Here is a 56,635-nt window from a genome sequence, read left to right on the forward strand (position 1 = left end):
CCCAAAGAGTGGCTGGAAGGCAAAGCCGCGAATGCTCACGTGTCGACGGATCGGGTACTCAAGGCAGCTAAGCTCAAAAGACCTTGAAAGGGCTGGCTCTTACAGCGGGTCACTTTTGAACAGCGCAAAAGTAACCAAAACGCTCTTGCCCCACCACTCGGCACCTCGCTGTGGCTCGGTGTGCCCTCACTCCGACATTACGGAGCGGGCCGCCGCGACGGGGCGTCCCTGCCCCGTCGCGGCTAAACCGGCGTCCTGCCGGTTTACCCGCTCCGTAATATCTGCGTTCGGCCATCGTGGTTTAACGGGGCGCCTTAGATCAAGATCAAAAGCAGGCGGCCCGAAAGCCGGCCCAATCTCCCAAACAGAATGCGGTCAAATGTGGGAGATTCAATGGCTGAAAAAGCGGGACGCAGAGCGTCTGGAGCGGCATTACCACGCAGAGCGTGGGAACGATCATCTACTGTGGGAGGGGGCTTGCTCCCGATGGCGGTGGGTCAGTCAATTCATGTATCAACTGTAAAACTGCTATCGGGAGCAAGCCCCCTCCCACAAAAAGCAAAAAAAAGCAGATCTGCTGTGTTCTCCAGAGCCGCCTTTGATCTGCTTCTGATCTGCTTCAACCACTCAGGTCGGCTTTCAGGCCGCCGTGCTCTTGCTTTTGATCTTGATCTGAGAAGCGCCCCGTTAAACCACGATGGCCGCACGCAGGCTTGAATCCGTGGGTAACCCGGCAGGACGCCGGGTTAGCCGCGCTGGGCCAAGGATGGCCCATCGCGGCGGCCCACGGATTCAAGCCTGTGTGCGGGCATGCCGAGCCTAAGCGAGGCACCGAGTGGTGGGGCGAGAGCGTTTTGGTTACTTTTGCGCTCTATCAAAAGTGACTCGCTGTAAGAGCGAAACCGATACAAACCATCACCCAAATAACGGATATGCACGAAAATCCAAAGAACACCCCAACCCCGTCTCCTGCAGTACATCAAAGATGTAGATGAGCCTCCCACAGCTGCCCATCTTTGGACTCAGCTCAATTCCCTCGCCAGAAACGGCGCCGTGCGGCTGGTTTTGCTTTTAGCCACCGTCCAGGGCTCACCGCTGGCAACCACCTTGCCGCCCATATCGCCAGCCCCCGGGCCGATGTCGATCACCCAGTCACTCTGCGCCACCACACGCATTTCATGTTCCACCACAACCACCGTATGCCCCGCATCCACCAAGTGATTCAACTGGCTAAGCAGACGGTCGACATCGCGTGGGTGCAGCCCGGTTGTCGGCTCATCCAACACATACAGAGTGGCGCCGCGTGCGTTGCGTTGCAGCTCAGTCGCCAGCTTGATGCGTTGCGCCTCACCGCCAGACAACTCAGTCGCCGGCTGGCCAAGACGCAAATAACCCAGCCCGATGTCGCGCAATACCTGCAACGAGCGCAACACGCCAGGCTGTTCAGCAAACACCGCTACCGCCTGCTCCACCGTCAGCCCCAATACGTCGGCGATGCTCAACCCCTGCCATTTAATCGCCAAGGTCTCAGGGTTGTAGCGCGCGCCATGGCAGGTCGGGCACGGCGCGTACACGCTCGGCATAAACAGCAACTCGACGCTGACAAAGCCTTCACCTTCGCACTGCGGGCAGCGGCCCTTGGCGACGTTGAACGAGAACTGCCCCGCGTCATAACCGCGCTTCTTCGCCGCCGGCATCGCGGCGAACAGCTTGCGCACGTTGTCGAACAGCCCGGTGTAGGTCGCAAGGTTGGAGCGCGGTGTGCGGCCGATAGGTTTCTGGTCGACCTGCACCAAGCGGCGGATGTGCTCAAGCCCGGCACTGATGCGCCCCCCGCTGCTTTGCGGGGTGTCGTCTTCCAGGCTCGGTTCTTCGTCGTTTTCGACCACGCGGCCGAGGCCGGTGCCCACCAGTTCCAGCAGCGCCTGGCTGACCAGGCTGGATTTGCCCGAGCCGGAAATACCGGTCACTGCGGTAAAGCAGCCCAGCGGGAAAGCCACGCTCAGGTCATTGAGGTTATTGCGCGTCACGCCTACAAGCTTCAACCAGCCTGCCGGCTCACGCCGCGACTGGCTTGGCACGCTGCGTTCGGCGAATAAATACGCGCGTGTCTGCGACGCCTCGACCTCGGCCAAACCGGCGGGCGGGCCGCTGTACAGCACGTGCCCGCCATGCTCGCCGGCGGCAGGCCCTACATCGATCAACCAATCGGCGCGGCGCATGGTTTCCAGGTCATGCTCCACCACAAACAACGAATTGCCTGCGGCTTTCAAACGCTCGAGCGCGGTGAATAACGCCTCGCCATCCGCGGGGTGCAGGCCCGCTGACGGTTCATCCAGTACATAGATCACGCCGAACAACTGCGAGCCCAACTGCGTGGCCAGGCGCAAGCGCTGTAATTCGCCGGATGACAAGGTCGGCGTGCTGCGCTCCAGCGATAAATAGCCCAGGCCCAAATCGGTCAAGGTGCTCACCCGCTCAAGCAAATCCTGGGCGATGCGCTGGGCGGCCAGGCGTTTTTCCACCGACAGTTTCATTTTGTCCTGCCCCGCCGCGACCGGACGCAGCAACTCGGCCACCTGCGCCAGCGACAGTTGCGACAGCTCGCCAATATCCACCCCGGCAAACTTCACCGACAGCGCCGCCTTGGTCAGCCGCTTGCCTTCGCACAAGGGGCAGGCGCTGCCTTGCATGAACTGCGAGACGCGCTTTTTCATCAGCGCACTTTGCGTGTGGCTGAAGGTGTGCAAGATATAGCGCCGCGCGCCGCTGAACGTGCCCTGGTAACTCGGCTCCAGCTTGCGCTTCAGCGCTTCGCGGGTTTGCTCCGGGGTGAAGCCTGCGTACACCGGCACGGTCGGGGTTTCTTCGGTGAACAAAATCCACTCGCGCTGCTTTTTCGGCAGGTCGCGCCAAGGCTTATCGACGTCATAGCCGAGGGTCACCAAAATGTCGCGCAGGTTCTGCCCTTGCCACGCCAACGGCCAGGACGCCACCGCGCGCTGGCGAATCGTCAGGGACGGGTCGGGCACCATCAGCGCCTCGGTCACTTCGTACACGCGGCCCAAGCCATGGCATTGCGGGCAGGCGCCTTGCGGCAGGTTCGGCGAAAAGTCTTCGGCATACAGCATCGCCTGCCCCGCCGGGTAGCTGCCGGCACGCGAATAAAGCATGCGGATCAGGCTCGACAAGGTGGTGACGCTGCCCACCGAAGAGCGCGCACTCGGCGTGCCGCGCTGCTGTTGCAGGGCCACGGCCGGTGGCAGGCCTTCAATGCTGTCGACATCCGGCACGCCAACCTGGTCAATCAGGCGCCGCGCATACGGCGCCACCGACTCGAAATAACGGCGCTGCGCCTCGGCATACACCGTGGAAAACGCCAAGGACGACTTGCCCGAACCCGACACACCGGTGAAGACCACCAGCGCATCGCGGGGGATGTCCACATCGACGTTACGCAGGTTATGTTCACGCGCGCCGCGCACTCGGACAAACCCGAGGTGTTGGGCATTGATTGCAGGGATGTCACGCTGGGAAGTCATGGGCAACCTTGTCTGACGGTGAGCACGCTGCGCACCCGTTGCGTCAGTGCATCGGGGCTGTAGGGTTTGCTCAGCAGGTGAATATCGGCACTCAGCAAGTGATTGCTGGAGAGAATGTCGCGGGTATGGCCGGAGGTGAACAGCACCGCCACCGGCGGCATTTGGGCGCGAGCCCAGTCGGCCAAATCAGTACTTTTGACCCGGCCGGGCATCACCACGTCAGTAAAAATCAGGTCTGGCTGCACGCCGCCCTGCAAGGCTTGCATGGCGCGGTCGCCGTCCTCGGCCGTGAACACGGTGTAACCGGCCTGTTCAAGCACATCGACCACCGTTACGCGTACGTCGGCATTGTCCTCGACCACCAGAATCGTCTCCTGGCCGCCTTCGTGCAGCGGCGGTTCGACGTGGATGTCTTGATTCTCTTCGCCCAGGCTGCGCGGGAAATACATCTGCACCACCGTGCCCTTGCCTTCCTCGCTCCACACCTCGACATGGCCACCGCTTTGGCGCACGAACCCAAACACCATGCTCAGGCCGAGGCCGGTGCCATGGCCTGCGCGTTTGGTGGTAAAAAATGGCTCGAACACCCGCTCCAGAATCGCCGGCGACATGCCCACGCCGATGTCCGTCACGGCCAGGCGCACGTATTCGCCGGGCGTGATGCTCTTGCCCACACAGTCGTTGGGGTTGAGGATAATGTTTTCACCGGTGATGCGAATCACGCCCTCGCCGCGCATGGCGTCACGGGCATTGATCGCCAGGTTGAGCAGCGCGTTTTCGAGCTGGTTGCGGTCGACGCTGATAAACCAGGAGTCCTGCGGCAGCTTCACATCGATATGGATGGTTTCACCCAACGCACGCTGCAACAGCTCACCTAACCCTGCGTAGATGCGCTGCGGGTTATACACGGCTGGCGACAACGGCTGGGGGGGGGGGAAAGGGCGAGCAGTTGCGACGACAGCTGGGCGCCCCGCTCCCCCGCGGCGATGCCCGCCGCCCCCCGCCGTTGCACCTGGGCATTCTCGGGTTCATGCCGGGCCAGCAGGTGCAGGTTGCCGGCGATCACTTGCAGCAGGTTATTGAAGTCGTGGGCCACGCCGCCGGTCAGCCCGCCGATGGCTTCAAGCTTTTGCGATTGACGCAACTGTTCTTCGGCAGCAGAACGCGCTTGCACCTCGGCAGCCACGCGCTGCTCCAGGTTATGCGTCAATTCCCGGCGCAGGCGTTCGGAGTTCACGTGGTCGGTGGTCTCCACCACAATCGCGAGTACACCGGCCGGTGCCTGGTCATCCCCGGCAACAGGGCTGTAGTAAAGGTCCATCCACACCGCTTCCGGCTTGCCGTTGCGCAGCAGCACCAGTTCCTTGTTGTTAAACGACAAGGTGCCACCGGCCAGGCAAGTGTTCATTACCTGCCGGTTGAACTCAGCCACTTCCGGCCAGCCCTGCTCCACCGGCGTGCCCAGCAGGTACGGATGGCGACCACCGGCAAACCGCGAATACTGGTCGTTATAAATCATATAGCCAGCCCGCCCCCACAGCATCACCATGGGCATGGGTGATGCCAGCAGCATTTGCACGGCGCTGACCAGGCTAGCCGGCCAAGCGTCGATCGGGCCAAGGTCGGTGGCCGACCAGTCGAAGGCACGAATCCGCTGGGCCATTTCGCCACCCCAGCCTTCGCAGCCATGGGTGTTGGATAAAAAATGCATCAATGGGCTCTAGGGGAAGATAAGGGGAGATAAGCGGCGCAGTTGCACTGATAAAAACTTGGAGCCTGGCGGCCATAAATCGTTTCATTGCAGATAGCTTATCTGTGAAGGCTTGGGCAACGCCCCTCAGTGAAAATCGCGACTGCGCACATTGATCCCGTCCAGCAGCGGCGTCAGGTCGGTCAGGCGCCCGGCAATCAGGTGCCGCACCTCGCCCACCGCCTCCCAGCGCCCGTCGACTTTCAGCAGCCGCGAACCGACCAACGCCTGGCGCTGACGCTCGGCCAGGTCGCGCCAGACCACCACGTTGAGGTTGCCGAATTCGTCCTCCAGGGTCACAAAAGTCACCCCGCTTGCCGTGCCAGGGCGTTGCCTGCCGGTGACCAACCCGGCCACGCTGACATTGCGCCCATGCTCCACCGACATCAGTTCAAGCGAGCTGCGGCAGCGGCGTTTAGCCAATTCGCTGCGCAACAACGCCAACGGATGCGGCCCGAGTGTGGTACCCAGCGTGGCGTAATCGGCCTGTACATCTTCGCCGACCGTGGGTGTGGGCAGTTCCACCGCCGCTTCATCCGGGCTCGGCAGGCCGCTGAATAAGCCGAGCTGTTTGTGCACGCCCGCCACGCTCCAGCGCGCCTGATGCCGGTTGCCCGCCAACGCGCGCAAGGCGCCCGCGTCCGCCAGCAACGCTTGGGCACGCGCATCCAGCCCGGCGCGTTCATCCAGGTCGGCAATGTCGCTGAACGCACGGCGCTGGCGTACCGCTTCAATGCGCCGCGCATCTTCCTCGCGAAACCCCGAAATCATGCGCAAGCCCATGCGAATCGCCGGTTGCTGGCCGTCGATCGGTTCCAGGCTGCAATCCCAGTCACTCGCCTGCACATCCACCGGGCGAATCTGCAAGCGATGGCGCCGCGCATCCTGCAGGATCTGGTCCGGGCTATAAAAACCCATGGGCCAGCTATTGATCAGCGCACAGGCGAAGGCCGCCGGTTCATGGCATTTAAGCCAGCAACTGGCGTAGGTCAGCAAGGCAAAACTGGCCGCATGCGACTCGGGAAAGCCATAGCTGCCAAAGCCTTTGATCTGCTCGAAAATCTGCGCGGCAAAGGCCTCGCTGTAGCCGTTTTTCAGCATGCCGGTGCGCAGGCGCTCTTGATGCGGCTCCAGGCCGCCGTGGCGTTTCCAGGCGGCCATGGAGCGGCGTAACTGGTCAGCCTCGCCGGGGCCATAGTCGGCGGCGACCATGGCGATTTGCATGACTTGCTCCTGAAACAACGGGATGCCCAACGTGCGCTCCAGCACCGCTTTTAATTGCGGTGACGGGTAGGTTGTCGGTTCTTCCTTGTTCCGCCGCCGCAGATACGGGTGCACCATGCCGCCCTGAATCGGCCCGGGCCGCACAATCGCAACTTCAATCACCAAGTCGTAAAATTTTTGCGGTTTGAGCCTGGGCAGCATCGACATCTGCGCGCGTGACTCGATCTGGAACACGCCGAGGGTGTCGGCTTTGCTGATCATCGCGTAGGTCGCCGGGTCTTCCTTGGGGATCGTCGCCAGCGACAGGTCGCGATGGCGATGGCGGCGCAGCAAGTCGAAACAGCGGCGGATCGCGCTGAGCATACCCAGCGCAAGAATATCCACCTTGAGCAGGCCGACGGCATCAAGGTCGTCTTTGTCCCACTGAATAATGGTGCGCTCGGCCATGGCGGCGTTTTCCACCGGCACCAGCGTGTCCAGCGGGTATTCGGAAATCACAAAACCGCCGGGGTGCTGGGACAGGTGCCGAGGAAAGCCGATCAGTTGTTGGGTCAGCGTGAGCACGCGGCGCAGGACCGGGCTTTGCGGGTCAAAACCGCCTTCACGCAGGCGCTCAAGGGGCGGCGCGTCATCACTCCAGCGCCCGCAACACTCGGCCAGCGCATTGATTTGATCCGGCGGCAAGCCCAAGGCCTTGGCCACATCGCGCACCGCGCCGGCGGCGTGGTAACTGCTGACCACTGCGGTTAACGCCGCGCGGGTACGGCCGTAGCGCTGGAACACGTATTGCAGCACTTCTTCACGGCGTTCGTGTTCAAAGTCGACGTCGATGTCCGGTGGCTCATTGCGCTCCCTGGACAAAAAGCGTTCGAACAACATGCTCGTCAGGCTCGGGTCGATCTCGGTGATGCCCAAGGCAAAACACACCGCCGAGTTGGCCGCCGAGCCTCGGCCCTGGCACAGGATCGAACGGCTGCGCGCGAAGCGCACAATGTCGTGCACCGTGAGGAAGTAGCTCTCGTAACCCAGCTCGCTGATCAACTGCAATTCCTTGTTGATCTGCGCCAGGGTCTTGGCGTCGACGCCCTGCGGCCAACGCTGGGCGATGCCTGCTTCGGTGACGGCGCGCAACCACGATTCGGCGTCATGGCCTTCGGGCACCAACTCGCGCGGGTAGTGGTAGCGCAATTGGCTCAAATCAAAGGTGCAGCGCTGCGCAATGGCCAGGGTTTCGTCGCGCAATGCTTGCGGGTACAGCGCGGCTACCGCGTCGAGGCTGCGTAAATGCCGCTCGCCATTGGGGTGCAGGCGCGTGCCCGCTTCGGCCACCGGCACGTGATGGCGGATGGCAGTCATGGTGTCTTGCAGGGCACGCCGGCCACGCGCATGCATGTGCACATCGCCACACGCCACTGCGGGTATTTTCAGGCTCGCGGCCAGGGCCAAACGTTGCTCCAAATAGCGCGCATCGTCCTGGCCGCAATGCAGGTGCACCGCCAGCCACAGGCGTTCGGCAAAGGTGCGCCGCAGCCATTGGATCGAAGCCTGGGTGTCGCCGTCTTCGGCCACCCACAGCGCCAGCAGGCCGGGCAATGGCTGCTCGAAATCTTCTTGCAGCAGGCGATAGCGGCCTTTTTCGGCGCGGCGTCGGGCCAGCGTGATCAAGCGGCACAGGTGCTGGTAGCCGCTGAGGTTCTCCACCAGCAACACCAGTTTCGGGCCGTTCTCGATGCGCACCTCGCTGCCGATAATCAGCGGCAAACCCACCGCCTTCGCCGCCTGCCAGGCGCGCACGATGCCCGCCAAGGTGCATTCATCGGTGATCGCCAGGGCGCTGTAACCCTGGCGCTTGGCGCGTTCAAACAACTCCAGCGCACTCGACGCGCCGCGCTGGAAGCTGAAATTGGACAGGCAATGCAGTTCGGCGTAACTCATGCAAACCAGCCTTGCAGCCACAGCCCGTCGTTTTGCCCCACGGTGCGGTAGGCCCAGCCTTGCTGACCGGCGCGGGTTTGGATCAGGTAGTAATCACGGCGCACATCGGCGCCATCCCACCAACCGGACTCGATGCGTTCCGGGCCCATTACTATCTGTACGCCCTGCTCGGCCAGCAAGGTCGGCGCGGGCAGCAACCAGCCGGGGCGTTGCACCTTGTTCAAGGCTGGGCACGCGCGAGTATCGGCGGCCGCTTGCCAGGCGCACTCCGGGCGATGGTCGGCATGAAAACGCAGGCCTTGCACCGCCTCATCCCCCAGCCGCGCGCGCAGGCGTTCGCGCAATTGCTCCCACGGCAAGGTTTGTTGCGGACGGTCGTCGAACAGGTCCTGGCGCTGCGGCACGAATACCGGCAGGTCTTGGGCGACCAGGCGAAAGCCGCGTACCGGCGCGCTGACGTGCACGTGCTCCAAACGCCCTCGGGCCAATTCAAACAGCATCGCCGGTTCGCGCTCGGCGCTGAGCAGGCCAACCTTGATCACGCTGTCGGGCGCCCCGGCGTGTTCCAGGTGCAGGTCGAAACGCTGCACGCCACTGTCGCGGCCGCAGAGGAAAGCCGACAGGTCGCCGGTCAAGCGGCGCAAGGGAAACAGCAGCGCCTGGTGCGATTGCACGTCGAAATTCAACTCGATGCGTACATCAAACTGGTCCGGCGGCTGATAGAACGCCAGGGCCAACGGCCGCTGCCCGCTCAACGCATCCAGGTGCTTGAGCACGCCAGCATCAAACCGCCGCGCCAAGGTATGCCGGGGCAGCGCTTGCACCTGGGCCAACGTGCGCAGGCCCATGCGCAACAGCGCCGTGGCCGCCTGCGGGTCGAGGCCGGCGCGATCAATGGGCAGCGGCGCCAGGGCCTGCATCAACACCTGATCATCCGCCACGGCCAGGCCATCGTAGATATTGGCCAACGAGCGCGCCGCTGCCGGGTTAGGCGCAGCGACGATGCGGTGACGAAACCCCAGCTCGGTCAGCTCCTTACGCAAACGCGCCTCAAACTGCGGCCACGGCCCGAACAGGCCCAGGCTCGATTCGATTTCAAACAGCAAGGCGCGCGGGTAATACACGCTGACCTGAGAGCTGAAACGGTAGGCCCAGGCCGCCAGAAACTGCTGCCAGCGTTCAATCTCTGCGGGGTCATATTCGGCGCTGGCAAAGGTCTTGACCAGCGCATGCGCCGCCGTCAGCGATTGACCGGGGCGCAGGCCCAAGGCACGCGCAGCCTGATTGACGGTTTGCAGCACGCGGCGTTGCGGCGTGCCGGCCAGCAACACCAGAGGTTGGTCTGGCTCGGGGTGCACACGCTGCACCCCGTCCAGCGCCAATTGCGGGAACACAATACACACCCAGCGCATGGCAACCTCAGTGCCCGGCCAGCGCAATCGGCGCCGGATGCGCCAAGCCGCCCCGGCACTTGAGCACGCGCACTTGGGCGGGTTTTGCCTCGACCGCCAAGCGCAAGGCGGCAGGCGATGAATTAACGGCCTCACTCAAGGAGCGCCACGCAAACGCCAGGGTCTGCCCGGTTTCTGCCGCCACTTGCAAGCGGCGCAAGGCACGGTCATCGGCCTTGTGCGGCCAGCACAATACCGCGCCGCAACTGCCCGAACGCAGGCACTGTTCCACCGCCCACAAGGCATCGCGCGCTTCGGCCTGGATCACCGAGAGCTGGCGCAAATCCACCCCGGCGTTCTGCCAGGCGTGGGGGTATGGGGTGTAAGGCGGCGCCACCAGCACAATACGCTCGCCCAGCGCCGATAACCGCGCCAGGGTTGGCAGCACCAATTGCAGTTCGCCGACGCCCTCCTTGGCCATCAATATTTCGCTCAGCGCCGCTTCCGGCCAGCCGCCGCTGGGCAGCACCGCGTCCAGCGCCGCCAGCCCGGTAGGATGCACGCTGGCCGGTGCCGTGGCGGGCCGGCCCTTCCAGCCGCGGCCGCCATTAAACAGCGCGTCCAGCGCAACGACGGCGCCCATCAGCCTTGCCTCACCAGGCCGCAGAACACGCCTTCGATCGCCAGGTCCTGGTCTGGCCCTACCTCGATGGGTTGATAGGCTGGGTTGCGCGGCAACAGGCGCACATGCTCGCCGTTGCGTTCAAAGCGCTTGATGGTGACTTCGCCGTCCAGGCGCGCCACCACGATTTGCCCGTTCAAGGCTTCGGCGCTGCGCCGTACGCCGACCAGGTCGCCGTCGAGGATGCCGTCTTCGATCATCGAATCGCCTTGCACACGCAGCAAGTAGTCCGGGGTTTTCGCGAAGGTGCCGGGGTCGAGTTGCAAGCGACTGTGCACTTCGGCATCGGCACCGATTGGCCTGCCTGCGGCGACGCGGCCGAGCACCGGCACATCCAGCCATTCGGGGCGTGCAGGCTGGTTGAGCAGGCGGATACCGCGAGCCTGGTTGGGGTTGACTTCAATAAAGCCGGCTTCGGTCAGCGCCACCACGTGTTTGCGCGCGACGCTGCGAGAGGCGAAGCCAAAGGCCTCGGCGATTTCGGCGAGGCTCGGGGGCTGGCCTTGTTGCGCGATACGGTCGCGGATAAAGGTCAGGATGGCGGTGCGGCGGGGGGTCAGGGTTGTCATGGAGTACATTTGTACTCTTGTGGGAAATTTCTGACAATAGCCGTCAGTCGGGGGGGGGCTTTTGGGGTTATTGGGTGCATATCCGTTAATTGGGTGATGGCTGATATGGGTTCCGCCCTTACGGCGGGTCACTTTTGAACAGCGCAAAAGTAACCAAAACGCTCTTGCCCCACCACTCGGTGCCTCGCTAGTCACTTTTGAACAGCGCAAAAGTAACCAAAACGCTCTTGCCCCACCACTCGGTGCCTCGCTGTGGCTCGGCATGCCCTCGTGGTTTAACGGGCGCTTCTCAAATCAAGATCACAAGCCGAACTCAGTCAACTGTGGGAGCGGGCTTGCTCGCGATTACGGTATATCAGATAAATATTTTTCAACTGACACACCGCAATCGCGAGCAAGCCCGCTCCCACAGAAAGCAAAAAAAGCAGATCTGCCGTGTATGCAAAATCCGCCCTTGATCTGCTTCAACCACTCAGGTCGGCTTTCAGGCCGCCGTGCAAAAGTGACCCGCCGTAAGGGCGGAACCCCTACCAGCCCTCCTTCAACATCCGCAACTCCAGATGCTGCAACAACATAATGGTTTTACCATCAACAATCTCACCACTCCCCACCATCGCCAGTGCCTGCTCAAAACCCAACTCCAGCACCTCTATATCCTCGCCTTCCTCAACCAAGCCACCTCCAGAACCGACCCGATCAGACGCCTGATACTCGCCGATAAAAAAGTGAATCCGCTCAGTCACCGAGCCCGGGCTCATAAACGCCGCATAGATCTTTTCCACATGCCCAACCCGGTAGCCGGTCTCTTCTTCAGCTTCCAGACGAATACGCTCTTCAGGACTCGCGTTATCCAACAACCCGGCGGCCGCTTCGATCAAGTAACCAGGGTAGTCGTTGACAAACGTGGGCATACGAAACTGTCGAATCAGCAGCACCGTACGCTGCGCGCGGTTGTACAACAGGATCGTCGCACCGTTGCCGCGGTCATACACCTCGCGGGTTTGGGCTTGCCAACTGCCATCGCGACGGAGCAGGTCGAAGCTGTATTTTTTTAAAACATACCAACTGTCCGAGAGGGTTTCTTCGGCGGTGATGCGAACGGGGCTGTTGTCCATGGTGAGTCCTTACACGTGAGAGGCGGAGCATGTCCTCGCGCCAAAGCCAGCGTCAAGCTGGTAACACTTTGCAAGCAATCCGCGTGAACGGCCGTCGAATTAATTCCTGCGCCCTTAAGCCATCTGTTAAAACCCGTGCTTGATATTTGTCCTGGAACCTTCATGCCCTCTCGTTTTATCTCTCGCCTCGGCCTGCGCTGGTTTCCCCTGCTGTGCATGGCGATCCTGATTATCGGCATGCCGGTCGGCTGCTCCGTGCTGCAACACAAGGAGCGCGAGCTGGTGTTTCGCATCGAGCCGGGCACCGCCGGCTGGTACACCGGCTTGCCCACGGGTGTGCAGGAATTCGACTTGAAACCCGCCAGTTTCAAATCCGGGCAAAACCTGCACGGCTGGTGGTACCCGGCAGAGAAGCAGGACGCGCCCGCTATCCTTTACCTGCACGGTGTGCGCTGGAACCTCACGGGGCAGTTGTTTCGCATTGAGCAATTGCACGCGCTGGGCTATTCGGTGCTGGCCATCGACTATCGCGGTTTCGGCCAAAGCCATGGCGAGTTGCCTTCGGAAACCACGGTGTATGAAGACGCCCGCATTGCCTGGGAACGCTTCCAGGTGTTGCAACCCGACCCGGACAAACGCCTGATCTACGGGCATTCGCTGGGTGGCGCGGTCGCCATCGACCTGGCGGCGCAGTTGAGCCAGCAAACGCCGGTGCCGGTGCGTGGGCTGGTGATCGAGTCCACCTTTACTTCGCTGGGGGATGCGGCCGCTGCCGTGGCGAATACTTCACTGCCGGTGCGCTGGTTGCTGTCGCAAAAATTCGACTCGATCGACAAGATCGCCGACGTGCACATGCCACTGCTGGTCGTGCATGGCCTTGACGACCAGTACGTGCCGCCGCGTTTCAGCCAGCAATTGTTTGACGCGGCTCAGCCACCCAAGCGCTTGCTGCTGGTGCCAGGCGCTACGCACAACAACAGCATGCGCATGGCTGGCCCTGGGTATGCTCAGGCGCTGGACAGCTTGATGCGCGAGAAGACGCCAGCGCAGGTGATGACACAGTCCACACACCGCGACGGCGACTCATAAAAATGCTTTTCGGCACTGGGTTCGCGCTTGGCTGTCAAGCGCAAACCCTGCCCATACTGGCCCTCGCCGAAAGTTGATCAAATATTAACCGTAGGTTAAATCGCCATACCCGCTGGGGTCCGGCAAAGTTATCCACAGAGATACCCACGGTTTTCGTGGACAACTCTTTTTAATTTTTTACGATTTTTTTGTTCAGTAAACGCCTTCGGGAAAAGTGCCCGGCAGCAAAATCTCGCGATTCACGTGGCGTATATCGTTATAGCCACACAGCGCCATCGACACGTCCAGCTCGCGGGCGATAATGTCAAGTGCCTTGGTCACCCCCGCTTCGCCCATTGCCCCCAAACCGTACAAGTGCGGGCGGCCGATCATCGTGCCTTTCGCGCCCAGCGCCACCGCTTTGAGCACGTCCTGGCCGGAGCGAATGCCGCCGTCGAGCCACACTTCAATCTGATTGCCCACCGCCTGCACAATCGCCGGCAGTTGGCTGATGCTTGACGGTGCGCCGTCCAGTTGGCGGCCACCGTGGTTGCTGACCACCAGCGCATCAGCGCCGGAATTGGCCGCCAGACGCGCATCTTCCACGTCGAGGATGCCCTTGATAATCAGCTTGCCGCCCCAGCATTTCTTGATCCATTCCACATCATCCCAGCTCAGGCGCGGGTCGAACTGCTGGGCGGTCCACGATGACAGCGAACTCATGTCGGCCACGCCCTTTACATGCCCGACTATATTGCCGAAACCGTGGCGCTTGGTGCCGAGCATGCCCATCACCCAACGCGGCTTGGTCATCATGTTGAGGATATTCGGCAGGGTCAGTTTGGGCGGCGCCGACAAGCCGTTGATCAGGTCTTTGTGGCGTTGCCCGAGGATCTGCAAGTCGAGGGTCAGCACCAGCGCGTCGACCCCGGCGGCTTTGGCGCGCTCGATCAACTGCTCGATAAACGCGCGGTCACGCATCACATACAGCTGAAACCAGAACGGCTGGCCGACATGCTCCGCAATGTCCTCCAGCGAACAGATGCTCATGGTCGACAAGGTGTAGCGCAGGCCGAACGCGGCGGCGGCGCGCGCGGTGAGTATTTCGCCATCAGCATGCTGCATGCCCGCAAGCCCGGTGGGCGCCAGCGCTACCGGCATGGCCATGTCCTGGCCAATCATGCTTGTGCGAATTGAACGCTGATCGATATTGCGCGCCACGCGCTGGCGAAACTTGATGCGCGCAAAGTCGCTTTCATTCGCGCGGTAAGTACTTTCAGTCCAGGAGCCGGAATCGGCGTAATCGTAAAACATCCTTGGCACACGCTGTTGCGCCAGTTTGCGCAAGTCTTCGATGGTTGTGATCAACGGCATCTGGGTCACCTTTCCCTGAACTGACCTTAGAGAGTAACCGCGCATCGACGGCGCAACCAGCCATTGCGTTTATAGGAACGGGCGACTAACCTCGCAAAAACCTGCAAGAAGACGCACAAACATGCACAGCACTCATCACGCCATCGACCTGCCCTCGTTACGCAAACAAAAAATCCTGTTGCTGCTGGAACGCGATGGCAACGTCACCGCGTCGGAACTGGTGGAGCACTTTGCCGTGTCCCAAGACACCATTCGCCGTGACTTGGCTGAACTCGCCGCCGCCGGCCTGTTGCAACGCGTGCACGGCGGCGCCCTGCCCCGGCCCAAAGACACCGGCAAGGACTTCTTCACCCGCGTCGGCGAAACCAATGAGGTGAAGCGCCAGCTGGCCAAGCTGGCGGCGGCGCAGGTGGAAGATGGCCAAATCGTGCTGTTCGACTCCGGCTCGACCACGCTGCAAATCGCCCAGTCATTGCCACGCTCGATCCGCCTGACGGTAGTGACGCCGTCGCCGATGATCGCCATCGCGCTGGCGGACCATTCCGAGGTGAAGGTGATTCTCGCCGGTGGCCAACTCAACCCCGCCACCTTGTCCACCAGCGGGCACGAAGCCGTGCGCCTGATCCAGAGCATCAAGGCCGACCTGTTGTTTATGGGCGTGTGTGCGCTGCATCCGCACGTCGGCATCAGCTCGTTGCACTTCGATGAAGTGGCGGTCAAGCAAGCCTTGCTCGACAGTGCCTCACAGGTCGTGGCGGTGACCACGGCGGACAAACTCGGCGCGGTGGAACCCTTTGTGGTAGCGCCGTGCAGCCGCATTCACACGCTGATCACCGAGTGGCATGTGCCGGGTGTCGAGGCGTATGAGCAGCTAGGTTTGCAGGTGCTGCGGGTCGAGGCCGAGTAAGTACAAGGCATCCGCCACGGCATGGCCGCTGGCGGTGTTGTCAAAAATGCACCAGGTGGGGATGCCTGCGTCAACCGACTGGTTTAACAACCGCGCATAGGCTTGCACGCGTTGCGCGCCATAAGCACTGTGATAAATACGCGGCGTACCGTGCAGGCGCCAATAACGCACGCCCTGCCAGCCTGCCGGCGCATCGCCGCTGTCGATGGCTGGCGGGTCGGCGGCCACACGGCCTATGTGTAAATGCTGCAACACGCCATCGGCTTCAAGCCAACTGGCGTGACGCGGTTCAAGCACCACGGCACCGGAAAAACGTTGGCGTAATGCGCTAAAAAACTGCAGGGCGACAGCGGCTTCGTAGCGCAGCGATGGCGGTAGCTGAACCAACAGGCAGCCAAGCTTTTCGCCCAGAGGCAGGCACTGTTGAAGAAATTCATCCAGCGCCGCTTCGCACCCCTGCAGGCGCAGCTCATGCGTGATGCGCTTGGGCAGCTTGACCGAAAAAGCAAACGCCGGTGGCACACACTGCCCCCAGCGTTGGTAGGTTTTGGCCAAGTGCGGCCGGTAAAACGAACTGTTGATTTCCACCGCATTGAAGCGCGAAGCGTAGCGCTGCAAATGCGTACCTTCAGGCGCAAACGCCGGCCAGTGCTCACGCGGCAAACTCCAGCCGGCACAGCCCACATACAGCGCTGCGGTCAAAACAGCACCGAGGCCGCATCGCGCATGAAGATCTCGATGGTTTTAGGCCCGACGCCGTCGAACTCAGCCAAGCGTTTTTCAAACGCCTGACGGTCTGCACTGGCGCTGCGAATATGGGTGATCTTACCGGCGTACTCGGCATTGAGCTTGGCGCTGAGGTCGAGCAAGCGCTGCGCGGTACTTTCGTCATAGCGCACGTAATGCGCACGCCCAAGCATGCTGACCAGCTCGCGCGAGGTGCAGTGCTGCAACTTGCGCGCGGTATCGCGGCCTTGTTCTTCGACGATCACCTTGTACGCCTGCGCGGCGATCGGCGCCTGAATGCGCTTGCCCATCAAGAAGCTGGCGATAAACCACTTGAACAAGCTGCTGTCATCTTCGGGCTTGAGCTCAATGCCCAACTCAGACGCCGTGATCGACTTGGCCATGCTCAGTGGCCCAACTTGCGCTCGGCTTCAGCGGCCTGCTGATTGATCGCATCGGTCTGGCGCTCAAGGTCTTTGATCGAGGTGGGCGTCAGCACTTTATCGACGCCTTGAGTGTTGGGGTTTGCCTGTTCCAGGGTCTGGCCCTTGGCGGCTTTTTCGGTGCCCTTTTGCGCGTCTTCCGAGCTGATGGGGGCTGGGGTTTTGTCGGCGGTCTGGTGATCAGTCACGGTGTGTCTCCTGGCAGTTGAGGCCCACAAAAAACGGCGGGCACGTATGCAGCAGAGCCCGCCTTTTTTCGATAGTTCAAGGAAATTGTCGCGCGTTGCCGCTGCAGAAAGCCGCCGAAGAAATAAGCGCAAATTAATTTAAACCTTTGCTGCCCGGACTCGCTCCATTCTCCCATGTCGGTTATTTAATCAACCCAGCAGGAGAGACTCGATCATGAGTGCAGACCTTAACGGCAAGAAGATTTTAATCATCACCTCCAACACCGGGATTGAGCGCGACGAGTTGGTCAAACCGCTTGAAGCGTTGCGCGGCTATGGCGCGACCGTGACCCACGGTTCCAGTGACGGCGGCACCACGCAGACATTTGTCGGCGACACCGAGAAGGACCGCACCGTCGAATCCGACGCCAAGCTGGCCGACTTGTCCGGCGCAGACTTTGATGCGCTGGTAATCCCCGGCGGCACCGTGAATGCCGACACCCTGCGCCTGGACGCGGCCGCGCTGAAGCTGATCAATGAGTTCGTCAAGGCCGGCAAAACCGTTGCGGCGATTTGCCACGGCCCATGGGCGTTGATCGATGCCGGCGTGATCAAGGGCAAAACCCTGACCTCCTATAAAAGCGTGCGCACCGACTTGGTAAACGCCGGTGCGGCGGACTGGGTAGATGCCGAGGTCAAGGTGTGCAAAGCGAATGGCTGGACGCTGATCACTTCGCGCACACCGGATGATATTCCGGCGTTCAACCAGGCGATTGCCGAGGCCGTCGCTGGCTGAGGCCACTCGGTTAAACCAAAACAGGCGCCCTCGGGCGCCTGTTTTTTTGTGTCTGTTTCAGCTTCTGCGTTGGTCGGGCATCTCGCGTTTTGGCCCGAACATGGCCCAGGCAATCAGCCCGAACAGCGGTACAAAAATCAGAATAATCAGCCACAGGCCTTTAGTCTCCCAGCCACTGGTGCTGCGTAATACAACATTGATTGCCCACAGCTCCAAGAGCAGCAGAATCACCGCCAAACCGATCCAGACATATTCTATTTGCATGATTCACCTCCTGAGGTCCTATGCGTTAGGTCAATGATTACGGCTGAGGGTTCATTAAAATAATTTTCACGCACCCGCTCAGGCGGCGTAATGCACGCCTTGTACACACCGCCCGTGCAACCTGCACGACATGCCAGGTTCGACCACCTCGCTAACAGGTTGATTTTAATAGACTTAAGCCACCTTCACGACTTGGTACACCTGATGCAAGGTCAGGGATAAGAGGCGCGCACTTCGACGCGCCGACTACTACCCGTGAGGCTCCACCATGAATGCAATTGACCTTCTCGAAGCCGACCATGTACGCGTAAAAGCGTTGTTGACTCAACTCAGTGAGTCCACCGAACGTGGCGTGAAAAAGCGCACTGAACTGTTGGCCAAACTCGAAGCAGAAATCAGCCTGCACACCAAGCTTGAGGAAGAGATTCTTTACCCTGCCTTTCGTAAAGCCGGCGGCAAAGAGCAAGACATCATGTACCACGAAGCCAAGGAAGAGCACCGCACTGTTGACGCGCTGGTGCTGCCCGACCTGAAGCAAACCGAGCCTTCAACCACCGAGTTTTCCGGCCGGGTAAAAGTGGTCAAAGAGCTGTTGGAACACCATATCGAAGAAGAGGAAAAAGAAATGTTTCCTCAGGCCAAGAAGCTCTTGGGCAAAGCCTTGCTCGAAGAGCTGGGCGCCGAAATGGAAGCGATGAAAGCAGCCCACAAAAAAGCGCAATCCAGCAAGCCTATGGCGGCTTGATTGCAGCACAGCCCAAGCCTGGGGCTAACCCAGGCTTGGGTGTCGCTGGATCAACTATCCAGACACAGGGGAATGCGTCATGAAGACCAGTAGCTCCCAAAGGATTTTACTCATTGCAGTTTTTTCAGCCTTGCTGAGCGGCCCTGCCTTCGCCGCTTTTGGCGATAATCCAAGCCCTTCGGCGACTGCCGTCAGCGGTGCCAAGGCGGCAGGCTCTGCAGTACCGCCCGGCACGCACAGGCACAAAAAAACCGCCTCGCCGACGAAGCATCAGAAGGCGCAGGCTGCAGGCAAATCAACCCGGCAGCCAAGCCGCGAAAAGCCTGAAGAAAAAGCGCTGACTGCGCCGTGATCGGCCGCGTCGCGCCAGCGGTTTTTGAGGATGTTACGGCACCGGTAACCAGCCGCTGAAGCCTGCCTGTTCGGTCAGTGGGCACCAGGCGAACTGACTGACCGGGGCTGGCAATGCCTGATGTTCGAAGCCGGCCAGTGCGGCGCCCTTCGACTGCTTCCAATCAAAAAGCCGCGTATTTTCCCAGGCGAGGACAATGCCTTGGGCCTGGCTGTCATCGGCATTTACCCAACGCGCCGCCGCCGCGGCCATGAACGCTTCGACAGGCTCAGCGTCGATCCGCGTGCGGTACGGCGAGGCCAGCAACCATCGGCATACATTCAGGTGATACGTCCAGTCCGGCGCAGGCTGGTTGCGATAAGCCCAGGTCATAAAGCTGCGGAACAGGTTCAAACCCTCGGGCGGGTCGAGCTTGAGCAGCGCCGGGCAGATGTCGAACACGCCGTGCCAATACGGCAACAAACGCGCATCCAGGTGCACAAAGCAGCGCGAGTTACTCGGGTATTCAGGCCGCGCCGGTTCCGCGCGCAGGCGACGGGGCACCTTGACCAGGTGCTTGGCACCTGCAGGCAATAGAAGGGTCATGCAATGCACTCACAGTCGTGACGATAGAACGCCTCCTGATCACAGGAAGCCCAAGGCACACGTCAGAATGCGGGGGAAGCGCGAGGGTTGGCCGAGGGCCACGAATAACGCGGAGGCGCTTTGTTGCGCCGCTCGTGCGCTGGGCGCGGGGTTTGCCCGAGGCTCAGTAGCCAGACCAGGCCGATGAGGAACACGATGGCCACGGTCACCGCGGAACACACCGGGCAGGCAAAGTAGTTCGAAATGTTGCTGGAAGACGGGTTTCCTAACCCTTTGTCGGAAACTGGCGCTTGGCTACCGTCCACCGAACAGAACGCCCCACCGATCCCGTTGAGCTGCTGGCCCACCATTTGCCCATGGCCCAAACCGCAGGCGAACAGGTTCATCAGTACGCAGAGGTACAAGGCCCAGGCGATCAGCGAACGGTTGGGGTGGCTCAATTTCATGGCGGCGACTCTACACTGAAGCGTCAGGAGGGTGAAACCCCACCCTTGCCTGCGGCAGAACGTCGCAGATTACGCGGGCTGGCCAGGGTTGGTAGACTGTGCGCCCGCCTCGTTTCCACGTTTTAACGTCTGGTTTTCGACGCCTGATGTGTAGACCAGAGCAATGCAGGCGTTTAACAGGATGCACAGTTGATGAGTACCTTATTCACCCGCCGCAAAGTGCTGACCGGTATGGGCCTGCTGGGCCTTGGCAGCCTGCTGGGCGGCTGTGACTACAGCCCCAAGCTGAACTTCAAGTACGGCAAGGACCTCAGTGACAAGATCATGGGCCGCACCTTCAAGCTCAAAAATACCGACGGCGAACCCGTCACCCTGAGCTCGTTCCGTGGCCTCATGCCAGTGGTGTTCTTCGGGTTCACCCAGTGCCCGGCGGTGTGCCCCACTACGCTGGCGCGCGCCGCCCAAGCTAAAAAGCTGATGGGCCGCGATGGCGAGATCATGCAAGTGGTGTTCATCACCCTCGACCCCGAGCGCGATACCCCGGAACTGCTCGACCGCTACGTCAAGGCCTTCGACCCAAGCTTTGAAGCGCTGTACGGCACCCCGGAAGAAATCGCCGTGGCGGCCAAGGAGTTCGGGATCTTTTATGAAAAAATCCCCGCCGGTGACACCTACACCTTGTCCCACACCTCGACCAGTTTCGTTTTCGACACCCGTGGCAACCTGCGCCTCGGCCTGTCGGCATCCCTTACCGCTAAAGAGTGCGCAGAAGACCTGCTCACCGTCATGGAGGTCTGCTAATGACTGCCGTTCACTGCCTCAAGCGCTTCACCCTCGGCCTCACCCTGCTGGGCCTCGCCGCGCATGCCAGTGCCCAAGTGCTGGTGAGCGACGCGTGGGTACGCGCCACCGTGCAGGGCCAGCCCTCCAGCGGCGCATTCATGACCCTGACCGCCGACAGCGACAGCAAGCTGGTCAGCGTGGCTACGCCGGTGGCCAAGGACGCGCAAATCCATGAAATGAGCATGAAAGACGACGTGATGCGCATGGGCCCGGTGAACTCGGTGGCCCTGCCCGCCGGCAAAGCGGTCAAGCTCGACCCGAACGGTTACCACGTGATGCTGATGGGCCTGACCGGCCAGATCAAGGAAGGCGAAAAAGTGCCGCTGACCCTGACCGTGGAAAACGCCAAGGGCGAGAAGCAGTCGGTAGACGTCACCGCCACGGCCCGTGCGCTGGATGGCATGGACCACAGCAAGATGCACTGAGCGGCTCAATCCACAATAAACAGCGTGGCCCCAGTCGGCGTGGAAGATCGATGCCCTTCCATGTCGTTGCCCACCTGATAACTCATCCCGGCCGTCAGCGTGAACCGACGGCCGTCCTCCAGCTCTGTGTGTAACTCGCCTTCGAGGCACAGCAGAACGTGCCCGCGCCAACACCAATGATCTGCCAGGTAACCTGGCGTGTACTCGACCTTGCGCACCCGCGTGCTGCCAAAGTGGCAAGTGCGCCATACGGCGCTGCCGGTGACACCTGGGTGGGTTACGGCTTCGACGGTGGCCCAATCGGTGACGGCAAACGGTACGGCGGTGAGTTCCATGCTAGGCTCCATCGTGAGTTATCGTGGCTTGACCTTAGCCGCCCGGCATGTGCTGCGATAGACACAGATCGCCTGCTTTTGTGGGATACAGGTAGCGCGTTTGCTAGGCTGGCGGCTCAGCTTTTGTGGACGCGCGCTTATGCAGATTGACCCTGCTTTCATCCTTTACGAGACCGAGCACTGGCGGCTTAACCATCATCTGACGTCTAAGCTGCCGGGCTACCTGATGCTGGGCGCCAATGCTGCGACGAACGCCCTCGCCGATATGCCAGCCGCCGCCCTGGCTGAGCTGGGTGGCTTGCTCGCCAACACCCAACAAGTGATTGAGGCGCAGCTTGCGCCTAAATGGCTGTATGTCAGCCGCTACGGGCATATGCCGGGGTTCGCGCTGCACTTTCATTTCATCCCCGTGTATGGCTGGGTCGAGGAAGCGTTTTGGCGGGATGCGCGTTACCGAGTGCTGCAAGGCTTTGGCTCGCAGGCACCCGGGCAAACGCTGACCGATGGGGCTGAACTGACGTTGTTTGTGTGGCGCGAGTTTGGCGAGAGTGCCACCCCACCGGTTATCCATGGAGAGCCGGTTGAACAGGTTATCGAGCGATTGCGCAGCGCTTTCAGCACCGGGTAAAGATCAACTGTGGGAGCGGGCTTGCTCGCGATTGCGGTGTGTCTGATAAGTATTTTTCAACTGACACAGCGCTATCGCGAGCAAGCCCGCTCCCACAGTTGACCGAGTTGGGCTGGGGAGATCGGGTGTCGAGTGGGTTTGATACATCCTGTCGGTTGCACCTCGGCTGACGGCACCCTATGAGCCCTGGGAAGGCTGTGCCGGGCACGCGAGCGTCGGCTAAATCGCCGATTCAGCGGATAGACGCTTTACCATCGGCACACACGCCAACACCAACCCGGACGGCGAGTGATACACCGATTGTTCATCGCCTACATAGCCGCATGCTCTGTAGAAACTCGCCGCGTTCAAGGTTGAGTCAAGTACCAACTCGTCAATCGCCTGTTCACGTGCAATGTTTTCCAGGTGATCAAGCATCGCCTTGCCATACCCTTGCCCGGTAAATTCGGGTAACACAAACAGTGCCGCCACTTCGTTGTTGTCGAGATCGAGCATGCCAGTGACAACGGGTTCACCTTTCACCCAGCCCAGGTAAAACAGCTTGGCCAGCAGCGCGCTATAACCCTGATGAGCGGTCCCGCGTGTCCATAGCGCCATCTGTTCTGCGGTATACGCACCGATGCACTGGCCAAGGATGGCCCTGCGACGTATATCAAATACCGTATCAGCATCGTCGAGTGTGGCGCGTTTAATCTCGAGCATTGAGTGCTCCCTTCATCGTTGTTCATTGCCCTTTTGGATGAAGTTTAGCGTATCACCCGCGCGGTATTCCCGGGGAGCGGGTTGAGTGGCTGGGTCAACAGCGCTCTTGTGGGAGCGGGCTTGCTCGCGATGGCGGTGTGTCTGATAAGTATTTTTCAACTGACACAGCGCTATCGCGAGCAAGCCCGCTCCCACAGTTGACCGAGTTGGGCTGGGGAGATTGGGTGTCGAGTGGGTTTGATACATCCTGTCGGTTGCACCTCGGCTGACGGCACCCTATAGTTCGCCCCGTCGCTGACAGTGGTCGGCGACAGGGTTTCGCAGCCCTAAAACGATTCACACCAACACCGTCAGACATGCCCCAGCCGCCATCCGGCTGCCGAATGTTTTATGGCGGTTGTGCGTGGGAGACCTTCGGGTCTGCCGGGTTTTGGTGTAAATCGTCCGGTCTGCGAACCCGCGCACAGCTGCCACCCAATCTGTTTCGCAGCAGAGCCAGTGGTAATTCTTTTTACTTGAGGATTTACACCATGACGACTCAACACCCGCCCCGCCGCTTCACCCCGATGACTCAAACCGCAACCGATTACCCTGTCATGCTGATCGACAGCGATGCCCCGCTGCGCGAGCTGCACGCCTGCGCCAGTGAGCGCCTCAACGCCGCACTCGCCTACCTGCACCTGATGGCCTGCTCCAACGTGTCCGACTACGCCGAGCATGACATCAATACCGTCGCCAACACCGCTCGGATCATGGTCCAGGATGTGGCGGATGTGTTCACGGTGATGGAGCGGCGCGGCTTTGATCTGCCCGCCGAGAGTTGATGTGGCGTGAGCTTTAAGGAAACCCGCTTCGGCGGGTTTTTCAGTGCCATGAATGATCAATATGCAGTGGGCCCGCAATGGGGTTTTCTTTATCCTGTCGAGCTTTCGTTTAACGCCTCAGGAAACACCATGCCCGCCCTCGCCTTTCGCCATGCACTGCCCGCCGACGCCGCCCGTTGCTTTGACATCGAAACCCGTGCCTACGAAGGCGACGAAGCCGCGACCCTGGAAAAGATCGCCACGCGCATTGCGCAGTACCCGCAAGGCTTTCTGATCCTTGAGGCGGATGGCCAGGTGGTGGGTTTCATCAATGGTGGCTGCGCGCATCACGTGGTGATGTCAGACGAAGCCTTTAAAGAGTTGGTCGGCCATGCGCCCGAGGCGCCGAATGTAGTGATCATGTCGGTGGTGGTCGACCCGGCGCATCAGGGCAACGGCTATTCCACGGGATTGATGACCGAGTTTGTGCAGCGCATGCACGCGATGGGCAAGCAGACGATTCACTTGATGTGCAAAGAGCAGCATGTGCCGCTGTACACGCGCATGGGCTACACCTATGTGCAGCCTTCGCCTTCGGATCATGGCGGTATGGCCTGGCATGAAATGCTGATGGTGCTCTAACAACGCGGGCGTTTCTAGCTGACTGCACCGCGCGCAGGGGTGAGGCTCAGGCTTTTTCCAAACAACCGATTCGCATGGGTTTCGCCCTGAAAGCTATACGTCGGCGAGCCCAGCGTTGCATAGCCGCACCGCGGGTAAAAAGCCAAGGGCCGATGTTTTAACACGAACGCTGATCAGCCGTCCTGGCCTCGCCCCGCAACACGGATCGCGCATGGCGACGCAGCAGGCGTCTGTGTAATCATCGCCTGGACCTCTCAAGGGATGGAGCCATCGCCATGTCGCTGACCACCGCCACCGACCCCGCACAAGCACCGCGCTTCTGGCGTGACGAGCGCTTGCCGTTTATCGAGGCGCGCACCATCGCTGACGGGCGCAAGGTCACTTACACCCGGCATGCGCACGAGCATTTTTCGATTGGCGCGATCACCACCGGGCGCAGTTATTACCACTACGGCGCGCAGACTTTCGAGATCAGCGCCGGCACCGTGGTGCTGATGAACCCCGGCGATGTGCATGCCTGCAACCCTGTCCATGATGAGCCGTGGTCGTATCACATGCTCTACCTCGATACGCCGTGGCTGACCGACTTGCAGCATCAGTTGGGTTTTAGTACCGATCAGGGTTATCGGCCGTTCAACACGCCGCACACCCGCGATGCCGTGCTGTACGACGGCGTGCTCGAACTGTACCGGGTGCTGCTGGATGAGCAGGCTGAACTGTTGCAAAAGCAAAGCGCATTGGTGAGTTTTTTCACCCAGGTGCAGCAACGTCTGAACCCTTCGCTGACGCCGGTGCGTGAGGTCAATCACAAGCTTGCGCGTGCTGCCGAGTACATCGGCGAGCACTGCACCGAAGCCTTGAAAATTGAAGACATTTGCCTGGCGGCCGAGCTGTCGCCGTCGTACCTGATCCGCGCGTTCAAGCAGTATTACGGGCTGACACCCCATGCTTTCCTGGTGAACCGGCGCGTCCAGTTTGCGCGCACTCAATTGCGCAACGGCGAGCTGATTGCCGATGTGGCGCTGGCGGCAGGTTTTGCCGATCAGGCGCACTTTCAGCGCACCTTCAAACAGCATTTCGCCGCCACGCCGGGGCAATACCGCGACGGGCTCAAGCCATCAGCAAATACCCCACACTGGCCACCAGCAACGCGGCCATTGAGCGGTTGAACAGGCGCACGCCCTGCGGGTTGGCGAGGTAGCGCCGCAAAAAAGTCCCGGCACAGGCCCAGCAGGCCACCGACAGGTAGCAGATCACCAGGTAGAGCGCTGCAAACAGCCACACTTGGCCGGCGTCGCCATCCGCCACAAACAAACCCATCCCGGCCACGCAGGCCAGCCAGGCTTTGGGGTTGAGCCATTGCATGATCGCGCCATACAGCATCGACGGCGCCGTGGCGCTGTCGTCGGCGTCGAGGCGGCCGTCGTCGACCGCAAGTTTCCAGGCCATGTATAGCAAAAAGGCCACGCCGCCCCACTGGATCAACTGCGTCAACAGTGGCCAGCGCACCAGCACGGCATGCAGCCCCAGGCCGATCAGTATCAACAGCAAGGTGAAGCCTGCGGCGGCGCCGAATACGTGTTTCTGGCTGGCGGCAAAACCGAAGCGCGCGCCCGTACTAAGCGCGACCACATTCACCGGCCCCGGCGTGATGGAGGTCGCCAGGGCGAAGGCGGCCATGGAGATAATCAAGCTCATTGCAGCTCCTTTGGATAATGGCACGCGGTGATGCCAAGCGATGATGACCTCACGGTAACGGGCGAAACGATGGCGGTATTGAACAAAATACCCCTGAGCCTTTGCGGTTTTCAGTGCACAGACCTTGTACTCTGTGCGCGCCCACCGCTTGCAACCCCATCAGGACGCCAATGCCCAACCCGATTCCTCGCCGACGCGATGCCGCTGTCACCCGTGAAGCGATTTTAGTGTCCGCGCGCAAAGCATTTGCCCAGTCGGGCTACGACGGCGCCGCCATGCTGGAAATCGCCGCCGGCGCCGGGCTGACGCCGATGCTGGTGAACCGCTACTTCGACTCCAAGGAGCAGTTGTTTGCCGAAGTGATTGCCGACACCGTCGCCAGCCCGAGCATGCTCACGCAAGGCAACCTCAGCGCGGAAAACCTTGGCCGCACCCTCGCCACCACGCTGGTGAGCCTGACCGAAGCGGGCAGCGCGCCGCTGCAAGGGTGGCTGATCATGCTGCAGGCGGCATCGAGCAAACGCGCGGCGGGGGCTGCGCGCGAGTACCTCGAAAAAGGCCCACAGGCGAGCATGGCTGCCACGCTCAAGGGCGCGCATCAGCAAGAACGTGCGGCACTGGTGATGGCGTTGGTCTCGGGGTTTCTGGTGACGCGCCAGAGCCTGGAACTGTCGGCGCTGGCCAAGGCCGACCCGCAGGTGTTGATCGAGTTGCTGACGCCGTTGTTCCAGCAACTGGTGGATGGCTGACCGCGCGGCTACAAGCCCCGGTTGCGCAACCACTGTAAAAAGCCCTTTTTGACCGGCACCACGGGTGCCTCCTGAATCAGCGCCTGCGCGGTGTGCAGGCGGAAATCGAGTAACGCGCGCATCGCTTCACCGATGTCATGCCGCGCATCCAGGCAGGGTTTCAGGTATTCCTTCTCGATGCGGTACAGCGTGCAAAAGGTTTTGGCGGTGAAGTCCGCCAGTGTCGCCAGATCGGACAGGATCCCCGCCTCGCCAATCACCTCGCCTGGCCCCATGCGCCCGGCTTCGAACGCGTGGCCGGCTTTAATCAACATCACCGAGACCACACCGGACTCGACGATAAACAGATGGTCGCTGACCTCCCCGGCCGGCAAAATCGTCTCGCCCGCGCGGTAGGTGTGCAGGGTCATGTTCTGGCTGAACGTGTCTTTCTCTTCCTGACGCAGGGTGGAGAAAATCGACGAGCGTTCAAGCAACGCGCGCGCGCCGGACATTGCCGGCGGCGCGGCGCTTTCGGTGGCTGACAACAGGCCCACGCCGGCGGCTTGCAGGTGCCGAAAGGCCAAATCGTAAAGCTGGTTGCGCACTTCACGCTTGAGCGCCATTGCCGGCACAAAACCGCTTATTTCATACTCGACGCCGCCACTCGCCGAGGCCTTGAACGCGACGCTGGGCGCGGGCTTGGCCAGCAGTGGCCGGCAACCTTGCATCGCGCGTTCCAGCGCCTCGATCACGGTTTGCGGGCGCGCATGCGGGCTGACTTGCAGGCTGACCGTCAGGCCGAACATGTCCGCCGGGCGCGAGAAGTTGATGATTTTGGCCTTGGCGGCCAGGGAGTTGGGGATCACCGCCATGCTGCCCTGCGAGGTTTGCAGCCGCGTGGCGCGCCAGTCGATATCGGTGACCCGGCCTTCGGTGCCGTCGATGGAGATCCAGTCATCCAGCTGATACGGCTTGGTGGTGTTGAGGACGATCCCGGAAAACACGTCGCTCAGGGTGCTTTGCAGCGCCAGGCCGACGATGATCGCCACGGCGCCGGACGTGGCGAGCACGCCCTTGACCGGCAAGTCGAGCACGTAGGCCATGGCGGCGATGATCGCAATCAGAAAAATCACCGCGCCCATCAGGTCCTGCAACAGCCGCCCCGTGTGGCCGACGCGCTGCATCATCACCGTGCCGAGCAATACCGTAAGGGTGCGCGCAGCGAACAGCCACCAGCCAATCTGCAAGGCGGTGGCAGCCAAATGCAACGCCGTGTTGTCGGCATACGGCGCCAATTGCATGGGGTTCATGCCATCGTTGAACAGCACGGCACTGAAGACCGCAAAGATCGCCAAGCGCGCTGCCAGCTTCCAACCGGCGAGGTCGACGGAAATCAACCGCCACACGGCGATGTCGATAAAGATCAGCGCCAGCGCGCACAACATCGGGTGATCAGCGATAAACGGGGGCATCCAGGCGACTCCAGAGTACATGCCCAGAAGATCGCATGAATTGTGAACACAGGAAATAGCAGGTTGTGAGGGGTGGGGCGCGAGCGCAGCTGTAAGCTGTAAGCTGCAAGCTGCAAGCTGCAAGCTGCAAGCTGCAAGTCAGAGCAGAACAGCTGAAGACACGGTGTGGAAATGTGGGAGGGGGCTTGCTCCCGATAGCGGTGCGTCAGTGACAGCTAGCCTGCCTGACACACTGCAATCGGGAGCAAGCCCCCTCCCACTTGGGTTTTGCCAGCCACGTGCATTCAGGCGGGCTGATTAACCCTGCATCTGCCCAAAACGACCTGATTGGAAGTCGGCAAATGCTTGGTGGATCTCCGCCTCGGTGTTCATCACAAACGGCCCGTGCCCTACGATCGGCTCATCAATCGGCTCACCGCTGAGCAACAGCACCTTGGCATCGTCACTGGACTCCAGCGTTATCTGAACACCCTCACGCTCAAACAACGCCAATTGCCCCTGGCGCGCCACTTCCTCGCCATTCACCCGCAGCGTACCGCGCAGAATCACCAGCGCCGTGTTACGCCCGGCATGCAAATCCAGCGTCACTGCCTTGCCCGCGTTAAGGCGCAGGTCCCACACGTCAATCGGCGTAAAGGTGCGGGCCGGGCCTTTGGTGCCGGCAAATTCCCCCGCAATCAAGCGCAGTTGCCCAGCGTCATTCGCCAATGGCAACACAGGAATATCGCCGTCGAGGATCGTCTGGTAACCCGCGTCGGCCATTTTATCCTTGGCCGGCAGGTTGACCCACAACTGCACCATCTCCAACGCACCGCCACTGCGGGCAAACGCTGCGGAGTGAAATTCCTCGTGGATGATGCCCTTGGCGGCCGTCATCCACTGCACATCGCCAGGGCCGATCTTGCCGCCGGCACCCGTCGAATCACGGTGCTCGACCTCGCCGTCATACACGATGGTCACGGTCTCAAAGCCGCGATGCGGGTGTTGCCCTACGCCACGACGTTGCTCGGTAGGTGAGAAATCGGCCGGCCCCGCGTGGTCCAGCAACAGGAACGGGCTGATGTGCTCGCCCATCGCGTCGTAGGAAAACAGCGTGCGCACCGGAAAGCCGTCGCCGACCCAATGAGCGCGAGGGCTGGTGTAAATGCCGATGAGTTTTTTCATGGTGATCCTCCAAAGTGCCCACACCTTAAAACCGTTACCCCTTCAGCGCTAGACGGCAAAAACAACCCTGAGCGTCCTGCTCATAGAACGCTAACCCGGCGCAGCGCCACAAAAACCGCGTTAATGATAATGACTCGTAGTAATATCCGCGCTCTCCCGTTCAACCTTCCGAGGGCTGCAATGCCGTTTGCCCCTGCGCCTGCCGCACCGCGCGTGTTGGTGGTGGATGACCACCGCAAAATTCGCGAACCGTTGGCCACGTACCTGCGCCGGCACACCTTTGAGGTGCGCACCGCCGCAGACGCGGCCGGCATGTGGCAGTTACTCAAGACCCAGGCGTTCGACGTGGTGGTGCTCGATGTGATGCTGCCGGATGGCGACGGCTTCGAGTTATGCAACCAGTTGCATCGGCGCAGCAACACCCCGGTGCTGCTGCTGACGGCTTGCGACACGCCCGCCGAGCGGATTCGGGGCCTGGATTTGGGCGCTGACGATTACGTCACCAAGCCTTTCGAGCCGCGCGAACTGGTGGCGCGCATCAACAGCGTATTGCGCCGCCAGGGCCGCAGCAGCGGGCCGGCCGCCCCCAGCAACGGTGCGCGCGCGTACCGGTTCGCCGGCTGGCATTTCAGCGTGCCCAGCGCTACGTTGCGCTGCGCAGGCGGCTCGGCCATCCAGCTCAGTACCGCTGAGAGCCGGCTGCTGCAAGTCTTCCTCGGGCACCCGAATACCTTGCTGCCACGCGAACGGCTGATCGACCTGACGGCCGCCGCCGACAGTGACGTGAGTGACCGCGCCATCGACCGTCAGGTCAGCCGCTTGCGGCGCAAACTGGCGCAGGCAAATGCCGCACAGGAGGTGCTGCGCACGGTGTGGGGCGGCGGTTATTTGCTGGCGGCCGAGGTCAGCGAATGCGCGCCCTGAGCAGGCTGTGGCCGCGCACTTTGGCGCACCAGTTGAGCCTGTTGTTGTTGCTGGCGTTACTCGCCTCGCATGCAATTGCGATGTTGGTGCTGCAACGCACCGGTAGCCTGATCCACCCGTTGGCCCGCAGCTTCAGCCTCGAACGTTTGAGCACCGCGCATCACACCGCCATCGACCTGACCCCGGAAGAAACTGCGCACCTGCTGGCCGGTATGAGCAGCGACGATGCGCGCTTCTGGATCGCGCCCACGCCGGAAGTCGCGCCGTTCGAACTGCGCCCGGAAGAACAACGGCTGGCGCGCGAGCTGCGCAGCCAATTGCGACTGCCTGAAGCAGCGGCCATCGGCATGCAGTTGGAGCGCATCAGTGGCGCCGACGCGCGTACGCATGTATTCAGCCCCGCCGGCTGGGCGCCGCTGCGCCTGCGCAGTAGCGTCGAGCTGCCCAATGGTGCGTATTTGAACGCCGTGCAATACCCCGCCGGCGCCTATGAATGGGGCCGCGTATTGGCCTACAGCTTGCCGGTCACGACCTTGCCGGTGCTGTTGATCGTGATGTTTTTTATCGCCCGTGTGGTGCGCCCGATCAAAACCCTGGCCCAGGCCACGGAACGCGTCAGCCGCGGTGAATGGATCGCACCGCTGCCGGAGCGTGGCCCGCAGGAAGCACGCGACCTGACGGCCGCCTTCAACACGATGCAGGCCAACCTTGCGCGGCATGTAGAAGGTCGCACGCGGATGCTCGCGGCGGTCAGCCACGACTTGAATACGCCGATCACCGAACTGCGCCTGCAGGTCGAATTGCTCGAGCCCGGCGCGGCGCGTGATGACATGCTCGAAAGCCTCGCCGAGTTGAGCGCGATGGCGCGTGAAACGCTGAACTTCGTGCGCGACGATACGCTGCAGGAACCCACCACCACCGTCTCACTCACTGCGCTGCTGGATGACTTGGCCACGCGCTATCAGCGCCTGCAACAGCCGGTCAGTTGGGCCGGCGCGCCGCCGCTGCTGCTGACGTGCCGCCCGCTGGCGCTAAAACGTGCGTTGACCAACCTGATCGATAACGCACTGCGCCATGCCGGCGACGCCCGGCTGGCCCTCACACGCCAGCACGATGGCTGGCTGTGCATCGAGATTCTCGACCACGGCCAAGGCTTGCCCGAGGACTGGCTGAGCAAAGTGTTTGAGCCGTTCGTGCAACGCGGTGTCAGCAATGGCGGCGTGGGGCTGGGCCTGGCGATTGCACGGTCGTGCATCCAGGCCCATGGCGGCGAACTGCTGTTGGAAAATCGCCCACCGGCCGGCCTGTGCGCGGTGGTGCGATTGCCAGCGGCGCTCTAGAAGTTGAGCGTGGCGCCCATCCACAGCGTGCGGCCGTAGTTCACCGTGCCGTAGGTTTCATCGTCCAGGCGTTTGTCGGTGAGGTTGTTGAGGGAAGCGTTCAGAGTGAGTGATTCGGTCACGTCATAAGAACCGCCAAGGTCTGCAGTGGTGTAGCCCGGTGCCGGTTCGTCGGTGATCGTATTGCCGGTTTCTTCACCGTAGTAGCTGAGCGATGCCCACACCTGCGCGCGGTCGTTGACGGTCCATTCGCTGCGCAGGTTGGCTTTTTGCTTGGGCGTCAGGGCCAGCGGCGCACCTTGGTTGGCACCGCTTTTTTGCTCGGAATCGGTGTAGGTGTAGTTGGCCTTGAGCAGCACCTCGGGGTTGATGTCCCACTGCCCGTTGAGCTCTACGCCCTGGATGATCGCCTTGTCGACGTTGACCCGCTCCATGATGGTGTAGCCGTTCCAACGGCGGTCGGTGGTGACGGTGGAGAGCTTGTCCTTGAAGTCGTTGTAGAACAGCGTGACGCCGCCCGAGAGGTTGTCGCGGTTGCTCCACAGCGCCGAGATTTCATAGTTGGTGCTGGTCTCGGGCTTAAGGTCCGGGTTGCCGAACATCACAAAACGGTTGCGCCGCAGGTAGGCGTAGTCGGCGACCACCGCGCGCAGTTCGGGCGCCTTGAAGCCGCGCGCGATGCCGCCCTTTAGCGTCCACTCGTCGGTAGCACGCCACACCCCGTAAACGCGCGGGCTGAGGTGCGCACCGTATTCTTCGTGTTCATCCAGGCGCAGGCCGGTGGTGAGCGCGAAACGCTCGGTGACCGACCACTCGTTCTCGGCAAACAGGGCTTTTTGCGCCACCGAAAATTTATAGTCGACGCGGTCACCGAGGCCCTGGTTCCAGTCGGTCAATTCGCTCTCATTCCATTGCAGGCCCACGGTGCTGACGTTATGCGCGGTGGGCACCACCAGCTTGGCGTCGAACACGCTGTTCTTGATCTCGGGTTTGCGCCCGTAGATATCGGTTTGCGCCGGGGTTGCCTTGCCCTCGCGGCTGGAGGTTTCCTGCGACAGGGCGACGTCCGACGTGGCCCAGCCCCAGCGGCCCTGATGCGAAAGCGACCAGTGATCGCGGTTGTTTTCCTGCTCGCGGGTGGCCCAATTGGCGCTCATGCCATCGCCGTTTTTCAGGCGCGTGGCACCGGCTTCCAGCAGGATGTCGTGGTCGATGGTCGGCGTGAAAGCCAGGCGCGCGGTGAGGTCGCGGTGGTCGGCGCGGCTGAAGCCGTTAGTCTGTTCGATGTCGTCGTCAGCCTGGCGGTCGAGGTAGCGGCCCCACACCTGCAAACCGAGAAAATCTTCCTTGAGCGGCCCGCTGAGGTAGAACTGGGTTTGCCGCGCATTGCCCTGGTCACTGTGCTGACGCGCCGAGTAGTCATAGCCAACCGAGCCGCCCCACGTCGGCGAGACCTTGCGCGTGATCACGTTGATCACGCCGCCGATGGCATCCGAACCGTACAGCGACGACATCGGCCCGCGCACCACTTCAATGCGCTCAATGGCGGCCGCCGGCGGTACAAAACTCTGCTCATAACCACTGTTGCCGTTGACCCGCGATTCCCGCGCGCTCTGGCGTTTGCCGTCGACCATGATCAACGTGTAATCGGCGGGCATGCCACGGATCGAAATATCGGTTTCATTCGCCCCGCCGTTGACCGTCACACCTTCCACATCACGCACCGCGTCGCCAAGGTCGCGGTAGGATTTGCGCCGCAGTGCTTCGCCATCGATCACCGTGACCGAGGCCGGCGCGTCTTCCACACTTTGCGCAAAGCCTGAGGCCGTCACCACAACATCATTCAGTTCCAGGGTTACCGGCTCTTCGGCGTGGGCCTGCAAACTGGCGGCGACCAGCAAGGCCAGGGGTGTAAAGCGAACAGCAGGCAGCATGGGCGTGGACCTTAAGAGTGAACTCAAAAGAGAATCGTAATCATCCAGCCGCGAATAACTTGGACAAAGTGTGACAACTCAACAACCGCTGGGTGGATAAACCACGCCGATGAACCGGCAAGCAACGCCTGCGCCAGGGCGTGTTTGGGAGAGGACAGACGCCGCTGAAACTTCCCACGCAGCGGCCGGATAAGCTTTACAGATACCGCCTGAAAACGCCTGCAAAGTCCTTCGCCTGATCACACAGAGCGAAGGATTGCAGATGGTTTATTTTGCCAGAGCCCCCCACACGAGGGCGGCCTCTTGATCGCTGTTACCGGCCAAACCATTGGCTTTCTGGTACTGGCGGCGATGGATTCAAAGACACGAGACGTCGAATCCGTACTCAGCGATTTCAGGCAATGCCTGAATACCTATGAAGCCTGGGCCGAGAGCTATTTCAGCTTGTCGGCGCTGGATGTCGAGCAGGTATTCAAGGTCGGCGATGAAGTGGCGCTGGTTGCGCCGATCAACCGCTCGCTGTTTCCGAGCAGCACCGTCGCCACCTGCCAGGCCAGCGGCACCTTGACCCTGGTGCACATGTTCCAGAGCGCACGCTTTGTGCCCATCGGCAATACGCCGGTGGTACTGCAACGTATCGACCCGAACGGCGGCCCGCTGGGGGAGCCGATCCACAAGACCATCGGCCCCAGCGGCATTCTCGAAATCACTGAATGTGATCGCAATCAGCAGTACCGAATCAACTTCTATCCCGACGTTTCCATAGCGCATTTCAAGGCGCTATACGCCTCCTATCAGTCGGTGATCGCACCGCTCGAAAGCTGGCTGCGCGATGAGTGGGCGAGCACCTTCAAACCGCTGTGGGATGGCTACTCCGAGGCCGACTTCCTTGAGCGCTACCACGCCCTGCACCAAGCCTATGCGCGTGGGTTTGGCGATGCGCTTTACGCACTTTGGGACAGCCTCAAGCAACTGTTTGAGTGGCTCACAGACCCGCTGGCGAATGCCGAAAAACTCCTGCATTACCTGTCACAGGCCGAGTTTGAAAAGCTCCTGAAGGTCAGCACCGAAGCCCTCGCAAAAGGCTTGCTGGTGCTCAGCGATGAACCGCTGCTGTTTATCTACCTGTCGGTACTGGTCAGTTGGATGCGCTTGCTGCCGCCGCCCGCCATGAGCGAGCTGCTGGGGGAAATCAGTGCCGAGGTGCTGATCAACCTGCTGCTGGGTCTCGCCACTGGCGGGATGGGCGTAGCGGTAAACATGAGTTCGAAGGTGTTGAGCGGTATCAAGTCTCGTCGCGCACGCCAGTGGCTGGAACACATCTCTCAACATTTCGCCAAATCCAGCCTGGACAGTCATGTCGAGGCCGCCAAGCCGTTGTTGCTGGGCAGTGCGGCGATACCGATCAAGGCGGTGCCGGTTGCACCGTTGAAGGCTGGGGAGCATCTGGTTGCGAACCCGGTGCCTGCGGTTCGCGGCAAAACGCAGAAGACCACATTGGTGCGCCAAGAGCACGTCGACGATGTGCCCGCTGCGGGCAAGAACCCGAACGGCGATGCTGCGGCCAGCGCCGACAAAACCCTCACTCACGGTTGCCCGGTGTCGATGGTCACCGGGGAAGAATTACTGACCCTCACCGATGGCGCGCTGGACGGGATGTTGCCGTTTGAGTGGACGCGGGTGTATCGCACCAGCGCGGTGGAAGTGGATGGCGGGTTGGGCTTTGGCTGGAGTCACTCGCTGGCGCAACGGCTGGTGGTGGACGCTGATTCGGTGGTGTGGACGGACCATGAGAATCGGTCGACTGCGTTTCCGTTACCCAGCGTTTCTCGGCCGGCGATCACCAACAGCCTGGCCGAAGCGGCGATTTATTGGGGTGATTTGCCCGGTGAATTAGTGCTGGCTCAGGCGTCGCGTTTTTATCACTTTTGCGACGGTCTGCTGACGGCGATCAGCGATGCTTACGACAACCGCCTGCGGATTTTCCGGGATTTTCTCGGGCGCATTGAGCGGTTGGACAACGGTGTAGGCCGGTCGCTGTTTTTACGCTACGCGTCTGGCCACATCGTGGCGGTGGACTATCAGGTTCAGCGTGCCAAAGGCCATGAACCTTTCGAATGGGTGACAGAGCAGAATCTTGTTTCCTACGCCTACGACGACGCTGGACGACTGCTTTCAGCGACCAATGCCGTCGGCGAAAGCGAGTTTTATCGGTACGACGAGCAGCACGTGATTCTCGAGCGGCAGTTGGCCGGTGGCGCGCGTTTCTTTTGGGCGTGGGAACGGGCAGGCAAGGCGGCGCGGTGCGTTCGGCACTGGGCCAGCTTTTCGCAGATGGAAACGCGTTATGCCTGGGATGACAACGGCAGGGTCACGGTTCACAACGCCGATGGCAGCCAGGAAGTTTACGTGCATGACCAGCGCGCACGGCTGGTGCAGCGGATTGATCCCGATGGCGCTGAGCATTTCAAATCCTATGACGACAAAGGCCGGCTGACGGTCGAGCAAGACCCGCTGGGGGCGGTGACGGCGTATCAGTACGATGAAGCGGGCCGCTTGATTGCGCTGTTTCCGGGGGACGATGAGCCGACTTCCTACGAGCATGACAACGGCTTCGTACGGGTGGTGCGCCGTGGTGAGGCGGTTTGGAAGTACGAGCGTAATGATCAAGGCGACGTCACGCGCAAGACAGATCCAGACGGCAACGTTACCGACTACAGCTACAACAAACACGGGCAACTGACTGGCGTTTGGTATCCCGATAGCAGTTGTCATCGGCTGGTGTGGAATGACCATGGGCAACTGCTTGAGGCGTTATTTCCGAACGGCAGTAGCCAGCGCTACCGCTACGACGACCTCGGACGCCAGGTTGCGCGCGAGGACGAACATGGCGCACTGACCCAGTATCAGTGGGACGGCGTGGGTCGGTTGATTCGCGTGGTGGTGTCCGGCGGCGCGTTTAGGGAATACAGCTACAACCCTTACGGAAAAATCACCTCCGAGCGGGATGAGCTGGGCCACGTCACCCGCTACGAATACGGCGACGGCCTGCACCTGATCAGCCGCCGCATCAACGCCGACGGCACCCAAGTCAAATACCGCTACGACAACGTGCGGTTGTTGCTGACTGAAATTGAAAACGAAGTCGGTGAAGTCTATGGGTTGCAATACCACCCTAACGGGCTGATCCAACAGGAAACCGGCTTTGACGGCCAGCGCACGGCTTACGTCTACGACCTCAACGGCAACCTGCTGGAAAAGACCGAGCATGGCGACGATAGCAGTCAGCTAATCACCTGTTACGAACGCGACCACGCCGGGCGCCTTGTACGAAAAACCCTGCCCGACGGCAGCATTGTTGATTACGCCTACGACCGTCAGGGCAATCTCCTCAGCGTCGACGACAACCATTGGGCGCTGGCCTACGAATACGACGCGCAAAACCGCCTCACCGCCGAGCACCAAGGCTGGGGCACTCTGCGCTACGGCTACGATGCGTGCGGTCAGTTGCAACACCTGCGCCTGCCGGACAACAACCGCCTGGTGTTCAATCACGACAAGGGCGGTCAAATCGCCACCGTCGAATTAAACGGCGGGTTGCTGACCTCGCACCTGTTCAGTGCTGGCCACGAGCGCCAACGCCAGCAAGGCCAACTGCTCAGCCACTACCACTACGACGAGCAAAACCGCCTGCACGCCCACGTGGTCAGCCAACAGGAACACACCCTCTACCAGCGCCAATACGACTACGACAACAGCGGCAACCTCGGCCGCATCCTCGACACCCGAAAGGGCCAACACGACTACCACTACGACCCCCTCGCCCGCCTGACCCACGCCGATCACTCACAAGACGTGAAAGAACGTTTCGGTCACGACCCGGCAGGCAACCTGCTGATGCAAGACCGCCCCGGCCCCGACATCGTTGCCGGCAACCGCCTGATGATCCAGGGCGACCACCATTACGACTACGACGCCTTCGGCAACCTGATCCGCGAACGACGCGGTAAAGGCCATCAACTCGTCACCGAATATCGCTACGACTGTCAGCACCGGCTGATTGGCACCACTCAACCCAGCGGGCAAACCGCCAGCTACCGCTACGACGCGTTTGGGCGGCGTATCAGCAAAACCGTGGACGAGAAAACTACCGAGTTTTTTTGGCAAGGCGACAAGTTGATTGCCGAGCATCACGCCGATCGTCATCGCAGTTATATCTACGAGCCGGACAGTTTTCGGCCGTTGGCGCTACTGGAAGGCTTTGGTCCGAGTGAAAGCAAAGCCTTCCACTATCAACTCGACCACCTCGGCACGCCGCAAGAACTCACCGCACCTGACGGCGAAATTGTCTGGTCCGCGCATTACCGCGCCTACGGCCATATCGCTCGCCTCGACATGGAAAAAGTCGACAACCCGCTGCGTTTTCAGGGCCAATACTTCGATCAAGAAAGCGGGCTGCACTACAACCGCCATCGCTACTACAATCCAGACAGCGGCCGCTACCTGACGCCGGACCCGGTGAAGCTGGCGGGCGGGATCAACGCGTACCAGTATGTGCCTAACCCTACGGGGTGGGTTGATCCGCTGGGCTTAAGTTGCAAGGTGGGAGGGTGCCCCGGCTCAAAAGTCGATCCCCTTCAATCAAGCAAGACACCTGTATTGGACTCGCATGAGAGGTCAGGCGGGCACCTAATTCATAAGCACGTAGGCCAAACGGACGGCCAGCTCGCCGTAAGGCTAGAATCGGAACCACATATTCCAGCGGCATCTACGTTCAAAACCTTGGAAGAGGCAGAAACACTCGTTTCTAAAAGCTTAGCCACACACAACCAAAACATATCTGAATTTCTAAGAGGAAATAAAGAGACCTTGGTAATCAGGGAGCATTTACAACAGCCCACGGGGTTAAGCTTATTAAGGGGAAGTGACAAGTCAATACCCGTCTACAAATATGTTTTAGTCATAAAGCGAAAACCTAGAATGCCAAATGGCTACCTACTACTAACAGGATACCCAATAGAGATATGAATCCCCCACTAACAGAGCTTCAGCAGTTTTTTGGCGGCTACTTTAACCAAGATTGGCTGGAGGATCACCCCACAGCGGATAATGTCATAGACTCATTTTTAACAGACTCCGATGAAGACACGATCATCATCGTAAAAACTGAAATACTTGAATTAATAGCCTCCTACACAAACGAAGTAAATCTTCAAAAAAACCTACTCGAAGAACAATATTGTTTTTACTACTACCCATTTGAATGGACCTCAGGATTATCATGGCTACGCCACATAGTCAGCAAGTTTGATAGTCACTTATTGAATGCCAGAGCAAAAGCTGAAAGGCGAACATAAAGAATAATTACGCATTAAATGTTTTTCGACTTAAAAATCAAACAAAAATATTGAAGAAAATAGTTATAACTTCCAAAACTTATTCGAGATAAAAGATGACGTAAACGGCTTTACGTCCTTTGCTGATGCCAAGGGTGGCAACAAACACAAGCCGATCAGCCGAGATAACATTCTGATCGGCATGGATCAGGCGATACTTTGTAAAGCTTGAATGCCATTATGAGCTGGCTTATCAAAAGGGTGAGGCCTGTCTCCCGGCGCATCTACTGGAATTTAATTTACGGAGTTCTGAAATGAAATACCTCCCAGACTTATCAATACTAAGAAGCGTGCTTTTCACTTACAGCATTGAAAACTACGACAATCTTGAAAGAGAGCGCTTCATAGTCTCCAAGAACATAAACGACGATAAAGAACTGTCTGAACTGTTTGAAAAGCTAACCAAGCCTGAATACACCTCATACAAACTCAAACAGCGTAATTGGTACATCGACACACTTCAGCACTTTCTAAAAACAGACGAAAATTTCGACTGCGTATTTTACCTTTTTGATACTTATTTCGATGACGAAATCTTAGACAAAAGGCAGTTTATGAAAGTGCTGCTTGATTGCCTCACCCGTTATCAAATCGAGCTCGAAGAGTGTTGATTGATAAGTCCGATGCTTGACGCCTGAAATGGCAACCTTGACGCTGCTTACAAGGAGCTGCAAACATCAAAAAATCACCTGAAATGTCAATCATCCGGGATTCACTCTTCACTTGCGACATTGAGAACACCGACGATTTGAAAAGGGAGCGCATAAAGACCAATTAATCGAGTTATTTGACGAGCTGAAAAAACCAAAATTCTTATCTTTCACAAAACTCGATCAAGATTGGTTAAGTCTTTCCATCGAATACTATTTATCAAGTAACGATGGCTTTGACGATGCATCCAAAAGGATGGCCACTTACTTTTCCGAACTTATCATCGACCAAAGACGGTTCATGGAGACGCTTCTCGAAAATCAAAAAAATACAGGCACGGTAATCCCAGCAGCCAAATGAAAACTTAAAGTAGCTCCATGCAAAAATTGAATTTGGATTACTTATCCTACAGACATAAGTACGTTCTGACTCAAGCTCTAAAAACAGCTTGGCCGACGACAATCATGACCTCCAAATTTTATTCGACATAGACAATGACGAGGCGGCAGCATGTCCAAGGACAGAATGGTACGAACTGTAAAGTCCTAGAAGTTTTTTAAAAGATGTCTACCGGCTCGCTCAAAACGCTTGGAAAGACGACATTCAAAAAGCCAGTCTCGAAGATCGCGCAACCTGGTATAAAGTTTCAACGAGTTAAATCCCGCAACAAACAGGCTAACTTTCAGCCCCACTCTCACCAAGGCGTTAAAATGCTTTTTCACCCATCATCCACGCACATAATTTTCGATGCCAACCTGTACTATTTCGTGGGCGTCTTTGATATTTACGACAGAGAGGAAACGAAGGGGGTAGAGTTTGCTCTCTACAACCCCAACGACAACAAAGACAGAGAAAATCTCATACTTAAATATTGCCTGGACCCGTACAACAAGCTTTCCTATCGCCACAGATATAAACTAATGGAGAGCTTAGCACTCGCATTAATTACCGAAAATTTCAATTTTCAGTCTTACTTTGAGGACGATCCGGAGGAATATTCAACAATGGCCTGGGACGAAACACAAATAGCAAATCCTAGAGGTTTCTTTGAAGATATTTACAACCTCGCCAAGGCGGGGTGGAAAGACGACCTTCAAAAAGCCAGCCTTGAAGACTCATCAACATGGTAAAAAAGCACTTTCCTCAATGAATACCCACACCCCTGTGGCGAGCGGGCTTGCTCGCGTTGGGGCGCGAAGCGGCCCCAGTGGGAGCGCCGCGCTGGGTCCGGTTAATCGGCGGTGTTGGTTTTGGGGCCGCTGCGCAGCCCAACGCGAGCAAGCCCGCTCGCCACAACAGCCCTCTTGGCATAACAGCCCTCTTGGTACAACAACGCGCTCGCCACAGGAGCGCGTCAGTCGTAAGGGTGTGATCAGCGTTTGGACAGCTCCATGATCATTCGGCTGAGCAGGTAGATACGCGGTGCCACACTTTCCACTTCGGCGTATTCCTCTGGGGTGTGTATGTTGCCGCCGACAATCCCAAAGCCATCCAGCGTCGGCGTGCCGACCCCGGCCGACAGGCTTGCATCCGCTGCCCCGCCACTGCCTTCAATGGTCAGCTTACGCCCCAATTCGCCATAAATGCCTTGGGCAATCGCGACCAGTTTGTCCGACTCCGGCGTCTGCGGCATGGGTGGCAAGCCGCGTAGCAGGCTGGTTTTTACTTCGGTGTCGGGGATCAGCTTGTTGGCCGAAACGCGTGCCAGGTCTTTTTCGATACGGTCAAACTCTTCCGGCAACGCGGCGCGAACGTCGGCTTTGGCGGTGGCTTGGTCGGGGATGACGTTGACGCGGTCGCCGGCCTTGAGCACGGTAAAGTTGATGGTGGTTTTTTTCTCTTCGTCGCCGAGTTTGCCCAGTTGCAGAATCTGGTGCGCGGCTTCCATCGCGGCGTTGCGCCCGAGTTCCGGGGCGACGCCGGCGTGGGCGGCTTTGCCTTTGACTTCGACCACGGCGGTGGCGCTGCCTTTGCGCCATACCACCAGGCCGTCGGCTGGGCGGCCGGGTTCCAGGTTCAAGGTAACGTCGTGGGCCTTGGCGGTTTTGCGGATCAGTTCAGCCGCGGCTTCGGAGCCGGTTTCTTCGCTGGCGTCGAGCAGGAAGGTGATTTGCGCGTAGTCCTTGAAGCCTTGGTTTTTCAGGACTTTGAGCGCGTAGATGCCGGCGACAATGCCGCCCTTGTCATCCATCACGCCGGGGCCATAGGCGCGGCCGTCCTTGATATGGAACGGGCGCTCGGCGGCGGAGCCTTCCTTGAACACGGTGTCCATGTGCGCCATCAGCAGGATTTTGGCCTTGCCGGTGCCTTTGAGGGTGGCGATCACATGGCTGCTATTGGCGGCCGCGTCCGGCACTTGCTCGATGCTGAAACCCAGCTGTTTTAACTCATCCACCGCGATGTCGCGCACTTGCGTCAAGCCCGGCGCGTAGCCGGAACCCGAATCGATATTCACCAGGCGTTCAAGCAGTTTCAGCGCGGGGGCCTTGTACTGTTCGGCGTCAGCCTGGATTTGCTTATGCGGTTCGGCGCTGTAGGCCGGCACGGCAAAGGACAAGGCCAGGGTGGCGGCCAGGAGCGTACGGGAGAAGGTGAAGAGCATGGACCGATCCTTGTTTTTTGTTGAGAGGTGCTGCGACACCCTACCCCACTAAACCGACCGCAACCAACTGCCATGCGCTGAACTGACCCGGTTACGCCCACTGCTTTTGGCTTCATATAACGCAAGGTCGGCGTCGTTTAGCCAGCTCGTGGCGTCGGCGTGCGCGGGTTGATATTGCGCCAGGCCGATGCTCAAGCTCGCGCGCAACGAGGGGTCTTGGGCATAGGCTAATGCATTGAAGCGATCGCGCAGCGCATCCATCACTTCGGTGGCGCTGTTGAGCGGCATACCCGGCAGGATCACGCAAAACTCATCGCCACCGTAGCGCCCCGCCAAGTCAGTGGCGCGCAGGTTCTGGCGCAGCACTTTACTGAGTTGGCGCAGCACCCTATCGCCGGTCACGTGGCCATACGTGTCGTTGATCAGCTTGAAGTGGTCGATGTCGATCAGCGCGATGGCCGCGCCCTGCTGTTCGCGGCGGCAGCGTTGGAACTCGACTTCCAAGTGGTCTTTCCAGGCACCGTGATTGAGCAGGCCGGACAGGCTGTCGGTGCGGCTCAACGCGAATAGCTCGCGCTTGTGCCGGGCCAGGGTTTCGGCTTGGCGGTAGCAGATCCAGCCCAGCACCAAGGGGTACAGCATCAGGATCGGCAGGCAAGCGTAGAGCTGGGCCTGGCTGGTGACGGCGACAAACGCCGGAGTGAACAACAGCAGGGAAACGCCGATGCCCAAGGCATGCGCCACCCAACCGGCGAGCATAAAACGCGGCCCGCCGATGGCAACGTTGTTCATGCTCATCATCGACAACGTGGTCACGCTGGGCAATGGGTTGAAGTACATCGCGCCAACCCAGAAACCGCCGCAAAAAGAATCGAACATCAAGTTACGGCGTTCGCTGCGCAGTGAATTACCCGCGCGGCGTGACACTTGATACGCGAGGTGCGGCCAGATAAAGGCGTTGGTCAGCATCAACGCCCACACCCACAACGGCGGGTTCAAGGGGTACATGCCAAACGCCACACACACAAAACCGAGCGTTAGCCCAAAGGTTCGCGATTTATATAACCGTGAAGCGAGCGGAAGTCCATTTCCTCCGGCGGCTGACATGGTCGGTGTAATCCTGGATGAATGCCTGGAGTCTATCAGGGCAGCGGCAAATCGCCACTACCACTCATAAGCCGGCTCAGTGCGAAAAACCCCGCGCCAACATTAATGCCACACCCAGCAACAGCACCGCCGTGACGCGCTGCAATAACACTCGGCGCTTGGGGTTTTCCAGCACGTGCTTGATGCGCTGGCCGAAATAGCAGTACAGGCAACCGCTGGCGAACTGCAACAGCAGAAAGGTCAGGCCGAGGATGGCAATATCCGCCGATGAGCTGTGCTCCCCTGCCCCGGCAAACTGCGGGAATACCGCGCTGAACATGATGATGGTCTTGGGGTTGGAAAACCCGGTCAACAAGCCCTTGCCAAACAGGCTGCGCGAGCCCTCTGCGGCGCCGGCCTTGTTGATCGCCACGCCGCTGCTGGTCCACTGTTTGTAAGCGAGGTAAAGAATGTAGGCCACACCGACGAACTGGATAGCCTGAGTGATCGCAAGGTTGCCCTTGATCAATTCCGAAAAGCCCACGGCAAAGATCAGGATCGAAATCAGGTACGACACACTGGCGCCGATCTGCGCCGGAATCGAGCTGCGCAGGCCGTCTTTCAAGCCCAGGCTCAGCAGCAGCAGGGTCATCGGGCCGGGACTGAAGGTCATGGTGGCGCAAAACAGCAGAAAGTAGAGGAACGAAGAAAGCGTTAACGCACTTGTCATGTGTCCGAGACCTTGGGTTTTAAGAAACAACAACGGGGCGGAGCACGCAAGCGCCCGCCCCGGCCCCATCAAGCGACCGCGATTTCGGTCGTCAGGGATTCGCGGTACATCAGCGCCAGGTCCGCCAGCGCCGCCTTGGCGGTTTGATTGCGGGTTTCGAACGCCACCAAGCCTTTCCAGTTGGTTTCGACGATGGCCTGCATCACGTCGGCGTAGTCGCAATTGCCGTCGTGAATACCGAAATGCTGGTCTTGCACGCCATTGTTGTTGCTGAAGGAGATGCCCTTGATCAGGTGGTGGTATTTACGCACCACCTCGGCCGGCAGGCCGTTTTCGATATTGGCGTGGCCCGCATCAAGGAAGAAGTACACATTGCTGTGCGCCTGCAGGCGCTCGAACACAAAGGCGTATTCCGCCTCATGCGTGAAGATGTAGTGAAACGGCCGATAGTTGACGTAATTGGACAGGTTCTCCAAGTAAATATCGGTGCCCTTGGCCTCGGCGTAACTCGCCAGTTCCTGTACCGACTTGAGGTAATGCTCCAGGGCTACCTTCTTCGCCATCAGCACCATTTTTGGCTCGACGATGCAGCCACCGTGGATGATCAACGGCGCGCCCAGACGGCTGGCGATGTCGATTTCTTTCTTCACGTACTGCACGGCTGCGGCACGGAAAGCCTCGACGTCACTGCCAAGCGGCGCTTTGAAGTTGCCGTGGAATACCGGCTTTACGCCGGTGGCCGCGATCTGCTCCTGCAGGCTGACGATGCGCGCCTCGGTCCAGTCGTCGACCATTTCGCCGAACAGGCTGCCGTCGATGTACCAGTGGGTGCAACTCCCTTCAACGGCGGTTAGCAGGCCCAATTCGGCGCCCAGGTATTTCTGATGGGCCACACCGGTACAGAACGGCACGGTGGCATTGATCAGCTTGCTTTCCATTAATCGATTCCTTTCGTTGATGACGTTTTAAAGTTCAATGGCCATGAAGTCGGCCTTGGTCACGCCGCAATCCGGGCATGTCCAGTCTTCAGGCACCTCCTCCCATGGGGTGCCTGCCGGGATTCCATCTTCAGGAATGCCCAATTCTTCCACGTACATAAAACCGCAGGGTGCGCACATATAAGTCTTCATGAGAATGCGAAATCCATTGCTCGCCTGTAGGAAATTCGCCAATTCCTGGCGAGATGGCGCGCAGTCTAGGTGAGCGACATTGCACAAGGCAGGTAAAGTGATGCTTAATCCGGCCTAACTTCACCGGTAAAATCACCGGCAAAGACAAGGAAGGTTTATGTTTGTATCCGTCGTCGATTTTGTGGAGGGCACGCCCAAGGTTCAGCAGATCGTCGAGGCGTTCAGCCAGGCCATTGAGAGCGGCGAATGGGCACCCGGCAGCAAGTTGCCCTCGGTGCGCGAATTGACCGAAACCCTGGGCGTCAGCAAATTCACCCTCAACGAAGCGCTGGACCGCCTGCGCGGTCGCAACCTGCTGACCTCCAGCCAAGGCCGCGGCTACTTTGTGGCGATGGACACTGCGCGCCCGGCGCCCGTCACGTGGGTCGACCTGCTGCCCCAAGACCTGCTCAGCGTATTGCGCCGCCCATTGGTCAATGCGGTCGGCGACCTGCGCCCCGGTGGCGGGCATTTGCCGGAGGAATGGCTGAACGCCGAAGCGATTCGCCAAACCCTGCGCAGCGTGGTGCGTGCGCCGTCGTTGCGTATCGCCGGGCTGGGCACACCGGCCGGGTTATTGCCGTTGCGTCAGGCCCTGCAACAAAAACTTCACGCTGATGGCTTGTCGGTGCCGGTGGAACAAATCATCACCACACCCAACACCGTGCAAGGCCTGGACATGCTCATGCGCCTGCTCGCGCGCCCCGGCGACACGGTGCTGCTGGACGCACCGTGCTACTTCAACTTCCACGCCAACCTTGCCTTGCATGGCGTCAAAGTCGTGACTGTGCAACGCCGCCCGGACGGCTTCGACTTTACCGCGCTTGAGGAATTGCTGGCCGAGCACCGCCCCAGCCTGTACCTGACCACCAGCGTGCTGCATAACCCCACCGGCCATTCTTTCAGCCCCAGCCAAGCGTTTCGCCTGCTGCAGCTGACCCGGCAATACCACTGCCATATCGTCGAGGATGACCTCTACGGCGACCTGCACCCCAACCCGCCGCCACGCCTGGCCGCCCTCGCCGGTCTCGACCAGGTGACCTACCTCTCGGGCTTCTCGAAAATCCTCAGCGCCAACACCCGCGTCAGCTACGTGGTGGCCGCGCCGCAACTGGCGGCCAACCTGACCAACATGAAATTGATGAGCGGCGGCGTGACCTCGGAGCTGTTCGAGCAACTCGTGTACCGCATGCTCAGCGAAGGGAGCTACGCCAAACACCGCAAGCGCATGGTGCAACGCTTGATGGAAGCTGGAGGCCGCGTTGAGCAATGGCTTAAGCGTTGCGGCTGCGAACTGCCGATGGCCTATGAAGGCGGGATGTTCATCTGGGCGCGACTGCCCGCCAAGGTGAACGGCGAACTGCTCGCCCAAGAAGCGCTTAAACGCAGCATGGTGCTGGCGCCAGGCGCACTGTTCGGCTACGACCCTGCCCACCTCAACTCGATGCGCTTTAATGTGGCGCACAGTGATGAGCCACGGGTGCAGCGGGTCTTTGAAGCGCTGCTGCTCAAAGCGGTGCGCGGTGCTTGAGCCTGCGGTGAGCTTTTTCATGCAAAGAACCTGACGCACACAAAATGCAAATTACTGATATATAAATTAATTTATGATTCTATTTTTTAATAATTAGGATAGAACCAATCGGCATTTTACAGACCCGGCCGCAGCCCCTAGTTTTGACGTGAATAACCGACCCCTTGCCTGGCGGAGGTGTTAATCACGTACTCGACAAGGACAGACCATGAGCATTGAATTCATCGGCTATATCGGCGGCCACCACGCTTCCGAGATTCACCCGCGCAGCGGCCCGACCCTGCAACCGGACTACGTTGAAACCGTGGCCCGCGCCCACGAAGAGGCCGGCTTCGACCGCGCCCTGGTGGCCTTCCACTCCAATAGCCCGGACAGCACGTTGATCGCCTCGCATGCCGCCAGCGTGACCCGAAAGCTGCAGTTTCTGATCGCCCACCGCCCGGGTTTCGCCCAGCCCACGCTGGCCGCACGCCAGTTCAGCACGCTGGATGTATTCAACGGCGGGCGCACTGCGGTGCACATCATCACCGGCGGCGATGACCGCGAGCTGCGTGCCGACGGCAGCCATATCGGCAAGGACGAACGCTACGCACGCACCGACGAATACCTCAGCGTGGTCCGCCAGCAATGGACCCGTGAGCAGCCCTTCGATTTCTCCGGCACCTACTACCAAGTCGAAGGCGCGCACTCGACCGTGAAGTCGCCGCAACAGCCGCATATTCCGCTGTACTTCGGCGGTTCTTCAGCGGCGGCGATTGCGGTGGCGGGCAAGCATGCCGACGTGTATGCGCTGTGGGGTGAAACCTACGAACAAGTGCGCGAAGTCGTCACCCAAGTGCGCGCAGAAGCGGCCAAGCATGGGCGTACGATTCGGTTCAGTTTGTCGTTGCGGCCGATCCTCGCCGAGACCGAAGAATTGGCCTGGGCACGCGCCGAGAGCATTTTGCAGCAGGCCACGCAGTTGGCCGAGAAGAATGGATTTGTAAAGCGTGAACCGCCGAACGAAGGCTCGCGCCGGTTGCTGGCAGCAGCAGCGCAGGGGTCGCGGCTGGATAAGCGCTTGTGGACCGGGATTGCCGGGTTGCTCGGGGCGCAAGGCAATTCAACTGCGTTGGTGGGCACCGCAGAGCAGGTGGCTGAGGCATTGTTGGATTACTACGACTTGGGGATTACCACCTTCCTGATTCGCGGCTTTGACCCGCTCAATGATGCGATTGATTACGGCAAGCGGCTGATTCCGCTTACGCGACAACTGGTTGCTGAACGCGAGCAGGCCAAAAAAGTCGCTTAACCACACCTTGAAATCCATGTGGGAGGGGGCTTGCTCCCGATAGCGGTACATCAGGCATACAGGTGGCGCCTGACACACTGCAATCGGGAGCAAGCCCCCTCCCACAAAAGCCCTCCCCCACACAAAGGCCCTCTAACAAGGCTCCTCTTACAAGGCCCTCTCACAAGGCCCCCACACAAAGGCCCTCTAACAAGGCTCCTCTTACAAGGCCCTCTCACAAGGCCCCCACACAAAGCGCCTCTAACAAGGCTCCTCTTACAAGGCCTCTCACAAGTCCCCCACACAAGGCTCTTCTCACCTTTGGATCTGCTACGGGCTCAGGGTCAGTTTTTGTAGTCAGTATCGGTGCGCTCCAATTGCCTGATCAACGCATTCCAATGCCGCGCGACGCCTGGCCCATCACCTGCTTTAAACACCTCAGCCTGCTTCTCGACCTTGGCCACAACCTCGGCCGGCGGGAACACCAATTCCGCATTCCCCGCCGCCTGCGCCGCAATCTGAATGTTGCACGCTCGCTCCAGCCCCTGCAGTTGCTGAAACGCATGCTCCACACTCACGCCCGCCGTCAACAAACCATGGTTACGCAAGATCATCACACTCTTGTCGCCCAAGTCCGCGACCAGCCGCTCACGCTCGTCCAGGTCCAGCGCCACGCCTTCATAACCGTGGTACGCCACGCGCCCGGAAAAACTAATCGAGTGCTGAGAGATCGGCAACAAGCCGTCCTTCTGCGCCGACACCGCAATACCGTCACGGGTGTGCGTGTGCAGCACCGCTTGCAAGTCGTGGCGGGCCGCATGAATGGCGCTGTGGATCACGTAGCCTGCGTAATTGATGCCCAGGCCGGTAGGGTCGTCGACGATAGTACCGTCGAGGTCGACCTTGACCAGATTGGAGGCGCTGATTTCATCAAACAACAGCCCAAAGGCGTTGATCAGAAAATGCTCGTCCGGCCCCGGCACACGGGCGGAGAAGTGCGTGTAGATGTGGTCAGTCCACTTGTACAAGGCCGCCAGTCGATAGGCGGCGGCCAGTTTGACGCGCACCTCCCACTCTTGTGGAGTGACACGCTGACGGACGTTGCTGGACACGCTGGATAGGGAGGCGACGCTGCTCATGGCAAAACTTCCTGGATGGCCTTAAGGACTTCCAGTCAGCCTAGGGGATGGCCAAAAATAATAAAAAGCACATTTTAATCTAAGCTAATTATTATTTTTTTTCATACTAGCTACCCCCAAATCAGGCCGCGCTACGAACCTTGTGCAGGGCGTCCGTCACCCACTTGCCAAATGCATCCACCGGGCCTTGCAGGTTGCCGAGAAAATGCGGGTAGATCAGCCACAGGTCCATCACCGGCTTGAAGTCCTTGAGCGGCATGACCGCCAATTGTTCGCGATGCGCGCTGCGCTCCAGCAATGGCCGGGGCACCAGGCCCAAGCCCAAGCCGTCGGCCACCAGGCCCAACTGCAACTCGGTACCGAAGGTTTCCAGGTTAACCCGCAGGACCAGGCCCTGGTCGGACAAGGTGCGCTGCAAACCCGCGCGAAAACCGCAACCATCCGGGTTCAGAACCCAGCCGTTCTGGTACACATCCGCCAGCTTGCAGGGCTTCTTCGGCAGCTGCGCCTTGGCGCACACCACCACCAATTCCATCTTGCCGATGGACTCGCCAACGATGTTATCCGGGAAGATCTTGCCCGCCGGAAACAGCGCCGCGGCCGCATCCAGCTCGCCGCGTTCGATCTTGCCGACCAATTGGCTGCCCCAGCCCGTGGCGACCTGGGCACGCAGGTCGGGGTATTGCGTGCGCAGGTGTTTGAGCGCATCCAGCAGCACCACGTCGCCAATGGTCTGCGGCACACCCAGGCGCAACACGCCGGTGGGCGGCGCATCGGTGGCCACCAGTTCACGCAGCGCATCCATCTCGCGCAGGATCAACCGGCATTGCTCATAAACCCGGGTGCCGATCAGCGTGGGCTTGAGCGGCTTGGTATTGCGGTCGAACAGCTCCACGCCCAACGCCTGCTCGAAGTTCTGCACGCGGCGGGTAATGGCCGGCTGGGTCAGTTGCAACGACTCGGCGGCATGGCTGATGGACTGGCAACGAATCACTTCGACAAAGGCATCGATATCATCAATTTTCATTTTGGCCGCGCATAGAGAACAGTCATTAAGATGTGCGCCAAGCATAGTTGTCGCCACGCTATCTGAATAGCCCACGCGGTGATCGATAACGTCTAACGCTATTCAGTGCGGTTCTAAATTACCTTCGGCTATAAGCTAATCATTAAAAAATAGCATATTAACCATAAACATTATGCTTAGATAAACCAATCAACCCCTACCCGTTAAAGCATCTGATGGAATTGCCATGACTCAGGCCCGACACCCCGAACCACTCAGAGCCTTTATAGGCGCCCTGGCGGAATTGATCGACGGCAACCCACGCGAAGGCGACCTGCTGCACCGTGGCGGCAAGCTATTGGCGCAACTGGTGAGCCACGATGACTGGCTGCCCGACGAATACGCGCAACCCGACCCCGAGCGCTACCAGCAATTTTTGCTGCATGCCGACTCGCGCCAGCGTTTCAGCGTCGTCAGTTTTGTCTGGGGGCCGGGGCAACGCACGCCGATTCATGACCACCGGGTGTGGGGGCTGATTGGCATGTTGCGCGGCGCGGAGCTTTCGCAGGGTTTTGAACGCGCACCGGACGGCAGCCTCGTCGCCGAAGGCCAACCGATTCAGTTGGTGCCCGGCCAGGTCGAGGCGGTGTCGCCCAAGGTCGGCGACATCCATCAGGTCAGCAATGCGCACAGCGACCAGGTGTCCATCAGCATTCATGTGTATGGCGCCAATATCGGTGCCGTGCGCCGCGCGGTGTACCAGCCCGACGGCAGCGAAAAACTGTTTATCTCCGGTTATTCAAACGCCTGCCTCCCGAACATCTGGGATTTATCCAAAGAAAAGAGCCCTGCCCTATGACCCGCGTATCGAACCGCAGCTTCGCCCAGATTCGCCAGGCCCTGTTGGCCCATGAAGAAGTCGCCTTGGTCGACGTGCGTGAGGAAGCGCCGTTTGCCGAGGCTCACCCTCTGTTCGCTGCGAATATCCCGCTGTCCAAGCTCGAACTGGAGGTGTATTCGCGCATTCCGCGCCGCGATACCCCCATCACCGTCTACGACAACGGTGAAGGGCTGGCCAGTCGCGCCGCCGAGCGCCTGGTTGCGCTGGGCTACACCCACGTCGGCCTGCTCGACGGTGGCCTTGAAGGGTGGCGCCGCGCCGGTGGCGAGCTGTTTATCGACGTGAACGTGCCGAGCAAAGCCTTTGGTGAGCTGGTCGAGAGCGAGCGCCATACGCCGTCCCTGAGCGCCGAAGACGTGCAGGCGTTGCTCGACAGCCAGGCCGATGTGGTGGTGCTCGACGCCCGCCGCTTCGACGAATACCAGACCATGAGCATTCCCACCGGCATCAGCGTGCCCGGTGCCGAGTTGGTGTTGCGCGCGCGTGAACTGGCGCCCGACCCGGCCACCCGAATCATCGTCAATTGTGCAGGGCGTACCCGCAGCATTATCGGCACCCAGTCGCTGATCAACGCGGGCGTGGCCAACCCGGTGTCGGCCTTGCGCAACGGCACCATCGGCTGGACCCTGGCCGGGCAGAAACTTGCGCACGGCCAATCGCGCCGCTTTGCGCCGACCGCCGAAGAACATCGCCAGCTCGCCGCTGAGGCTGCACGCCGCGTGGCCGACACTGCCGGCGTCGGCCGTGCCAGCCTCGCCGACCTGCAACGCTGGCAGTCGGAACCGGGCCGCACCACCTACCTGTTCGACGTGCGCACCCCGGAAGAATTCGAAGCCGGCCACGTGCCGGGCGCGCGCTCAACGCCGGGCGGCCAGTTGGTGCAGGAAACCGACCACGTCGCCAGCGTTCGCGGCGCGCGGTTGGTGCTGGTGGATGATGACGGCGTGCGCGCCAACATGTCGGCGTCCTGGCTGGCCCAACTGGGCTGGGACGTGCAGGTACTGGATGGCCTGGACGCGGCGCACTTCAGCCAACAGGGTGCTTGGGTGGCGCCGGTTCCCGCGCCACCGCAGGCCGAATTGATCAGCCCGCAGACCCTCGCCGAATGGCAGGAACATGGCGACACCGTGGTGCTGGACTTCACCGCCAGCGCCAATTACGTCAAACGCCATATCCCCGGCGCTTGGTGGGCCTTGCGCGCGCAACTGCCCGAGGCGTTGGCCAACGTGCCGTCTGCCCAGCGCTATGTACTCACCTGCGGCAGCAGCCAACTGGCGCGCTGGGCGGTGGCCGAAGTCGAAGCCATTACCGGCAAGCAAGTCTTCTTGCTGCAAGACGGCACGGCTGGATGGATCAATGCGCAGTTGCCGCTGGAAGAAGGCGAAACGCATTTGGCTTCGCCGCGTATTGATCGCTACCGCCGACCTTACGAAGGCACCGAAAGCCCCAGGGAGGCTATGCAGGCTTACCTGGATTGGGAATATGGCCTGGTCGACCAATTGGCCCGCGACGGCACGCATGGTTTCTATGTGATTTGATGCTTGAGTGGCAAGCCGTCTTGTTGTGATGAGCGGGCTTGTGTGGCGAGCGGGCTTGCCACAGAAAGCCACCACCCACCAAATGCAAAAAACAAATAATCAATCTACACATAATCAATTATTTTCATAATTAACTTATAACCAAAAAGAACTTCACAGCCAGTTTTTATAGGCATACCGTTAAACCCCTCACCGACCCCTTCTCCAGGCGGAGGTAGCCAACCCCTTTATCGATCTGCCTGGAGCCCGCATCCCATGGTCTTTGCCACGCCCTTCAAACGCCTGCTCCTGGGCACCACGCTCGCCCTCAGCCTGATCACCACGGCCCACGCCGCCGACCTGCAGCCGCTGCGGGTGGCCAACCAGAAATCCACCATCAAGGCTTTGCTGGAAGTCTCCGGCGAAACCAAAAACCTGCCCTATCAAATCCAGTGGTCGGAGTTCCCCTCCGCCTCGCCGCTGGGCGAAGCCCTGAATGCCGGCGCCGTAGATATCGGCGCGCTCGGCGATGCACCGTACGTGTTCGCCCTCGGTGCCGGCGCTGCGCTCAAGGTGGTCAGCATCATCCACGCCGAGGGGCGCAACACCACCGCGCTGCTGGTGCCCAAAGACTCGCCGATCCAGACAGTGGCCGACCTCAAGGGCAAAAAAATTGTCACCGGGCGCGGCTCGATCGGCCACTACCTGGCGATCAAGGCGCTGGCCAGCGCCGGCCTGACTACCCAGGACGTACAGTTCATTTTCCTGCTGCCCAGCGAATCACGCCTGGTGCTGGATAACGGCACCGTCGATGCGTGGGCGACCTGGGACCCTTACACCACCGTGGTCACCTCGCAAAGCCAGGCCCGCGTGCTGATCAGCGGCAACCAGCTGTTGAGCAACCACCTGTACCTTGCGGCCACCCGCCAGGCCATCGCCGAAAAACGCCCGCAACTCGACGACTTTGTCGCCCGCGTCGACCGCGCTTACGCCTGGGCCAACACCCACCCCAATGAGTACGCCGCCGCTCAGGCGAAGATCACCCGCCTGCCGTTGGCGGTGCACGTCGAGGTGGCCAAGGCCACACACCTGACCCCGGTGATGATCGACGACAGCGTGATCAGCGGCCTGCAAGCCACCGCCGACACCTATCAAAAAGAACGCCTGATCAGCCAACACATCGACGTGTCGCAGGGCTTCGACAAGAGTTTCAACGCCAAGCGTGTGCCACTTTCCCAAGCCTCGCGCTGATAAAAAGCATCGCGCCACAAGGAGCAGAACATGAGCAAGCCACGTCAATTGAAACTCGGTGCCATGGTCCACGGAGTCGGCCACGGCTGGGGCGAATGGCGCCACCCACAGGCGCTGCCGAATGCCAGTACTGATTTTGGTTTCTACAAGCAGCAGACTGAACTGGCCGAGGCGGCCAAGTTCGACTTCGTTTTCATTGCCGACAGCCTGCATATCCACGCCAAGTCCAGCCCGCACTACCTCAACCGGTTCGAGCCGCTGACCATCCTGTCGGCGCTGGCCGCGCTGACCACGCATATCGGCCTGGTCGCCACCGTGACCGTCAGCTACACCGAGCCCTACCAGGTGGCGCGCCAGTTCGCGTCGCTGGACCACATCAGCGGCGGCCGCGCCGGCTGGAACGTGGTCACGTCGTGGCTGAGCGGCACCGCCGATAACTTCAGCAAGGCCGAGCACCCACCGCACGCCGTGCGCTACCGCATCGCCAAGGAACACGTCGACACCGTTAAAGGCCTGTGGGACTCCTGGGAAGACGACGCCTTTACCTACAACAAGCACAGCGGTGAGTTTTTTGCCCCGGGCAAGCTGCATGCGCTGAACCACAAAGGCGAGTTTTTCTCGGTAAAAGGCCCCTTGAATATCGCGCGCTCACGCCAGGGCCAGCCGGTGATTTTTCAGGCAGGCACCTCCGAAGACGGGCGTAACTTTGCCGCGCAAAACGCCGACGCGATCTTTGTGCACGTCGAGAGCATTGAAGAAGGCCTGGCCTACACCCAGGACCTGAAACGCCGCGCCCAAGGCTTTGGCCGTGACGCCGACAGCCTGTCGATCCTGCCGGGCATCCGCCCGATTGTCGGGCGTGACGCCGCCGAAGTGGAAAGCCGCTATCAGCAGGCCGTGGACCTGGTGACCATCGAAGACGCGATTGTCGCCCTCGGCCGGCCCTTCAATGACCATGATTTCAGCCAATACGCGCTGGATGAGGCGTTCCCGGAGCTCGGCGACCTCGGCTCCAACAGCCAAAAAGGCGGCTCTGACCGCATCAAGCAATTGGCCCGTGACGAAGGCCTGACCCTGCGCGAAGTGGCGCTGCGTTTTTCGCGGCCCAAGCGTGATTTTGTCGGTACTCCCGAGCAAGTCGTCGATACGCTGCAGGCCTGGTTCGAGACCGGCGCAAGCGATGGTTTCATCATCAACTCGGTGTTGCCGGACGGCTTGCAGTACTTCACCGAATGGGTGGTGCCGGTGTTGCAACAACGCGGGCTGTTTCGCAGCGAATACAGCGGCCACACCCTGCGCGATAACCTTGAACTGCAAGTGCCGGCCAACCGTCACAGCGTCGCCGCCGAGGTCGAAGAACAGGTGGAGGCGCTGGCATGAGCCAATCCTCGCAACCCTCCTTGCGCTCGGTCGAAGTCGCCAACTTCGAAGCGTTGCTGGAACGCCTCAGTGGTGAGCTGGCCGCCACCGCTAACGTGTATGACGAGAGCGGCGCCTTCCCCCATGACAATTTCAAGCGGCTGCATGACCACGGCCTGGTCGCGCTCACCGTGCCCAAGGCCCTCGGCGGCGGCGGTGCCAGCTTGCCAAGGGCGCGCAAGGCAATCAGCGCGATTGCCAAGGGCGAGCCTTCCACTGCGCTGATCCTGGTGATGCAGTACCTGCAACACACGCGCCTGCAAGACAGCAAAACCTGGCCGCAGCACCTGCGCGTGCAAGTGGCGGAAGACGCGGTGCGCAACGGCGCGCTGATCAACGCCCTGCGCGTCGAACCCGACCTCGGCACACCGGCCCGCGGCGGCTTGCCGGCGACCACCGCCGTGCGCACTGCCGAGGGCTGGCGCATCAGCGGGCGCAAAATTTATTCCACCGGCAGCCATGGCCTGAGCTGGTTCAGCGTGTGGGCGCGCAGCAACGATGAGGACCCGCTGGTAGGCGCCTGGCTGGTGCCGAAAAACAGCCCCGGCGTGAGCATCATCGACACCTGGGACCACTTGGGCATGCGCGCCACGTGCAGCCATGAAGTGGTGTTCGACAACGTGCTGGTGCCGCTGGACCACGCGGTCAGTGTCAGCCCGTGGAGCGCACCGCAACCGGAGCTGGACGGCGATGGTTTGCTGTGGATGTCGGTGTTGTTGTCCTCGGTGTATGACGCCGTGGCACAGGCCGCGCGCGATTGGCTGGTGAACTGGCTGGAAACGCGTGCGCCCTCGAACCTCGGCGCTGCGCTGTCGACCTTGCCCCGCTTTCAGGAAACCGTCGGCCATATCGACACCTTGCTGTTTGCCAACCGCAGCCTGCTCGACGCGGCTGCCGACGGCCACACACCGGTCGCCAACGCCGCGCAGTTGAAGTACCTGGTGACCGGCAATGCGATCCGCGCCGTCGAGTTGGCCATCGAGGCCTCGGGCAACCCCGGCCTGTCGCGCCACAGCCCGCTGCAACGCCACTACCGCGACGTGCTCTGCAGTCGCGTGCACACCCCACAGAACGATGCGGTGTTGCAGGGCGTCGGCAAAGCGCTGTTCGCCCAACGTCAAAAGGAACGCACATGAGCCAGGTGATTATCGCCAGCCAGTTGGACGAAGATTACAACCAGGTCATTCGCGCACGCCTGGCGCCGCTGTATCCCGAAGCGCAGGTGATCGGCGTGCCGGTTGGCGT

51 protein-coding genes and 1 pseudogene (1 of these 52 cut by a window edge) are annotated in these 56,635 nt (G+C 60.3%); 25 read left to right on the forward strand and 27 right to left on the reverse strand.

From position 1 onward, the window contains the following. Positions 1 to 1,022: 1,022 nt before the first annotated feature. From uvrA to AO240_RS16720, 7 genes and pseudogenes are all read right to left on the reverse strand, one after another. On the reverse strand, positions 1,023 to 3,542 hold the full coding sequence (uvrA, locus tag AO240_RS16685; RefSeq protein ID WP_099237534.1) for an excinuclease ABC subunit UvrA: 2,520 nt from the start codon (positions 3,540 to 3,542) through the stop codon (positions 1,023 to 1,025). Then, positions 3,539 to 5,253 (reverse strand): annotated as a pseudogene (locus tag AO240_RS16690) (ATP-binding protein). Before AO240_RS16690 ends, uvrA begins: the two are co-directional and overlap by 4 nt. A 126-nt stretch (positions 5,254 to 5,379) precedes the next feature. Next, positions 5,380 to 8,451 carry an error-prone DNA polymerase gene (locus AO240_RS16695; protein WP_099237536.1) on the reverse strand — a complete coding sequence of 1,024 codons (3,072 nt, stop codon included), beginning with the start codon at positions 8,449 to 8,451 and terminating at the stop codon, positions 5,380 to 5,382. Further along, positions 8,448 to 9,863 carry a DNA polymerase Y family protein gene (locus tag AO240_RS16700; RefSeq protein ID WP_099237538.1) on the reverse strand — a complete coding sequence of 472 codons (1,416 nt, stop codon included), beginning with the start codon at positions 9,861 to 9,863 and terminating at the stop codon, positions 8,448 to 8,450. The genes AO240_RS16695 and AO240_RS16700 overlap by 4 nt, the downstream gene beginning before the upstream one ends. A gap of 7 nt (positions 9,864 to 9,870) precedes the next feature. Beyond that, on the reverse strand, positions 9,871 to 10,485 hold the full coding sequence (imuA, locus tag AO240_RS16705) for a translesion DNA synthesis-associated protein ImuA (protein ID WP_099237540.1): 615 nt from the start codon (positions 10,483 to 10,485) through the stop codon (positions 9,871 to 9,873). Beyond that, complete coding sequence (gene lexA / locus AO240_RS16710) at positions 10,485 to 11,102, reverse strand: transcriptional repressor LexA (RefSeq protein ID WP_099237542.1); 618 nt, start codon at positions 11,100 to 11,102, stop codon at positions 10,485 to 10,487. The genes imuA and lexA overlap by 1 nt, the downstream gene beginning before the upstream one ends. A 518-nt stretch (positions 11,103 to 11,620) precedes the next feature. Further along, on the reverse strand, positions 11,621 to 12,208 hold the full coding sequence (locus AO240_RS16720; protein WP_099237544.1) for an NUDIX domain-containing protein: 588 nt from the start codon (positions 12,206 to 12,208) through the stop codon (positions 11,621 to 11,623). Positions 12,209 to 12,370: 162 nt separating this feature from the next. Between AO240_RS16720 and AO240_RS16725 the strand changes: the two genes are divergently transcribed. Continuing rightward, positions 12,371 to 13,297, forward strand: coding sequence for an alpha/beta hydrolase (locus AO240_RS16725; RefSeq protein ID WP_099237546.1), 927 nt, complete (start codon positions 12,371 to 12,373; stop codon positions 13,295 to 13,297). Positions 13,298 to 13,489: 192 nt separating this feature from the next. Here the strand turns inward: AO240_RS16725 and AO240_RS16730 are convergent, their stop codons facing one another. Continuing rightward, on the reverse strand, positions 13,490 to 14,650 hold the full coding sequence (locus AO240_RS16730) for an alpha-hydroxy acid oxidase (RefSeq protein ID WP_099237548.1): 1,161 nt from the start codon (positions 14,648 to 14,650) through the stop codon (positions 13,490 to 13,492). Positions 14,651 to 14,771: 121 nt separating this feature from the next. Between AO240_RS16730 and AO240_RS16735 the strand changes: the two genes are divergently transcribed. After that, entirely contained in the window at positions 14,772 to 15,557 is a 786-nt protein-coding gene (locus AO240_RS16735; RefSeq protein ID WP_099237550.1) for a DeoR/GlpR family DNA-binding transcription regulator, read from the forward strand. Here the strand turns inward: AO240_RS16735 and AO240_RS16740 are convergent. The 3 genes from AO240_RS16740 to AO240_RS16750 are packed head-to-tail and all read right to left on the reverse strand — an operon-like array spanning position 15,522 to position 16,914. Then, the gene (locus AO240_RS16740; protein WP_099237552.1) at positions 15,522 to 16,259 is read right to left on the reverse strand and encodes a DUF72 domain-containing protein; all 738 of its coding nucleotides are present in this window, start codon (positions 16,257 to 16,259) and stop codon (positions 15,522 to 15,524) included. The genes AO240_RS16735 and AO240_RS16740 overlap by 36 nt on opposite strands. Further along, the gene (locus AO240_RS16745) at positions 16,256 to 16,687 is read right to left on the reverse strand and encodes a DNA methylase (protein ID WP_099237554.1); all 432 of its coding nucleotides are present in this window, start codon (positions 16,685 to 16,687) and stop codon (positions 16,256 to 16,258) included. The genes AO240_RS16740 and AO240_RS16745 overlap by 4 nt, the downstream gene beginning before the upstream one ends. 2 nt (positions 16,688 to 16,689) lie before the next feature. Further along, on the reverse strand, positions 16,690 to 16,914 hold the full coding sequence (locus AO240_RS16750; protein WP_099237556.1) for a hypothetical protein: 225 nt from the start codon (positions 16,912 to 16,914) through the stop codon (positions 16,690 to 16,692). A 214-nt stretch (positions 16,915 to 17,128) separates the two neighbouring features. Between AO240_RS16750 and AO240_RS16755 the strand changes: the two genes are divergently transcribed. After that, complete coding sequence (locus tag AO240_RS16755; protein WP_099237558.1) at positions 17,129 to 17,689, forward strand: type 1 glutamine amidotransferase domain-containing protein; 561 nt, start codon at positions 17,129 to 17,131, stop codon at positions 17,687 to 17,689. A gap of 57 nt (positions 17,690 to 17,746) precedes the next feature. Here the strand turns inward: AO240_RS16755 and AO240_RS16760 are convergent, their stop codons facing one another. Beyond that, on the reverse strand, positions 17,747 to 17,953 hold the full coding sequence (locus tag AO240_RS16760; RefSeq protein ID WP_099237560.1) for a PLDc N-terminal domain-containing protein: 207 nt from the start codon (positions 17,951 to 17,953) through the stop codon (positions 17,747 to 17,749). 268 nt (positions 17,954 to 18,221) lie between these two features. Here AO240_RS16760 and AO240_RS16765 point away from each other — a divergent pair, with 268 nt between their 5' ends. Then, complete coding sequence (locus AO240_RS16765) at positions 18,222 to 18,698, forward strand: hemerythrin domain-containing protein (protein WP_058412640.1); 477 nt, start codon at positions 18,222 to 18,224, stop codon at positions 18,696 to 18,698. 385 nt (positions 18,699 to 19,083) lie between these two features. On the opposite strand, the gene AO240_RS16775 is transcribed toward AO240_RS16765, so the two are convergent. Together AO240_RS16775 and AO240_RS16780 are read right to left on the reverse strand one after the other, a co-directional pair. Next, on the reverse strand, positions 19,084 to 19,635 hold the full coding sequence (locus tag AO240_RS16775; RefSeq protein ID WP_099237564.1) for a putative natural product biosynthesis protein: 552 nt from the start codon (positions 19,633 to 19,635) through the stop codon (positions 19,084 to 19,086). A gap of 62 nt (positions 19,636 to 19,697) precedes the next feature. Continuing rightward, a complete protein-coding gene (locus AO240_RS16780; protein WP_058412642.1) occupies positions 19,698 to 20,081 on the reverse strand; it encodes a DUF2946 domain-containing protein in 384 nt (127 codons plus the stop codon). Between the two features lie 192 nt (positions 20,082 to 20,273). Between AO240_RS16780 and AO240_RS16785 the strand changes: the two genes are divergently transcribed. Both AO240_RS16785 and AO240_RS16790 read left to right on the forward strand, forming a co-directional pair. Beyond that, complete coding sequence (locus tag AO240_RS16785) at positions 20,274 to 20,882, forward strand: SCO family protein (RefSeq protein ID WP_058412643.1); 609 nt, start codon at positions 20,274 to 20,276, stop codon at positions 20,880 to 20,882. Further along, positions 20,882 to 21,349, forward strand: coding sequence for a copper chaperone PCu(A)C (locus tag AO240_RS16790; protein WP_099237566.1), 468 nt, complete (start codon positions 20,882 to 20,884; stop codon positions 21,347 to 21,349). Before AO240_RS16785 ends, AO240_RS16790 begins: the two co-directional genes overlap by 1 nt. Before the next feature lie 5 nt (positions 21,350 to 21,354). Here AO240_RS16790 and AO240_RS16795 read toward each other — a convergent pair whose 3' ends face one another. Further along, positions 21,355 to 21,684, reverse strand: a complete 330-nt coding sequence (locus tag AO240_RS16795; protein WP_099237568.1) for a DHCW motif cupin fold protein — start codon at positions 21,682 to 21,684, stop codon at positions 21,355 to 21,357. Positions 21,685 to 21,823: 139 nt separating this feature from the next. Between AO240_RS16795 and AO240_RS16800 the strand changes: the two genes are divergently transcribed. Continuing rightward, the gene (locus AO240_RS16800; RefSeq protein WP_099237570.1) at positions 21,824 to 22,312 is read left to right on the forward strand and encodes an HIT family protein; all 489 of its coding nucleotides are present in this window, start codon (positions 21,824 to 21,826) and stop codon (positions 22,310 to 22,312) included. A gap of 219 nt (positions 22,313 to 22,531) precedes the next feature. Here AO240_RS16800 and AO240_RS16805 read toward each other — a convergent pair whose 3' ends face one another. After that, positions 22,532 to 23,014, reverse strand: a complete 483-nt coding sequence (locus AO240_RS16805) for a GNAT family N-acetyltransferase (RefSeq protein WP_099237572.1) — start codon at positions 23,012 to 23,014, stop codon at positions 22,532 to 22,534. A 530-nt stretch (positions 23,015 to 23,544) separates the two neighbouring features. On the opposite strand from AO240_RS16805, the gene AO240_RS16810 reads away from it, so the two are divergent. The 3 genes from AO240_RS16810 to AO240_RS16820 all read left to right on the forward strand — a co-directional run bounded on the left by AO240_RS16810 (position 23,545) and on the right by AO240_RS16820 (position 25,628). After that, complete coding sequence (locus AO240_RS16810) at positions 23,545 to 23,838, forward strand: hypothetical protein (protein WP_058412649.1); 294 nt, start codon at positions 23,545 to 23,547, stop codon at positions 23,836 to 23,838. 129 nt (positions 23,839 to 23,967) lie between these two features. Then, a complete protein-coding gene (locus tag AO240_RS16815) occupies positions 23,968 to 24,459 on the forward strand; it encodes a GNAT family N-acetyltransferase (RefSeq protein ID WP_099237574.1) in 492 nt (163 codons plus the stop codon). A gap of 275 nt (positions 24,460 to 24,734) precedes the next feature. Next, positions 24,735 to 25,628 carry an AraC family transcriptional regulator gene (locus tag AO240_RS16820; RefSeq protein WP_099237576.1) on the forward strand — a complete coding sequence of 298 codons (894 nt, stop codon included), beginning with the start codon at positions 24,735 to 24,737 and terminating at the stop codon, positions 25,626 to 25,628. Here the strand turns inward: AO240_RS16820 and AO240_RS16825 are convergent. Further along, on the reverse strand, positions 25,570 to 26,157 hold the full coding sequence (locus AO240_RS16825) for a LysE family translocator (protein ID WP_099237578.1): 588 nt from the start codon (positions 26,155 to 26,157) through the stop codon (positions 25,570 to 25,572). The genes AO240_RS16820 and AO240_RS16825 overlap by 59 nt on opposite strands. Positions 26,158 to 26,327: 170 nt before the next feature. Here AO240_RS16825 and AO240_RS16830 point away from each other — a divergent pair, with 170 nt between their 5' ends. Continuing rightward, positions 26,328 to 26,906 (forward strand): TetR/AcrR family transcriptional regulator, encoded by a 579-nt coding sequence (locus AO240_RS16830; protein ID WP_099237580.1) that lies wholly within the window; start codon positions 26,328 to 26,330, stop codon positions 26,904 to 26,906. Positions 26,907 to 26,914: 8 nt separating this feature from the next. Here the strand turns inward: AO240_RS16830 and AO240_RS16835 are convergent, their stop codons facing one another. After that, positions 26,915 to 28,360 (reverse strand): mechanosensitive ion channel domain-containing protein, encoded by a 1,446-nt coding sequence (locus tag AO240_RS16835; RefSeq protein WP_099237582.1) that lies wholly within the window; start codon positions 28,358 to 28,360, stop codon positions 26,915 to 26,917. A gap of 297 nt (positions 28,361 to 28,657) precedes the next feature. Continuing rightward, entirely contained in the window at positions 28,658 to 29,524 is an 867-nt protein-coding gene (locus AO240_RS16840) for a pirin family protein (RefSeq protein ID WP_099237584.1), read from the reverse strand. A gap of 180 nt (positions 29,525 to 29,704) precedes the next feature. Here AO240_RS16840 and AO240_RS16845 point away from each other — a divergent pair, with 180 nt between their 5' ends. Then, entirely contained in the window at positions 29,705 to 30,448 is a 744-nt protein-coding gene (locus AO240_RS16845) for a response regulator transcription factor (protein ID WP_099237586.1), read from the forward strand. A gap of 20 nt (positions 30,449 to 30,468) precedes the next feature. Then, on the forward strand, positions 30,469 to 31,788 hold the full coding sequence (locus AO240_RS16850; protein WP_177445835.1) for an ATP-binding protein: 1,320 nt from the start codon (positions 30,469 to 30,471) through the stop codon (positions 31,786 to 31,788). On the opposite strand, the gene AO240_RS16855 is transcribed toward AO240_RS16850, so the two are convergent. Beyond that, complete coding sequence (locus tag AO240_RS16855) at positions 31,785 to 33,749, reverse strand: TonB-dependent receptor domain-containing protein (RefSeq protein ID WP_371918636.1); 1,965 nt, start codon at positions 33,747 to 33,749, stop codon at positions 31,785 to 31,787. The genes AO240_RS16850 and AO240_RS16855 overlap by 4 nt on opposite strands. Before the next feature lie 324 nt (positions 33,750 to 34,073). Between AO240_RS16855 and AO240_RS16860 the strand changes: the two genes are divergently transcribed. The 4 genes from AO240_RS16860 to AO240_RS16880 all read left to right on the forward strand — a co-directional run bounded on the left by AO240_RS16860 (position 34,074) and on the right by AO240_RS16880 (position 40,899). Further along, a complete protein-coding gene (locus tag AO240_RS16860) occupies positions 34,074 to 38,750 on the forward strand; it encodes an RHS repeat-associated core domain-containing protein (RefSeq protein ID WP_099237957.1) in 4,677 nt (1,558 codons plus the stop codon). Then, a complete protein-coding gene (locus AO240_RS16865; protein ID WP_099237592.1) occupies positions 38,747 to 39,079 on the forward strand; it encodes a contact-dependent growth inhibition system immunity protein in 333 nt (110 codons plus the stop codon). The genes AO240_RS16860 and AO240_RS16865 overlap by 4 nt, the downstream gene beginning before the upstream one ends. 293 nt (positions 39,080 to 39,372) lie before the next feature. Continuing rightward, positions 39,373 to 39,729: a hypothetical protein gene (locus AO240_RS16870; RefSeq protein WP_099237594.1), complete on the forward strand. Its 357-nt coding sequence runs from the start codon at positions 39,373 to 39,375 to the stop codon at positions 39,727 to 39,729. Positions 39,730 to 40,332: 603 nt separating this feature from the next. After that, a complete protein-coding gene (locus AO240_RS16880; protein WP_256585973.1) occupies positions 40,333 to 40,899 on the forward strand; it encodes a hypothetical protein in 567 nt (188 codons plus the stop codon). A 242-nt stretch (positions 40,900 to 41,141) separates the two neighbouring features. Here the strand turns inward: AO240_RS16880 and AO240_RS16885 are convergent, their stop codons facing one another. The 5 genes from AO240_RS16885 to AO240_RS16905 form a co-directional block, all read right to left on the reverse strand. Beyond that, positions 41,142 to 42,371: a M20/M25/M40 family metallo-hydrolase gene (locus AO240_RS16885; RefSeq protein ID WP_099237596.1), complete on the reverse strand. Its 1,230-nt coding sequence runs from the start codon at positions 42,369 to 42,371 to the stop codon at positions 41,142 to 41,144. Between the two features lie 48 nt (positions 42,372 to 42,419). After that, the gene (locus tag AO240_RS16890) at positions 42,420 to 43,478 is read right to left on the reverse strand and encodes a diguanylate cyclase (protein ID WP_099237598.1); all 1,059 of its coding nucleotides are present in this window, start codon (positions 43,476 to 43,478) and stop codon (positions 42,420 to 42,422) included. 76 nt (positions 43,479 to 43,554) lie between these two features. Beyond that, positions 43,555 to 44,187 carry a LysE family translocator gene (locus tag AO240_RS16895; protein ID WP_099237600.1) on the reverse strand — a complete coding sequence of 211 codons (633 nt, stop codon included), beginning with the start codon at positions 44,185 to 44,187 and terminating at the stop codon, positions 43,555 to 43,557. A 68-nt stretch (positions 44,188 to 44,255) separates the two neighbouring features. Beyond that, positions 44,256 to 45,125, reverse strand: a complete 870-nt coding sequence (locus AO240_RS16900; RefSeq protein ID WP_099237602.1) for a sugar phosphate isomerase/epimerase family protein — start codon at positions 45,123 to 45,125, stop codon at positions 44,256 to 44,258. Between the two features lie 27 nt (positions 45,126 to 45,152). Further along, positions 45,153 to 45,317 carry a rubredoxin gene (locus AO240_RS16905; RefSeq protein WP_016968943.1) on the reverse strand — a complete coding sequence of 55 codons (165 nt, stop codon included), beginning with the start codon at positions 45,315 to 45,317 and terminating at the stop codon, positions 45,153 to 45,155. A gap of 157 nt (positions 45,318 to 45,474) precedes the next feature. Between AO240_RS16905 and AO240_RS16910 the strand changes: the two genes are divergently transcribed. Further along, positions 45,475 to 46,887: a PLP-dependent aminotransferase family protein gene (locus tag AO240_RS16910; protein WP_099237604.1), complete on the forward strand. Its 1,413-nt coding sequence runs from the start codon at positions 45,475 to 45,477 to the stop codon at positions 46,885 to 46,887. Between the two features lie 208 nt (positions 46,888 to 47,095). Then, complete coding sequence (locus tag AO240_RS16915) at positions 47,096 to 48,178, forward strand: LLM class flavin-dependent oxidoreductase (RefSeq protein ID WP_099237606.1); 1,083 nt, start codon at positions 47,096 to 47,098, stop codon at positions 48,176 to 48,178. A gap of 323 nt (positions 48,179 to 48,501) precedes the next feature. On the opposite strand, the gene AO240_RS16920 is transcribed toward AO240_RS16915, so the two are convergent. Both AO240_RS16920 and AO240_RS16925 read right to left on the reverse strand, forming a co-directional pair. Further along, the gene (locus tag AO240_RS16920; protein WP_099237608.1) at positions 48,502 to 49,296 is read right to left on the reverse strand and encodes a class II aldolase/adducin family protein; all 795 of its coding nucleotides are present in this window, start codon (positions 49,294 to 49,296) and stop codon (positions 48,502 to 48,504) included. A 121-nt stretch (positions 49,297 to 49,417) separates the two neighbouring features. After that, a complete protein-coding gene (locus AO240_RS16925; RefSeq protein WP_099237610.1) occupies positions 49,418 to 50,323 on the reverse strand; it encodes a LysR family transcriptional regulator in 906 nt (301 codons plus the stop codon). 226 nt (positions 50,324 to 50,549) lie between these two features. Between AO240_RS16925 and AO240_RS16930 the strand changes: the two genes are divergently transcribed. The 6 genes from AO240_RS16930 to AO240_RS16955 all read left to right on the forward strand — a co-directional run. Beyond that, positions 50,550 to 51,161 carry a cysteine dioxygenase gene (locus AO240_RS16930; protein ID WP_099237612.1) on the forward strand — a complete coding sequence of 204 codons (612 nt, stop codon included), beginning with the start codon at positions 50,550 to 50,552 and terminating at the stop codon, positions 51,159 to 51,161. Further along, positions 51,158 to 52,741, forward strand: a complete 1,584-nt coding sequence (locus AO240_RS16935) for a rhodanese-related sulfurtransferase (RefSeq protein WP_099237614.1) — start codon at positions 51,158 to 51,160, stop codon at positions 52,739 to 52,741. The genes AO240_RS16930 and AO240_RS16935 overlap by 4 nt, the downstream gene beginning before the upstream one ends. A 255-nt stretch (positions 52,742 to 52,996) precedes the next feature. Next, on the forward strand, positions 52,997 to 53,971 hold the full coding sequence (locus tag AO240_RS16940) for an ABC transporter substrate-binding protein (RefSeq protein WP_099237616.1): 975 nt from the start codon (positions 52,997 to 52,999) through the stop codon (positions 53,969 to 53,971). A 30-nt stretch (positions 53,972 to 54,001) separates the two neighbouring features. Beyond that, positions 54,002 to 55,351 carry an LLM class flavin-dependent oxidoreductase gene (locus tag AO240_RS16945; protein WP_099237618.1) on the forward strand — a complete coding sequence of 450 codons (1,350 nt, stop codon included), beginning with the start codon at positions 54,002 to 54,004 and terminating at the stop codon, positions 55,349 to 55,351. Beyond that, positions 55,348 to 56,526 carry an acyl-CoA dehydrogenase family protein gene (locus AO240_RS16950; RefSeq protein ID WP_099237620.1) on the forward strand — a complete coding sequence of 393 codons (1,179 nt, stop codon included), beginning with the start codon at positions 55,348 to 55,350 and terminating at the stop codon, positions 56,524 to 56,526. Before AO240_RS16945 ends, AO240_RS16950 begins: the two co-directional genes overlap by 4 nt. Continuing rightward, a protein-coding gene (locus tag AO240_RS16955; protein ID WP_099237622.1) for a D-isomer specific 2-hydroxyacid dehydrogenase family protein crosses the window boundary here: on the forward strand, positions 56,523 to 56,635 show its 5' portion. The gene runs 835 nt beyond the window's last position; the window shows 113 of its 948 coding nt (coding positions 1-113); the start codon lies at positions 56,523 to 56,525; the stop codon falls past the right edge of the window. The genes AO240_RS16950 and AO240_RS16955 overlap by 4 nt, the downstream gene beginning before the upstream one ends.

It is taken from the genome of Pseudomonas sp. ICMP 460, from assembly GCF_002723595.1.
GTDB lineage: Bacteria > Pseudomonadota > Gammaproteobacteria > Pseudomonadales > Pseudomonadaceae > Aquipseudomonas > Aquipseudomonas kitaguniensis.

What these genes read in the sequence shown, in the direction of transcription:
- uvrA (WP_099237534.1), bottom strand. Translation starts at nt 3,542, where the DNA reads ATGACTTCCCAGCGTGACATCCCTGCAATCAATGCCCAACACCTCGGG.
- AO240_RS16695 (WP_099237536.1), bottom strand. Translation starts at nt 8,451, where the DNA reads ATGAGTTACGCCGAACTGCATTGCCTGTCCAATTTCAGCTTCCAGCGC.
- AO240_RS16700 (WP_099237538.1), bottom strand. Translation starts at nt 9,863, where the DNA reads ATGCGCTGGGTGTGTATTGTGTTCCCGCAATTGGCGCTGGACGGGGTG.
- imuA (WP_099237540.1), bottom strand. Translation starts at nt 10,485, where the DNA reads ATGGGCGCCGTCGTTGCGCTGGACGCGCTGTTTAATGGCGGCCGCGGC.
- lexA (WP_099237542.1), bottom strand. Translation starts at nt 11,102, where the DNA reads ATGTACTCCATGACAACCCTGACCCCCCGCCGCACCGCCATCCTGACC.
- AO240_RS16720 (WP_099237544.1), bottom strand. Translation starts at nt 12,208, where the DNA reads ATGGACAACAGCCCCGTTCGCATCACCGCCGAAGAAACCCTCTCGGAC.
- AO240_RS16725 (WP_099237546.1), top strand. Translation starts at nt 12,371, where the DNA reads ATGCCCTCTCGTTTTATCTCTCGCCTCGGCCTGCGCTGGTTTCCCCTG.
- AO240_RS16730 (WP_099237548.1), bottom strand. Translation starts at nt 14,650, where the DNA reads ATGCCGTTGATCACAACCATCGAAGACTTGCGCAAACTGGCGCAACAG.
- AO240_RS16735 (WP_099237550.1), top strand. Translation starts at nt 14,772, where the DNA reads ATGCACAGCACTCATCACGCCATCGACCTGCCCTCGTTACGCAAACAA.
- AO240_RS16745 (WP_099237554.1), bottom strand. Translation starts at nt 16,687, where the DNA reads ATGGCCAAGTCGATCACGGCGTCTGAGTTGGGCATTGAGCTCAAGCCC.
- AO240_RS16755 (WP_099237558.1), top strand. Translation starts at nt 17,129, where the DNA reads ATGAGTGCAGACCTTAACGGCAAGAAGATTTTAATCATCACCTCCAAC.
- AO240_RS16760 (WP_099237560.1), bottom strand. Translation starts at nt 17,953, where the DNA reads ATGCAAATAGAATATGTCTGGATCGGTTTGGCGGTGATTCTGCTGCTC.
- AO240_RS16765 (WP_058412640.1), top strand. Translation starts at nt 18,222, where the DNA reads ATGAATGCAATTGACCTTCTCGAAGCCGACCATGTACGCGTAAAAGCG.
- AO240_RS16775 (WP_099237564.1), bottom strand. Translation starts at nt 19,635, where the DNA reads ATGACCCTTCTATTGCCTGCAGGTGCCAAGCACCTGGTCAAGGTGCCC.
- AO240_RS16780 (WP_058412642.1), bottom strand. Translation starts at nt 20,081, where the DNA reads ATGAAATTGAGCCACCCCAACCGTTCGCTGATCGCCTGGGCCTTGTAC.
- AO240_RS16785 (WP_058412643.1), top strand. Translation starts at nt 20,274, where the DNA reads ATGAGTACCTTATTCACCCGCCGCAAAGTGCTGACCGGTATGGGCCTG.
- AO240_RS16790 (WP_099237566.1), top strand. Translation starts at nt 20,882, where the DNA reads ATGACTGCCGTTCACTGCCTCAAGCGCTTCACCCTCGGCCTCACCCTG.
- AO240_RS16795 (WP_099237568.1), bottom strand. Translation starts at nt 21,684, where the DNA reads ATGGAACTCACCGCCGTACCGTTTGCCGTCACCGATTGGGCCACCGTC.
- AO240_RS16800 (WP_099237570.1), top strand. Translation starts at nt 21,824, where the DNA reads ATGCAGATTGACCCTGCTTTCATCCTTTACGAGACCGAGCACTGGCGG.
- AO240_RS16805 (WP_099237572.1), bottom strand. Translation starts at nt 23,014, where the DNA reads ATGCTCGAGATTAAACGCGCCACACTCGACGATGCTGATACGGTATTT.
- AO240_RS16810 (WP_058412649.1), top strand. Translation starts at nt 23,545, where the DNA reads ATGACGACTCAACACCCGCCCCGCCGCTTCACCCCGATGACTCAAACC.
- AO240_RS16815 (WP_099237574.1), top strand. Translation starts at nt 23,968, where the DNA reads ATGCCCGCCCTCGCCTTTCGCCATGCACTGCCCGCCGACGCCGCCCGT.
- AO240_RS16820 (WP_099237576.1), top strand. Translation starts at nt 24,735, where the DNA reads ATGTCGCTGACCACCGCCACCGACCCCGCACAAGCACCGCGCTTCTGG.
- AO240_RS16825 (WP_099237578.1), bottom strand. Translation starts at nt 26,157, where the DNA reads ATGAGCTTGATTATCTCCATGGCCGCCTTCGCCCTGGCGACCTCCATC.
- AO240_RS16830 (WP_099237580.1), top strand. Translation starts at nt 26,328, where the DNA reads ATGCCCAACCCGATTCCTCGCCGACGCGATGCCGCTGTCACCCGTGAA.
- AO240_RS16835 (WP_099237582.1), bottom strand. Translation starts at nt 28,360, where the DNA reads ATGCCCCCGTTTATCGCTGATCACCCGATGTTGTGCGCGCTGGCGCTG.
- AO240_RS16840 (WP_099237584.1), bottom strand. Translation starts at nt 29,524, where the DNA reads ATGAAAAAACTCATCGGCATTTACACCAGCCCTCGCGCTCATTGGGTC.
- AO240_RS16845 (WP_099237586.1), top strand. Translation starts at nt 29,705, where the DNA reads ATGCCGTTTGCCCCTGCGCCTGCCGCACCGCGCGTGTTGGTGGTGGAT.
- AO240_RS16860 (WP_099237957.1), top strand. Translation starts at nt 34,074, where the DNA reads ATGGATTCAAAGACACGAGACGTCGAATCCGTACTCAGCGATTTCAGG.
- AO240_RS16865 (WP_099237592.1), top strand. Translation starts at nt 38,747, where the DNA reads ATGAATCCCCCACTAACAGAGCTTCAGCAGTTTTTTGGCGGCTACTTT.
- AO240_RS16870 (WP_099237594.1), top strand. Translation starts at nt 39,373, where the DNA reads ATGAAATACCTCCCAGACTTATCAATACTAAGAAGCGTGCTTTTCACT.
- AO240_RS16880 (WP_256585973.1), top strand. Translation starts at nt 40,333, where the DNA reads ATGTCTACCGGCTCGCTCAAAACGCTTGGAAAGACGACATTCAAAAAG.
- AO240_RS16885 (WP_099237596.1), bottom strand. Translation starts at nt 42,371, where the DNA reads ATGCTCTTCACCTTCTCCCGTACGCTCCTGGCCGCCACCCTGGCCTTG.
- AO240_RS16890 (WP_099237598.1), bottom strand. Translation starts at nt 43,478, where the DNA reads ATGTCAGCCGCCGGAGGAAATGGACTTCCGCTCGCTTCACGGTTATAT.
- AO240_RS16895 (WP_099237600.1), bottom strand. Translation starts at nt 44,187, where the DNA reads ATGACAAGTGCGTTAACGCTTTCTTCGTTCCTCTACTTTCTGCTGTTT.
- AO240_RS16900 (WP_099237602.1), bottom strand. Translation starts at nt 45,125, where the DNA reads ATGGAAAGCAAGCTGATCAATGCCACCGTGCCGTTCTGTACCGGTGTG.
- AO240_RS16905 (WP_016968943.1), bottom strand. Translation starts at nt 45,317, where the DNA reads ATGAAGACTTATATGTGCGCACCCTGCGGTTTTATGTACGTGGAAGAA.
- AO240_RS16910 (WP_099237604.1), top strand. Translation starts at nt 45,475, where the DNA reads ATGTTTGTATCCGTCGTCGATTTTGTGGAGGGCACGCCCAAGGTTCAG.
- AO240_RS16915 (WP_099237606.1), top strand. Translation starts at nt 47,096, where the DNA reads ATGAGCATTGAATTCATCGGCTATATCGGCGGCCACCACGCTTCCGAG.
- AO240_RS16920 (WP_099237608.1), bottom strand. Translation starts at nt 49,296, where the DNA reads ATGAGCAGCGTCGCCTCCCTATCCAGCGTGTCCAGCAACGTCCGTCAG.
- AO240_RS16925 (WP_099237610.1), bottom strand. Translation starts at nt 50,323, where the DNA reads ATGAAAATTGATGATATCGATGCCTTTGTCGAAGTGATTCGTTGCCAG.
- AO240_RS16930 (WP_099237612.1), top strand. Translation starts at nt 50,550, where the DNA reads ATGACTCAGGCCCGACACCCCGAACCACTCAGAGCCTTTATAGGCGCC.
- AO240_RS16935 (WP_099237614.1), top strand. Translation starts at nt 51,158, where the DNA reads ATGACCCGCGTATCGAACCGCAGCTTCGCCCAGATTCGCCAGGCCCTG.
- AO240_RS16940 (WP_099237616.1), top strand. Translation starts at nt 52,997, where the DNA reads ATGGTCTTTGCCACGCCCTTCAAACGCCTGCTCCTGGGCACCACGCTC.
- AO240_RS16945 (WP_099237618.1), top strand. Translation starts at nt 54,002, where the DNA reads ATGAGCAAGCCACGTCAATTGAAACTCGGTGCCATGGTCCACGGAGTC.
- AO240_RS16950 (WP_099237620.1), top strand. Translation starts at nt 55,348, where the DNA reads ATGAGCCAATCCTCGCAACCCTCCTTGCGCTCGGTCGAAGTCGCCAAC.